This window comes from Bradyrhizobium sp., assembly GCF_050014615.1.
Lineage (GTDB): Bacteria > Pseudomonadota > Alphaproteobacteria > Rhizobiales > Xanthobacteraceae > Bradyrhizobium.
Genome location: NZ_JBEKCZ010000034.1, coordinates 1 through 51,644, shown reverse-complemented (window position 1 = coordinate 51,644; position 51,644 = coordinate 1). Strand labels below are relative to the sequence as shown.

The following is a 51,644-nucleotide window of genomic DNA, read 5'->3' as shown; positions in this document are numbered from 1 at the left end:
CGCTGTTGGCGATTAGCCGGAAGCGCTCCTCGCTCTCCTTGAGAAGTTCCTTCGCCAGCGTTCGGTCGGTGATGTCGATATGGGCACCGACCAGGCGAAGGGGTTGCCCCATTTCGTCCCGTTCGATCTGCGCTTCACAGGCGATCCATCGCACCCGCCCGTCGCTTGGTCTGACGATCCGGTATTCGGACGAGTAACGCGTATCCGTACCGTGTACTGCCGCCAGAAAATGACGCAGTGCATGGTCGCGGTCGTCGGGATGAATCCGCTTGAGCCAGTCTTCGTGGGTGTCGACCGCGTCCGGGCTGAGTCCGTGGATCTCCAGGTATTCAGGCGAGCGGCGTCCGTTGTCGAAGCCATTCCTGAGATCGACGCTGACCCCTCCAATCCCGGCTATTCGCTGAATACGGGCGAGGTCATTCTCGCGATCCCCGAGGGCTCGTTCGGCGATCACGCGCTGCGTGGTTTCAACCACAATCGCGATCACGCCCGCCGGCTGGCCTGCCTCATTCAGGACCGGCGAATAGTCCAGATTCATCCAGACCTGTTCCGGACCGCCGTGCCGATAGAGGGTGAGTTCCTGATCCTTGTAGGCGAGGGTGCCGCCGCGGAGGCCTACCTTCATGACATGGTCGTTGAAATCGGCGACCTCAGGCCATCCCTCGCGCACTTTCGACCCAAGCAGTTGGGGATGTCGGCTGCCAGCGAAGCCCGAATAGGCGTCGTTGTAGATCATGACGCCATCTTCGCCCCACAGCAGCACGATGGGTACGGGGGACCGCAGCAGGGTATCAGTGACAGTTCTTAAACTCTGTGGCCACGCCACCAGCGGACCAAGGCTGGTTTTTGCCCAATCGAATTGCCGGATCAAGGCGCCAAGTTCACCGCCGCCGCTCGGAAATGATTCGCCCGATTTGGCAGCTACGCCTTCGTTCGGCAATTTTTCCCCCCAAAATACGCCGGTTACAACGTTGGGAAACGTTCCAATACGGCTTTAGTTCCAGGGCAGGCAACGTGCCAAAACAATCAGATCGGGGAAAGCGCCGCTGATCTCTCCCCAATCGATATCAGTCGGCGTCAGCCGACACGAATGCGGTATTTGAGCGTTCGCGTTGCAGCCGGGGCGATCTGCATCAGGCCTGGCTTGTCGCTAAATTCGCCATCAAAATCCGAAGGACTGGCGAACCCGTGCCAGGGCTCGATGCAGAGCAAATTCGCCCCCGGCTTCGACCAAATGCCGAGCTCTCGAAAGCCCTGCCAGGACACCTCGATCGATGGACCGTGATCGGCTGCGTAACGCACGCTCGAACTCGCGGGCTGATCCAGAATGATCGCGTCGTCCTCAAAGAGCTGTTCCGAAAGTGCCAGGGTTTTGCCTCGAACCGGATTAGGTTCCGGAAGTGCCCGGAGCAAACCGTCCTTGAGCCGGCGGATTGGCTGGTGCTCCTCGTTGGAGAAAGTGATCCGGTAGGCCTCCTTGTCCAAGTCAGGCAGCAACGGCCAATTGAACGCCGGATGCCCGCCGACCGAAGCCGGCAGCATTTCGTCGCCGGTATTGGTGACCTCGAAGGCCACGTCGAGATCCGCATCGTCCACTGTGTAGGTGACGGTCAGGCGAAACGCGAAGGGATAGCGGGCGCGGGTCTGCGTATCATCTGTCAGAACGAGCGTGCAGGATTTCGGCCCACGCGCGGTCCAGTCGAAGCGCCGGTCGCGCGCAAAACCATGCTGCGTCATCGGAAAGACCTTCCCTTGATGCCGCAACGTGTCGTTCTTCAACCGGCCGACAATTGGAAACAGGTTGGGAGCATGGCGCGGCCAGATCGCGCCAGCCTGCCAAAGCAGTTCAAGTCCTTGCGGGTTTCTGAGCGAAATCAGTTCTGCGCCGTCCGGCACGATGATCGCCGTGATGGCGTCACTGCGAAGCGTGTGGTGGTCTTGGCTCATGGTCTACTCGCTGGAAACGGCCTCGGACCCCGACGCGGCCTGCCTTGGACGCAGGCCGCGTGGGGCAGGGAGCAATCCGTCTCAGCCGCTGGCTTGCGATGCAAGACGATGCTTGACGATCAGCGCCAGCGGCACCGCATAGAAGAAATGCGACATGAAGCCGCCGATCACCACCATCGGGTCGAAGTAATCGGGATGGTTGGGGCCCGCGACCATGATCGCGGCATGCATGACGATCCAGATCACGACCGCATAGAACAGCGCCACCAGCGTCGCCTCATAGCCGCGGCGCCGGAAATAGGGCCACATCAATGCAAACAGCACACCCCACACGATCGTGAAAAAGAAGTGGATTCCGGTGCCGACGAAATAGGCCGCTGTTCCCAGCGACTCCTGCACCGCCTTGCCAAATACCAGGCCCGTCGCATTGCGCGGAATACCCGCCATCGGCATCAGATGCTGCACCCCGACCCAGATCAGGGCTTCGTAGATCCAGATAATCACGCCCCCGGTCAGTCCGCCGATCACACCGGCGCGGATCGCCGCTGCCCGATCTGACGTACCCCCGGCGTATGACGCCGCTTCCGATCGCGCTGCCGTACTGTAACTGCTACTCATGACTGTGCTTACTCCCCTTGCCGCCTGTTTTGGAAGCCGCTGTATCATTCAGCGTTCTTCCGGTCGGGCATTCTGCATCGGGGATCGATCCGCAACAAGGCTGCTTGTCAGGCCTTGCCTGGTCACTTGCCTTGCCATTTGCGTCGGCCAAAGCCTAATTCAGCACCCGCCTGCTGTCGGGGCTATCCAGCGAGAAGGTCGGCACGTCGATCTCGAACCGCTCGCCGCTTTCGCTTTCCATCTGGTAGCTGCCGGTCATGAAGCCCGATGCGGTCGCCAGCGGCACGCCGCTGGTATATTCGAAGCGCTCGCCCGGCGCGAGCACCGGCTGCTCGCCGACCACGCCTTCGCCGCGGACTTCCTGCTTGCGGCCCGAGGCGTCGGTGATGATCCAGTGCCGGGTCCGCAGTTGCACGGTCTCCGCGCCGGTATTCGTGATCACGATGGTGTAGGACCAGAAATACTGACGGTTTTCGGCCGACGAGCGTTCCGGCAGGAAGTTCGGTTCGACGGTGACTTCGATCTGGCGGGTAATGGCGCGGTACATGCAGGCTGATCTTCCGAAATCGTGCGGTATCATAACCAATAGCTCAGCTGGAACCCATCGCCGGGCCGGCATGGGCGACTGCCCTGCCACTGTAGCTCCAATCGTCGTTTCAACATAGTTCCGACCTAAAGCGCAACCGCGTGGCTTTCGGGGACGTAACTTGCGTGCAACTGGGGGCCGATACTATCTTCGCGTTCCGCAGAATAGACTAACCTGCTCCAGACGGTGCCAGATGACATCGATAGTCGATCGAATTGCCGGACCACCGCGTGCGGGCGCAGCGAACGTCGTTGTGGACGCCGCCGCGATGGCGCCGGCTGCGCCGGCTCCCGCCATTTCCGTTCCCGTCAGCGGCGAGCGCGAATTGCGGCTCGATCTGTTTCGCGGCCTTGCGCTATGGCTGATCTTCATCGATCACCTGCCGCCCAATTTCCTGACCTGGCTGACGATCCGCAACTACGGATTCAGCGACGCCACCGAAATTTTCATTTTCATCTCGGGCTACACGGCGGCTTTTGTTTACGGCCGCGCGATGCGGGAGTCCGGTTTCGTGATCGCCACCGCGCGCATCCTGCGCCGGGTCTGGCAGATCTATGTCGCACATGTCTTCCTGTTCACGATCTTTCTGGCGGAAATTTCCTACGTCGCCACCAGTTTCGAGAACCCGCTGTATTCGGAAGAAATGGGCATCATGGATTTTCTCAAGCAGCCGGACGTCACCATCGTCCAGGCGCTGCTGTTGAGATTTCGCCCGGTGAACATGGACGTGTTGCCGCTTTATATCGTGCTGATGCTTTTTCTGCCGGTGATCCTGTGGCTGATGAAGTGGAGAGCCGACATCACACTGGCTTTGTCGGTGCTGCTCTATGCCGCCACCTGGGAGTACGATCTGCATCTGTCGGCGTATCCGAACGGCTACTGGGTCTTCAATCCATTCGCCTGGCAATTGTTGTTCGTGTTCGGCGCCTGGTGCGCGCAGGGCGGCGCCAGGCGGATGTCGCGAATCCTTGCATCGCGGATCACGTTGGCGATTTCGGTCGCCTATCTGTTGGCGGCGTTCTGCGTCACGCTGACCTGGTACATGCCGCAGTTGAGCTATCTGATGCCGCGCCGGCTCGAGCAATGGATGTATCCCATCAGCAAGACCGACCTTGACGTGCTCAGGTTCGCGCATTTTCTGGCGCTGGCGGCCGTGACCGTGCGCTTCCTGCCCAAGGACTGGCCCGGATTGAAATCGCCCTGGCTGCGGCCGCTGATCCTGTGCGGGCAGCATTCGCTGGAGATTTTCTGCCTCGGCGTGTTCCTGGCATTCGCCGGGCATTTCGTGATGGCGGAAGTCTCCGGCGGGGCCGGGTTGCATTTCATTATCAGTATTTCCGGAATCCTGATTATGTCCGCCGCAGCATGGCTGTTTTCGTGGTACAAGCATTCTGCCGACAAGAACACGTCCCGGACAAAGGGCATCGGCGGCAACGCCGATATGGCGGGAGGGGGGTCATGAAGTCCGACTCAGGGGCTATCCTGGGCTTGATGATGCTGGCCGGTCTCTTGACCGTGGTCCCTGCGCGCGCCGAGGATGCCGCTGTCAGTTGCGAGGTCCCGGACTACCTGCTCGCCAGCGAAACCACCCTTCCCAAGGTCGCAGACGCCATAAAAAGCGGCCATTCGCTGGATATTCTGGTCATCGGCAGCCGGTCATCGACCATCAATACAACCAGTGCGTCAGAGGCGAGTGCCTATCCCGGCAGGTTGCAGGCGGTACTGAAGGAGAAATTGCCGTCGATCGCGGTTAACGTATCCGTGGAAATACAGGCCAAGAAGACCGCCGAAGAAGTCGCAGCCGGTATGGTTAAGCTGATGGAAGGCAAAAAGCCTACTTTGGTTATCTGGCAGACCGGCACCGTCGATGCTATGCGATCCACCGATCCCGAAGATTTTCGTAGCGGCGTCGACGGGGGAGTTGTTGCGCTGCAAGAGGCCGGAACTGACGTCATTCTGATGAATCTGCAATACAGCCCGCGCACGGAAACGATGATTTCCGCGCCGCCCTATCTGGATAATATGCGCGTGGTGGCGCAGCAGCACGATGTTCCGCTGTTCGACCGGTTCGCCATCATGCGGCACTGGAACGAGTCCGGAGAGTTCGACCTGTTCACCGCGTTCCATGGCATCGAGCTTGCCAAGCGTGTCCATGATTGCCTTGGCCGCGCGCTGTCGCAGTTTGTGATCGACGCGGCTCGCGTCAATCCGGCCCAGCAGAATTGAGGATCCAGCGTTTATGACGTTCACGAGTTTTCACCGCCCTTTTTGCAAAACGAATTTCTTTTGTAAAATGACGTTACTGGCCATCGCCGCGATCGCAGCGCCTGCGTTGCCGACGTCGGCCGCGCGCGCGCAGACGGCCGAGGTTACTCAACACGCCGCGTTATCCGCGGCCGCCCAATCCGACAGCTCGAAATCCGATAGCGCGAAGCCGTCTGCGCCGCAGGTGAACGGTGCCAGCGATGTTCCGCCGGTCGACGACGCAAATCCGTCGCAGCAAAAGGGCCTCACCGCCAAGGCGATCGAAACGGTGAAGCAGGTCGCGAAATCGGCCGGCGACATTTTCAGCCGCGTGCCGTGCCTGCCGCCCAAGGGCGGCGCCAAATCGATGGGATCGCTGCCGCATGTCGCCGGCAAGCTGGCTTCCGGAGAACCGGTGGTGATCGTCGCCTTCGGATCGTCTTCGACGTCAGGTTACGGCGCCACGTCGCCCGAATTCACCTATCCCAACCGGCTGGCGGCGCAGTTACGCCGGCAATATCCGGGAGCCGACATTACCGTCGTCAATCGCGGCAAGGGCGGCGACGACGCACCCGAAATGATGAAGCGGCTGCAGGAACAGGTGATCGACATGAAGCCGGATATGGTGATCTGGCAGGTCGGTACCAACGCGGTTTTGCGCAACCTCGATCCCGCCGAGACCGCAAAGCTGGTGGAGGACGGTATCGCGCGCATTCAGGCCGCGGGTGCCGATCTGGTGCTGGTCGATCCGCAGTATTCCCCGAGGGTCACCGAGCGCGCGGAAAGCGCGGGCCAGATGGTGAGGCTACTCCACAAGGTCGCTGATCTTCGCCATATCGGCATTTTTCCGCGCTTCGAGGTGATGCGTGAATGGCACGAGAACCAGGCGCTTCCGATCGACAGTTTCGTGATTGCCGACGGCCTGCACATGAACGACTGGGGCTATGCCTGCTTCGCCCAGTTGCTCGGCGACGACATCATCAAATCGGTCGGCCAGATCAAGCTTGGCGTCAACGTGCCATCCAGGGTGCGGGCCTATCGGCCGATGTGAGGCGCTCGCCGTCCATCACCGTCGTCCCGGCGAACGCCGGGACCCATAACCACAGGGCGTTGTTGCTGGAAGAAGGTGTCAACCACCGCCTTTGATCAGCGAGGCCGCGGCGTATGGGTCCCGGCGTTCGCCGGGACGACGATGAGTAAACCTCACGCCTTCTCCAGCGCCGTCTGCAGATCCTCGATCAGATCGTCGCGGTGCTCGAGGCCGGCCGAGAATCTGATAAAACCTTCGCTGATCCCGAGTTCCGCGCGCGCCTCCGGCGTCAATCGCTGATGCGTGGTGGTGGCCGGATGGGTGACGAGGCTCTTGGCGTCGCCGAGATTGTTCGAAATCCGCGCCAGCTTCAGCCCGTTGAGCGCGCGGAACGCCGCCGCCTTGCCGCCCTTGACCTCGAAGCCGATCAGCGTCGATCCGGCGCGCATCTGCTTCTTCACCACCGCCGCCTGCGGATGATCGGCGCGGCCCGGATAAATCAGCCGCGAGATTTTCGGATGCCGCGCCAGCGCTTCGGCGATAGCCGCGGCGGTTTCAGTCTGGGCGCGGACGCGGACCGCCAGCGTCTCCAGCCCCTTGAGCAGCATCCAGGCGTTGAATGGCGACATCGACGGGCCGGTCTGGCGCATGAAGGTATGGATGTGCTCGGTGATGAAGGCTTCCGACGACAGGATGATTCCGCCGAGGCAGCGGCCCTGGCCGTCGATGTGCTTGGTCGCGGAATACACCACGACATCGGCGCCCAGCGCCAGTGGGCTCTGCCAGATCGGCGTCGCAAACACATTGTCGACGATCAGCCGCGCGCCGGCCTTGTGCGCGATCTCGGCGATGGCGCCGATATCGAGCACGTCGAGCGTCGGGTTGGTCGGGCTCTCCAGGAAGCAGCTTTTGGTGTTCGGCTGCATCGCCTTCTTCCACTGGTCGAGATCGAGGCCGTCGACCAGGGTGGACTGGATGCCGTAGCGCGGCAGCAGATCTTCCACCACATAGCGGCACGATCCGAACATCGCCTTGGCCGCGACCACGTGATCGCCGGCCTTCAGCGGTGCCAGCACCGCCGTCGTCACCGCGGCCATGCCGGTGGCGGTGGCGCGGGCGGCTTCCGCGCCTTCGAGCTCGATCATGCGGCGCTCGAACATCGAGATGTTGGGATTGGAAAAGCGCGAATAGATGAAGCCGGGGTCCTCGCCCTTGAACCGCGCCTCGCATTGTTCGGCGGTGTCGTAGACGAAGCCCTGCGTCAGAAACAGCGCCTCGGATGTTTCGCCGAATTGCGAGCGCAAGGTGCCGGAATGGACCAGCCGGGTTTCCGGACGGTAGCGGGCCGTTGGCGAGGTGGGTGCGGCAGAATCAGACATGTGACCTCCATCGTGACCAGCCTTGAAAATGGTCACAAAAAAACCGGCCTGGAAAAATTCCACAGACCGGGATCACACGTGTCCCCGGCCTGTTTAGCGACTTATTTAACGTGGCTGCAAGCCGGCCGGCTCAAATCACCACGGGATAAGTCATGCTCTTATTCGGTCGCGCCCTTTCCGTCAAGGCGGCCATCGGATAACCGATAAAAGTCCATATTTTCAGCGTCTGGATGACGGTCACGAAGTCATCCCCGGGGACCTTAACCGTGTCGTTCACGCTTCAACCCGACGCCAATGGCATTCTGCCCGACCGCATGATCGCGGCGATGGCGGATGCCGGGCTGATCCTGCCCGCCTACCCCTTTGTCGAAAGCCAGATCCAGCCGGCGAGCCTCGATCTGCGTCTTGGCGACATTGCCTATCGGGTGCGCGCCAGTTTCCTGCCCGGACCGGGTGCGACGGTGGCGGAGCGGATCGACGAATTGAAGCTGCACGAAATCGACCTGACTGACGGCGCGGTGCTGGAAACCAACTGCGTCTACATCGTGCCGCTCTTGGAAAGTCTGGCACTGCCGCCGGAAATCATCGCCGCCGCCAATCCCAAGAGTTCGACCGGACGGCTCGATGTATTCACCCGGGTGATCGCGGATGGCACAAGGCGGTTCGACATGATCGGCGCCGGCTACCACGGTCCGCTTTATGCCGAGATCAGCCCGAAAACCTTTCCGGTATTGCTGCGCGAGGGATCGCGGCTGTCACAGGTGCGCTTTCGCACCGGCGATGCCATCCTGAGCGCCGACGAACTCGATGCGCTGCACGATCTGGAACGGCTGGTCGACGTGGATGATGCCGACCTCGTCAACGGCGTCGCGCTCAGCGTCGATCTCAGCGGCGCCAATGCCGGCGGTTTCGTCGGCTACCGCGCCAAGCGGCACACCGGCGTGATCGATATCGATCGCCGTGGCGGTTATGCGGTCGATGAATTCTGGGAGGCGATATCGGCGCGGCCCGACGGCAGCCTCATTCTCGATCCCGGCGAGTTCTACATTCTCGCCTCGAAGGAAGCCGTCCAGGTGCCGCCGGATTATGCCGCGGAGATGGTGCCGTTCGATCCCCTGGTCGGCGAATTCCGCGTGCATTATGCCGGCTTCTTCGATCCCGGCTTCGGCTATGCCGGCGCCGGCGGGCAGGGGTCCCGCGCGGTTCTGGAAGTGCGCTCGCGCGAGGTGCCGTTCATCCTCGAGCACGGCCAGATCGTCGGCCGCTTGGTCTATGAGAAAATGCTGGCCCGCCCCGACGCCCTCTACGGCCAGCGCATCGGCTCGAACTATCAGGCGCAGGGCCTGAAGCTGAGCAAGCATTTCCGGGTGTAGCGAGTTTACCGCGCCGCCGATTTCGGCGACGGCGTCACGCGCCAGACGGTGTTGCCGACATCGTCGGCGACCAGTAGCGCGCCCTGTCTGTCGATCCGAACGCCGACCGGCCGTCCCTGGGCCTCGCCGTCGGCGCTGAGGAAACCGGTCAGCACGTCCTGCGGTTTGCCCGAAGGCATGCCGTTGGCGAAGGGCACGAAGATCACCTTGTAGCCGGCGCGGGGATTCCGGTTCCAGGAGCCGTGCTGGCCGACGAAGGCGCCGTTGGCCATCTCGGGCGGAAACAGCTTGCCGGTATTGAAGGTCAGGCCCAAGGAGGCCGTATGCGCGCCGAGCGCATAATCCGGCGCGATCGCCTTCGCGACCAGATCGGGCCGCTGCGGTTCGACGCGGACGTCGACATGCTGGCCGTAATAGCTGTAGGGCCAGCCGTAGAATCCGCCGTCCTTGACCGAGGTCATATAGTCCGGAACCAGATCGTTGCCGAGTTCGTCGCGCTCGTTGACCGCAACCCACAGCGCGCCGCTTTGCGGCTGCCATGACGGCCCGTTCGGATTGCGCAGACCCGAGGCGAACACGCGCCATTGGCCGCTGGCACGATTGACTTCCAGCACGGCGGCGCGGTTGGCTTCGGCTTCCATGCCGTTTTCGCCGACATTGCTGTTGGAGCCGACGGTCGCGTAAAGTTTTGTGCCATCGGGACTGGCGGTAAGATCCTTGGTCCAGTGATGGTTGATGCGGCCGGCGGGCAGGTCCGCGAGCTTGACGCCGGGGGTGGTAATTCTGGTGTCGCCGGTGTGGTAAGGGAATTTCATGATCGCATCGGAATCGGCGACATAGAAATCGTTGCCGACCAGCGCCATGCCAAACGGTGAATTCAGCCCTTCGAGAAAAACCGTCCTGGTTTCGGCGACGCCGTCGCCATCCGCGTCCCGCAGCAGCGTGATGCGGTTGGCGGTGGGCGTGGTGGCGCCAGCGCGGCCCATCACGAACTTTGTCGCCCAGGCCTTGATGCCGCTGCCGTCGTCGGGCTTCGGCGGGGCGTTGGTCTCGGCCACCAGCACGTCGCCATTGGGCAGGACGTAAACCGTGCGCGGATGGTCGAGCCCGGTGGCGAAGGCATTGACCGCCATTCCGTTGGCGGCGGTGGGTTTGCCGCCGGCGGCCCAGCCGATCGCCTTGGCCACATTGACCGTCGGAAACCACGAGCTTTGCGGCGCCGGCAAAGTGGGCGAAGGCCCAAAGGTCTGTTCGGTGACGGCGCTGTCCTGCTCGTTGCAGGCGGCGAGCGGAAGCGTGAGTATCCCAATACACGTCGCCAGCAGAAGATGTCTGGCCGCCATCATATGGTTGCGCATGCTTGTTCCTCCCTGTGGCGATACAATACGGAAAGCCGGTTGATGTTCACAGCCTTTGCCCAAAAAACAGTTCTGGCCATGAAATTCGTGTGAAATGGGCGGCCCGGGCCTATGCTCATCGCCAACGAAAAAACGCAAAAGCGGACGGGGGAGTGAAGATGACGGAGGTGCAGGACGGCGCGCAGGCCGCGAAGTGGCTGCGATGGCGAGGTGTCGCCGACCTCTATCATGCCTGTTTCACCGGACTTATTCTCACCGTGGTGACGCGGCGCGGAACATCGGATGCCGCGGAATTCGTGTTCCGGGTTTTCCGCCGCCAGCAGCAGGAACGCTTCCTGCCGGGCCTCGACAAGCTCGGCCTCAGCCATTTGCCGCCGGCGGTCGCGGCCGCGCAATATCACTATCTCTCCAACTGGATCGGCGGCGTCCGCGTCGAATACATGTACGAGTCGGATCGCAAGGCCTGGATCCGCTATCCGCCGCCGCGCTGGATCTGGAAGGGAACCGCGATCTGCGGCGTGCCCGGCGAAGTCTCGCGCGCGATGCTGCGCGGCTGGCACGCCAACAATGGCGTCGCGCTCGGCAATACAAAACTCGGCTTCGTCTGTACCAAACAAAGCGTCGACGGTCAGGACGGACTTGAAGGTTATTACTGCGAATACGATCACGCGCTCGAGCCCGATCAGCGCCTGGTGTTCGCGCGTCATCTCGAGGCACCATTGTTCGATCCCGCCACCGCGCCGGCGCTGCCGGTTGCGAGCTGGCCCAGGCCGCGGCTCGAAAAAGCCTATCGCAATTACGCGATGGAATATGTGCGCACCGCCGCCCCGGTCATGGTGCAATTGTTCGGCCCCGAAGATGCCGGCTATCTCCTGCATCTGACCGGCAAGCTGATCGGCATGCAGTATTTCGAGGAGGTCGCGCGCGGCCTCTGCGCCAGCGGGGCAACCGCACGAGATTTTGCGGCATTCCTGCTCGCGCTGTTCGAAGCGCAGGACGACATCGCAGGGATCACCGAAACCGGCGGTGCCTTTGAGATCCGGCAGCAGACCTGGAAGCTCATGGCCGGTGTCGCCGATGATCATCCGGCTTGCGCGCGCGTCCTGCAAGGATTGGTCGAAGGTCTGGCGGCCGGCTGCGGCCGGCGCATCGCCGTTGATATGAGACCGGCAGCAGGCGGTGGCCTGCCCTTTGTCTGGTCGATCGGCTGATTGAACTTCCCGCATCGCGGCATATCGAAGGCGAATGAATTGCGCAGGCGGCCCATGCGTCTGCCGCAGGAGGAATCGGATTCGTTCGTGCTAGGAACCAGCACGGCGCGGCAATCAGATCGGGCCTAGAGCATGATCCGGAAAAGTGGGAACCGGTTTTCCCTCGCGACAAACGCCGGAGGCGTTAGCGCGGAGATCATGCTCAAACAAGAGAATGGACGACGAGCATGATTCAACCCGGTTGAATCATGCTTTAGGGAGAAACAATTGCCCGATATCGCGGTCGCCGAGATGCCCGTCGACGAGGAGGAGCGTCCGCTTCCGCCGCCCGAGCCGCGGCTGAAAGATGCGCTGCTCGACGGCCCGATCTTGCCCACGCTGTTGTGGCTGGCGTGGCCCAATGTGATTGCGCTCAGCGCCGGCACCTGCGTGGTCATCGCCGAGACCTCCTATATCGGCCGGCTCGGGGTAGAGTCGCTGGCGGCGATGGCGCTGGTGTTTCCGTTTGTGGTCCTGACCATGACGATGTCGGGCGGCGCGATGGGCGGTGGCGTGGCGTCCGCGATTGCGCGTTCACTCGGCGCCGGCGATGTCGAGCGCGCCTCGACGCTGGCCGCCCACGCCCTGCTGATCGGCATCTGCTTCGGGCTGACCTTCATGCTGGTGATGCTGATTTTCGGCCCCGCGCTGCTGGCCTTGCTCGGCGGCCGCGGCGATGTGCTGGCTAATGCCATCGGCTATGCACAGATTTTTTTCGGCGGTGCGGTGCTGCCCTGGCTGATGAACTGCATGGCGGGTGTCCTGCGCGGCACCGGCAACATGAAACTGCCGTCGCTGATGATCCTCAGCTCCGCGGTGTTTCAGATCATTCTCGGCGGCACGCTCGGTCTTGGTTTGGGTCCGATTCCGCCATTCGGCATGCGGGGCGTCGCGGCCGGATCGCTGATCGCCTACCTGATCAGCATATCGGTGATGGGGTGGTATTTGTTTTCCGGGCGGGCGCGCGTCATTCCCAGGATCAGGGGACTACGCATTCGCCGGGCGATGTTCATCGATATCCTGAAAGTCGGCCTGGTCTCGTGCTTTTCGCCGCTGCAATCGGTGCTGACCATCAGTATCTTCACCCACATGCTGGCGGGTTTCGGCACCGCGGTGCTGGCCGGCTACGGCATCGGGGCGCGGCTCGAATTCATGCTGACCTCGGTGGCCTTCGCGGTCGGCATCGCGTCGGTGCCGATGATCGGGATGGCGATCGGCGCCGGACGGGTGGCGCGGGCGCGGCGGATTGCCTGGACCGCGGGCCTGGTGTCGTTCGTTTCCGTCGGCCTGATCGGCACCTTGATCGCGATCTTTCCGGATCTGTGGGTCAACATCTTCACTGGCGATCCCGGCGTGCGCGCCGCCAGCCGGGAATATCTGTCGACCGCGGCACCGATGTACGCCTTCATCGGGCTCGCGATGTCGATGTATTTTTCATCGCAGGGCGCGGCCAAGGTGATCGGGCCGGTGCTGGCGCAAAGCGCACGGCTGTTGTTGATCGGCGGCGGCGGCTGGTGGCTGTCGAACCATGACGCGACGGCCGCGAACTTTTTCGTGCTGGCGGCCGCATCGATGGTGGCGCTCGGCGTGTTCTCGGCCTCGAGCGTCATTCTGACGCGGTGGGCGCCGAAGCGCGACGTGATGACGCCGGTCCGTGCTGCCCTGTCCGGCGTCGTTGAGTAGCGGGTGCTAGCGTCGCCGGTGCCGCCGGTGACCGTATCCGCCGCCGAAATTGGCCATCCGCATCAGTTGCGGAATCATGCTCATCATCTCGCCGCCCCCGCCGCCGCCGAGCATGCCCATGATGTCGCCGCCGCCGATACCGGCGCCGATACCCTCCGGAGCAAAGCCCGCGCCGCCACCGAGGCCGCCGGGGATGCCGCCGCCACCCAGCATGCCGCCCAAGCCGCCGCCGCCGCCGCTGCCGTCCATCATCTTGCTCATCATCGGCCCCATGGTCTGCATCATCATGGCGAAGCGGCGCTTGCCCATTTTCGCCTTCATCATTTCGAGCATCGGCGCCATCTGGGTCATCATGTCGCCGCCGCCTCCGCCGCCGAAGCCGGCCAGCTGGGCCTTCGCCGGCGCCGATGTGAGGGTCAACAGCAACAGCAGCGTCGCTGCCTGGCACACTACTCTGTCAGCACCTGTCATGGCTCTGTCCTCGTATGCGTAGCGCCGCGGAAGCGGTGCAAACCGGACGCATGAGGCGAGGCTTACGCAAGCGCGCGCCCGGCTTCTGTGAGAAAGATCACGTTGCCTGCTACGCGGGGCCGCGATCCAGGGCTTTCTGCATCGCGAGAACAGCCTGATCCATCTGGCCGGCGATATAGGGCGCGATGTCGTTGGGCAAGAGGTCGACAACCCAGATCAGCCGGGCGCGCGCCTCGCCGTCGGCGGCGCCTCCATCGGCCACGACTTGCACCGACGCGTTATAATGTTTCACCCGTTCGCTGATCACGGCATAGACCAGCCGCTGCCGTGTGTCGTCGCAATCGACCAGCAGTTCGTGCGCGACGGTGCCGTTGGCGAAGGTGACGATGCGCGCCTCGCCGTCGAGACGCGCGTCGAGCACGAATCCCGGCGCCAGCCGCCGATGCACGGCGCCGAAATCGCGCACCGCTGCCCACACGTCCGAGGGCCGGGCGTCGATCGGGATTTCCCTGTGAATGGAAGCCATGTGATGTGATCCTCAAGTCACGCGCAAACCGCCTCGACATTGTTGCCATCGGGGTCGATCAGGAACGCGGCGAAATAGGTCGGGCTGTAATCGGCCCGCGGGCCGGCGGCGCCGTTGTCGCGGCCGCCGGCGGTTGCGCCCGCGCTGTGAAATGTCCGGATCGCCGCGTGATCGGGGGCGCGGAACGCGATGTGGGCGCCGGCGCCCGCGTCGCCCTTGTGCGGATACAGCCACAGCGCCGGTTCGCCCTTGGGCCCGAAACCCGCGCCGCTCTCATCGTGCGAGCACAGGACATATCCGAGCGGCGCCAGGGCCGCGGTGTAAAACCGCACGCTGGCGTCGAGATTTTTAACCTTCAATCCGATGTGGTCGTACATGCTGATCTCCAATGGATGCGCGCGCGAAAAGGCGCGGAGGAGATCACCCTAATCAGTGCAGGTTCGGCGGTTCTTGGAAAATCTTGCGCTTGCCACGCGCGGCTTGCCGGAATCGCAGTGGTGAGACGCCGGCGGCGCGGTGAAAGGTGCGGACGAAATTGGAGAGATCGCCGAATCCGACATCATAGGCAATGTCGGTGACGGAAATGTCATTGTCGGAAGTATCTTGCTCGGCCAAAAGCCGCGCCGCGTGACGCAGTCGCGAGCGCACCAGATATTGGTGCGGGGTGACGCCGAGCACGCTCGAAAACAGCCGCAGGAAGTGGAACGGGCTGGTGTTGGCCTGGGCGGCGGTCCGTTCCAGATCGATCTGCTGGCGCGAATGCGCGTCGATCCACAGCGCGGCTTCCACCGCCCGGCGGCGATCCCGCGTCGAGGCCGCCATCGGCTTTGCGCGCCGCCCGGACACGACGTCGACAAAGCGGCTGGCGAATATTTGTCCGATCTCGTCGAGGCCGATATCGCTGCGGCCCAGGGCTGCGGCCTGCCCAAGCTCGCCCAGCACCATCAATTCGGGTAGCGGCGGCGCGCTGCCGATCTGCCAGATGTCGCGCCGGTCGCCGATCGCCTCCACCAGTTCCGGGCTCAGAAAAAACGACAGGCATTCGTCGCCGCAGACATGATCGTGGCTGCAGACATATTCGTCGCCGGGATGGCCCACTAAAACCGACCCCGTCACCAGCTCGAACGTCCGGCCGCGGGTTGTGCAGCCGAAGCTGCCCTTGCGCACATAGGAGACGGAATGACAGCGATGCAGTTCGGCGAACGGTTGATCGCCCGGCCCGGCGCTGCAGCGGAAGTCGGACACCGTGATCGATTGGCGCTGCAACAAAGTGGTCGCGGTCATGCCGCGATTTTAGCCCTGCGGGCGTGGCGGAGCAACCGGCAGCAGCACGTCGAACAGGGTCTTGCTGCTGATGGTGTGGGCGCCCTCGATCGACAGCAGCCGGCGCTTGGAGATGGCGCCGCCGCTCGGCGAGATCTTGTCGGTGTAGCTGCCGGCCTCGAGCACGCGATGGCACGGCACGATGATCATGAACGGGTTACGGGCAATCGCCTGCGCGACCGAGTGCGCGGCGCCCGACGCCCTCAAGGCGGCGGCGACTTCGCCATAGGTGCGGGTTTCGCCGCGCGGGATGGTCCGGGCGAATGCGTAAACCCGGGCATTGAAGGCGTGGATGCCGCTCATGTCGAGCGTGACGTCGGTCAGATCGCAAGGTTCGCCACGCAGCATCGCGACGATGCCCTCGATCGCAATTTCGACATTCAGCGGCGGACGCGTTTCGCGCGCCTCGGGATACTGGCGCAGCATCCGGCCCCTGGTTTCGATTTCGCGGGCCTCCGGCAGTTGCACGCCGACAATACCGAAACTGCCCCATGCGATGCCGCATCGGCCGATTCCGGTGTCGAATATAGTGTACCCACGCCCCGCCATTACGCATTCCCCCGACGGCATCATATCACCGTCACAAACCGCCGCACCTGGAAAATGCGGGTTCGGTTAAGGCCGGTGCGGGGGTGACGGGTCAACCGGCCTGGCGGATCGCGCGGTCTCCGGTCGCGCAGCGATCTTGCTGGCTTTCGACGCCAACGCATCGGCGCATCAGCTAGGAAGGCGCGGTGCCGTTCGGTGCTGCCTCGGGGAGGCGGTGAACACTCTGCCCGATATGGCCGATTTCCCGGGACATAACGGCATCGCACCAGATCTGGAATCCAGCCTCGCGCGCCCGATCGCAAAATACATAGTCCTCGCCGATGATGGCGCCATGGGAATCGGTCTCGAACCGAAAGTACGGTTTGGAGAGCTTGTCGAAGACAGCCATCTTGATCAGCAGGCAGCCGGTTGGAATGCGCTGCATTTCAAGAAGATCGCCCGACAAAACGGCCGGCTGCTCGGCGAGCTTGGTGCCGAGGATCTCGAACGGCGCCACACGCTTGGTGTAGGTTGCGCCAACGATGTCCTTGCCGTGAAGCAGGAGACGGAAAAGCGCGGTCGGCGGGAATAGCATGTCGCTATCGAGGAAGAATATGAAGTCTGCCTTGAAATCCCTGGCATGCTCGACGCCGTTATTGCGCGCCTGCGCCACGATCGACGATTTGACCGTAATCAGTTGCAAGGGCAGTCCGGCGGACGCCATGCAGAGCTGAGCATAGGCCATGGCGAAATCGGCATGCACCATGTCGCCCGACGGTACGGCGATGGCGACACGAGGCAGCGGCGAATCCATTTTCTGATAGTCCACGTTTCTAATAGTCTACGGCTTGCGCTGGCGGGTCAATTGTCTTTCCGGCGTTCCAATGCGGACGCCGGGAGGCGCAAATTTTGAAACATGGCAAATTTTGAAACATGGAATGGGTCCGGCGTGTCCACCGGACCCAAATCGACGCGCGCTGTACTAAACCTGATAATTGATCAGCAATGCACTGATGGATGCCGCGGACGCGCTGGAGGTTCCACCCGCGCCGTAGGTCGAGGCGGTCGATTGTGAATCCTGAAGCAGCTTCAGGAAATCCTGGATGATATTGCTGACATCGCTGCTGGTGCTGCTGGACGATGTACTGCTCGACGACGTGCTGCTTGTCGAAGACGTGCTGGCTTCGGCCAATAAATCCTGAATTGAAAATCCGGTGCCGGTCGAGGACGTGCTGCTGGTTGAAGACGTGCCGTTGCCCGACAACAGGATCTCGATGGTGAACCCGGTGCTACTCGCAGATGAGGTAGAGGATGACGATGTGCCACCGGACGGCGGCGGTCCGGGCGGCGGCCCTCCGGCACCCTGCGGACCACCCGACCCTCCGGGACCGCCTGAGAAGGCATTGGCGAAGACGTTTTGAAGCTCGGTGGCCTGAGCGCTCGTCAAGGTGCCGTTGCTGACCTCATTGGAAATAAGGCTGTTGATCTTGGTGCCGATGGAGCCCGGCGAAGGTGGCTGACCATTCGACGATTGGCTGCTCGACTGACCGCTGGTCAATGCGGAGTTGATATCGGTGAGCGCGGTAGACAGCGCGCTCTGGTCGCTGGAACTGATCGTTCCCGCGGATACCTCTGACTGCAACTCCTGCTGCAGCCTTTGAAGCGGAGAATATGCGTTACTGGAAGTCGCGGAAATCGAACTCATGGTGTGTGCCCCGTTTTGCTAAGCCGTTGCGACCCTAGGGGTTTTATCGTTAATGAGACCTTTCCGTTCCGGTGCAGATATATGGCGATAGCTTGCGCTGGTGCGCTCAGCAACATTCGGTGACAAATTTCCTCGATGCGGGTCGCTGGTTGTCTGCCCATGGCTCAACGTCGAGCGTCAAAGCCATGGTTGAGCGGCTGGCCGACGGGATGGTCGTTCGCTGGCGAACCAAGCCATCCATGATGGCTTACGCCACCGCCAACGAGGCTCGGGTATTGGCGCGTCTCAAAATCGCAGTATAAGATCACGGGTAACCGCAAGATCGGACGCCAAGACCGGCAAGGAAATGGCCAACAAGATCGACGGAAAATACCAGCTAAGTCGTTGATATGCGGGCGTAGTTCAATGGTAGAACGGCAGCTTCCCAAGCTGCATACGAGGGTTCGATTCCCTTCGCCCGCTCCAAATTCGCACCGGCTTGCCCGAGCGACGCCAGCGGACTTGAACCTATCTTTCCGGATCGATCACGCGTAGGGTTTTGCTGTCGCAAGACGATGGCGCTGAACCTTAGAGCGGACTGCGGGCAGACCCGGGGGCAGTACCCGGCGCCTCCACCTGAGCAGCCCTTGAGCTTAAAGGTCTCACTTCGGCAAAAGATTTTGTCGGTGAGATCGATTCTGCCGGAAGGCAAAATCGCCGTTATCGGGTCAAAAACCTAAATGCAAACGATAACGTTGCATTGAACGAAGTGCGCCTCGCGGCGTAACCTGTTCGGGGTCCGGAGCACCTGGCAACAGAAGCTTCATCGCCGCGTCAACCCTCGGGTTGGCGCGGCTTTGTTTTGGACACGGCCGACCCATGAATTGGGTCGCAGCCGCCTTCAAGATTTCGTGTGAGGCCCGGCCCCCGGCCGCCCGTAACAATCCGCTCCCTGGTTGCGAACATGGTGAACCTACCACAGGAGGATCGCCATGCTGCCCCGTTTCGTGATGTCGCGCTTTGTCATGTCCCTTGGATTGATCGCCGGTCTGTCGCCGGTTGCAGCTTTGGCCGCGGAGCGGCCTGTCGTGGTCGAGTTGTTCACGTCGCAGGGCTGCTCGTCGTGTCCTCCCGCGAACGCCTATCTGAACGAATTGTCGAAGGACCGCCGCGACGTGCTGGCGCTCGCCTTCCACGTCACCTATTGGGATCGGCTGGGCTGGAAGGATCCGTTTTCATTGCCGGCCGCGACGCAGCGCCAGGACGTCTATGGCCACCGCTTTGGCGACGGATCCTACACGCCGGAGATGGTGGTCGATGGCGCCGCCGGCATGGTCGGTTCGGATCGCGGCGAGGTCGGCTCGGCGATCGAAAACGCCAGGCGCAAGGGCCGCACCGCCGCCTCGGTCAGCGTCACCAGAAATGGCGAGCAGGTGTCAATCGACGTCAGCTCCGGCAGCGGCAACGCCAGGGTGCTGTTGATCGGCTTCGACCATGAACATACGACGGCGATCGCCCGCGGCGAAAACAGCGGCCGGACCTTTATCGAAGCCAATGTGGTCCGATCGTTCCGGCCGGTCGGCCAATGGTCGGGAGCGCCGCTGCGCGTCAGCGAACCATTCCCCGAAGGCCAGGATGTCGCGGTGGTGCTGGAAGCGCCGGACGGCCAGATCGTCGGTGCGTCGCGGCTGGCCGGCGGCTCAAGCTAGAGCATGATCCGGAAAAGTGGGAACCGGTTTTCCCTCGCGACAAACGCCAGAGGCGTTTGCGCGGAGATCATGCTCAAACAAGAAAATGGACGACGAGCATGATTCAACTCAGTTGAATCATGCTCTAGCAGGCGCTACCGCGCCGCGGTCACCATGATCTCGACGTTATAGCGGGGCGCGGCGAGCTTGGCCTCGACGGTGGCGCGCGCCGGGGTATTTCCCGTCGAGACCCAGCCGTCCCACACCGCGTTCATCTCGGCGAAGGTCGTGATGTCGGTCAGATAGATCGTCGCCGTCAGCAGTTTCGATTTGTCGGTTCCGGCTTTGGCGAGATGGCCATCGATGATCGAGAGCACCTCCTGCGTCTGCTTGGTGACGCTTTCGCCAGCCGCTGCGTTGGCCACGACGCCGGCGAGATAGACGGTATCGCCGTGAACAACGGCCTGGCTCATGCGCGGGCCTACTTCGAAACGCTGGATGGTCATATTTTTCTCCGAATGGATGTCGTTACGGGCTAGCCCTTAGCGCGGAGTTGGGCGGTCCGCCACTGTGTTTTCAAGGGATTTGGTCTCGGCCTCAGGGGACCGCCTTCGCCGCGGCGCGCCCGGCGTTGCGGCCTGAAAACAGGCAGCCGCCGAGGAACGTCCCTTCCAGCGAGCGATAGCCGTGCATGCCGCCGCCGCCGAAACCGGCGGCTTCGCCGGCCGCATAAAGCCCCGGCATGATCTGGCCGCCGTTGCCGAACACGCGGCTGTCGAGGTCGGTCTCGAAACCGCCCAGCGTCTTGCGGGTCAGGATGTTGAGTTTCACCGCGATCAGCGGGCCATGGGCGGGATCGAGAATCCGGTGCGGTTTGGCGGTGCGGATCAGCCGGTCGCCGATATAGCGGCGCGCATTGTGGATGTTCATTATCTGATTATCCTTGACGTAAGGATTGGCGATCTCGCGGTCGCGCGCCTCGATTTGCGCCTTCAACTGTTCGGCTTTCAGGAGATTGTCGCCGGCCAGCGCATTCATGGCGTCGACCAGATCCGTCAGGTTGTCGCGCACGATGAAGTCGGCGCCTTGGCGCTTGAAGGCTTCGACCGGCGCCGGCGCGCCCTTGTTGGTGGCGCGTCGCGCGGTCATCCACCAGCTCTTGCCGGTAAGGTCGGGATTCTGCTCCGAGCCCGACAGCGCGAATTCCTTCTTGATGATGCTCTGGGTCAGCACGAACCACGAATAATCGTAACCGGTCGACTGGATGTATTGCAGCTGGCCGAGCGTGTCGGAGCCGGGAAACAGCGGCGAGGGCAGCCGCCTGCCTGACGCGTCGAACCACATCGACGACGGCCCGGGCAGGATACGAATGCCGTGGCGCGGCCAGATCGGCGCCCAGTTCCGGATACCCTCGACATAATGCCACATCCGGTCGCGGTTGATCAGTCGTGCGCCGGCGGCTTCGGTAATGCCGATCATCCGGCCGTCGACATGTTCGGGCACGCCGGAGATCATGTGCTTCGGCGCGTCGCCAAGGCGCCTGGGCCAGTTCTGCCGAACCAGATCGTGATTGCCGCCGATACCGCCGGAGGCGACGATCACGGCCTGGGCGCGGAGCGTGAAGTCGCCGACGACGCGGCGCGAACTGCTGGCGCCGCGCGCGACGCTGTCTGGCTCCAGCACCGAGCCGCTGACGCCGTCGACGGCGCCATTGGTGATCGTGAGCGCATCGACGCGGTGGCGGAACCTGAACGTCAGCTCTCCGCTGGTCTGGGCCTCGCGCGCGCGCCGCTCGAACGGCTCGATGATGCCCGGGCCGGTGCCCCAGGTGACATGGAACCGCGGCACCGAATTGCCGTGGCCCATCGCATCATAGCCGCCGCGCTCGGCCCAGCCGACCACCGGGAAGATCCGGTGGCCCATCGCCCGCAACCACGCGCGTTTCTCGCCGGCCGCGAAGGCCACATAGGCTTCGGCCCAGCGCCTCGGCCACAGATCCTCATCGCGGTCGAAGCCCGCCGACCCCATCCAGTCCTGCAGCGCCAGATCGTGACTGTCCTTGATGCCGAGTCGGCGCTGTTCGGGGGAATCCACCAGGAACAGGCCGCCGAACGACCAGAAGGCCTGGCCGCCGAGGCTCTGCTCGCCTTCCTGATCGACCACGATGACGCGCTTGCCGGCGTCGGCAATCTCCGTCGCAGCGACGAGGCCCGCGAGGCCCCCACCGACCACAATGACGTCAGCATCCTCAGCCATCGCCCGTCCCCCGGCTTTTTACGGATGATTGAAGCCCGTGGCATCCGGCGCGGTCAACGGTAAACCAGCTCTTAATGACCGCGCCACGCCGCCGGGCCGCGGAATGTTCCAGTTTGGGACCCTCCGGCAGCCGAGTGCAGCCGGCCGGCAACACTCAATTTGAATTTGATTTGAGTCACGATTCGCATCTGGACAAAATGGCGGTCTCGCAACACGCTGGTGACACTCTCAAGACGATCAGATTCGGGTTCGACAGGTTTTAAACTGGGGCTGAATATGAAGTTCATGACGGGTTTGCTGACGGCCGTTCTCCTGCTGGCGGGCGTTGCGACGAGCCATGCGGTGGTTCGTATCGGCGAAGACCGCGGAGGCCGGATCGGAACCTATGTGGACAAATACCAGGACATGCGCAGCTCCGGCGAGATGGTGATCATCGACGGTTTGTGCGCCTCGGCCTGTACCATCGTGCTCGGTGCCATCCCCCACGACAAGATCTGCGTGACGTCGCACGCCAGCCTCGGGTTCCACGCGGCGTGGGACTTCAGCGACGACGGTCATGCGGTCACCAATCCCGAAGCCACCCAGATGCTCTATTCGATGTATCCCTCGCCGGTGAAGCGCTGGATCGCCCAGCGCGGCGGGTTGACGCAGCGCATGATCTTCCTGCGCGGCAAGGAATTGGAGAGCCTGTACCATCCCTGTTTCCTCGACGCCCGGGCCTCGGCAACGCGCTGAGCGCGCTCTTCAAGTCAGCATGACGTGATCGCGGCCGCCGCCGGGGTGCTTGCCCGGCCGCACGACTGGCCTTATCTGAACGGGATAGACCGGCGGGCGGCGGCTCCACGCCACCCGTCGTTTCAGCTCATTCAGATGGTCGCCGATGGCTTTGCCAGTCTCCACGCCGCAGCAACTGCCCGGGGGTGTACCTCCGGTACGCAGGGTCGCGCCGGCGATTGTGATGGCGGGTGCGGGTCTCGGTGCGGTGCTTTTGGTCGGCGCGCTCGCGCTCTGGTTCCACTACGGAACGGCGGTCTTTTTCGAGATGATTTCCTCCGGCATCTCCGCCTGCTTCTGATCCGCTAACAAGGGAATTCCACGATGGATCGGACCACCCGCCCACTTGTCATTATTGCTGCTTTCGCCGGAAGCCTGGTGGTTGGGCTGGTGCTGATGCTGTGGGCGCTGGGCGGATTGCGCCATGTGGCCACCCCGTCGGCGATCGGCGGGCCATTCCAGCTCACCGACCAGGCCGGTCAGACCGTGACCGAAAAGAACATGCAGGGTCATCCGACGCTGATCTTCTTCGGCTTTACCCATTGCCCGGACGTGTGCCCGACCACGCTGTTCGAGATTTCCGAGGTGCTCAAGGCGATGGGCAAGGATGCCGACCGCGTCAACGCCTATTATATTTCGGTCGATCCCGAGCGGGACACCGCGGCGGCGATGAAGGAATACCTGTCGAGCTTCGATCCGCGCCTGAAGGGCCTCACCGGCGATCCCGACCAGATCGCAAAAGTGCTTTCGGAATACCGGGTCTATGCCCGCAAGGTGCCGCTGAAGGATGGCGACTACACCATGGATCACACCGCGCTGATCTATCTGATGGATCGTGACGGCCGGTTCGTCTCGCCGTTCAACCTCAATCGCAAGCCCGAGGAAGCCGCGGCCGATCTGCAGCATTACCTCTGACCCGCTGTCCCCCGGGGCCGCGAGGTGTTTGTGGCGCAAACGGCATTCCTTTGCCCGCCGGATGGTCTATAAGGCCGTCTCCTCCGGAACCGCGTCGGCGATGCAACCCCTGATAACTTCACGCCAATTTGGAAAATCCGGCCGCAACGCCTGCGCCGCGCTGGCACTGGCCGGTTTTGCGATGCTGGCTTTGGCGCTGTGCGCGGGCGGTGCACGCGCGCAAAATGTCGCAAAACCCGCCTCCGAGGCCGCACCCCAGGCGGTACCCGGCTTCTGGGACCCGAGGCGGCGGCCGGACCGGCCGGACCTGTCGCGCCTCACGGTGATCCGGTTCCTGACCGAGACCGACTACCCGCCCTTCAACTTCACCGGCCCCGACGGCAACCCGGCGGGCTTCAATGTCGATCTGGCGCGGCTGATCTGCGACGAGATCAAGGTCACCTGCACCATCCAGATGCGCCGGTTCGAGACCCTGCTCGATGCGATTTCCAGCAACCGCGGCGACGCCATCATCGCCTCGCTCGCGGTGACGCCGCAACTGCGCGCCCGGGTCGATTTCAGCGATCCGTATTACCGGGCGCCGGCGCGCTTCGTGTCGCGGCGCGACGCCGTGATGCGGGAGATTCGCCCGGAATATCTCGAGGGCAAGAAAATCGGCGCCATCGCCGGCTCCGCGCACGAGGCCTATCTCAAGGCGATGTTCACCGACGCCGAACTGCACCCCTATCCCAACGACGAGGCGCTGCGGCTTGGACTGCGGCGCGGCGAGGTCGACTTCATTTTCGGCGATGCGATCTCGCTGGCGTTCTGGATCAACGGCACCGACTCCGCCGAATGCTGCGCGTTCTCGGGCGGCCCGTTCGTCGAGAGCCGCTATTTCGGCGAGGGCATCGGCATCGCGGTGCGCAAGGGCAATGATCTGTTGCGGCAATCGCTGAACTGGGCGCTGTTTCGGCTGTGGGAAAAGGGCCGCTACACCGATTTGTGGCTGCGCTATTTTTCAGTCAGCCCGTTTTAGGAGTCTGATTTGGAATCGTAGGGTGGGCAAAGGCGCACTTGCGCCGTGCCCACCATGTTAAGTTAACGCGCGTGGTGGTGGGCACGCTTCGCTTTGCCCACCCTACGATGCTACTTTCGTCATTGCGAGCGAAGCGAAGCAATCCATACGGCAACAAGTAAGCGTGGATTGCTTCGCTTCGCTCGCAATGACGATTATATTACAAGCAGGCCGGCGTTCCGGCCCCGGAGAGAGTTTTCTGAGATGTCCACGATCGATCCTTCTGCGCTGCGCGCGCTCGCCGAACAATCCAACGCCTGGCCGTTCGAGCAGGCCAAGGCGATTGTGGCGCGGCTGAAGAAAAAGCCGAAGGACGAGGTGCTGTTCGAGACCGGCTATGGCCCGTCCGGCCTGCCGCATATCGGCACCTTCGGCGAGGTCGCGCGCACCACCATGGTGCGTCATGCGTTTCGCGTGCTGACCGAGGACAAGGTGAAGACCCGCCTGATCGCGTTCTCCGACGACATGGACGGGTTGCGCAAGGTGCCGGACAATGTGCCGAACAAGGAGATGCTCACCGCCTATCTCGGCAAGCCGCTGACAAAGGTCCCCGATCCGTTCGGCACCCATCCGAGTTTCGGCGCGCACAACAACGCGCGGCTGCGCGCTTTTCTCGACACCTTCGGGTTCGACTATGAGTTCGCCAGCTCGACCGATTACTACACGTCCGGAAGATTCGATGCGGCGCTGTTGCGCGTGCTGGAACGCATCGATCAGGTGATGGCGATCATGCTGCCGTCATTGCGCGAAGAGCGCGCGGCGAGCTATTCGCCGTTCCTGCCGATCTGCCCGCGCACCGGCGTGGTGCTGCAGGTGCCGATTACGGCGCATGACGTCAAGGCCGGGACCGTCACCTATGAAGATCCCGAGACCAAGGAGCGCGTCACGCTTCCGGTCACTGGCGGGCATTGCAAGCTGCAATGGAAGCCGGACTGGGCGATGCGCTGGTTCGCGCTCGGCATCGATTATGAAATGGCCGGCAAGGACCTCATCGATTCCGTCAAACTATCAGGCAAGATCTGCGGCGCGCTCGGCGGCCTGGCGCCCGAAGGCTTCAACTACGAGCTGTTCCTCGATGAGCAGGGCCAGAAAATATCAAAGTCGAAGGGCAACGGCCTCACCATCGATGAATGGCTGCGCTATGCGTCGCCGGAATCGCTGTCGCTGTTCATGTACCGCGAGCCGAAGGCGGCCAAGCGGCTGCACTTCGACGTGATCCCGCGCAATGTCGACGACTATCAGCAATTTCTCGACGGGTTTTCACGGCAGGATCCGAAGCAGCAATTGGCCAATCCGGTCTGGCACATCCACGCCGGCCATCCGCCGGCGGCCGACATGCCCGTCACGTTCCAGTTGCTGCTGACGCTGGTGTCGTCGTCGAACGCGGAGAATGCGGCGACGTTGTGGGGCTTCATCGGGCGCTATCGTCCCGGCGTCACGCCGCAGACCCATCCGAAGCTCGATGCGATGGTCGGCTATGCGATCAATTATTATCGCGACTTCGTGGCGCCGACCAAGCAGTTCCGCGAGCCGACCGATGTTGAGCGCGCCGCGCTGCAGGATCTGCGCGATGCGCTGTCGCAACTGGCGCCGGACTCCTCGGCCGAGGACATCCAGAACGTAGTCTACGAAATCGGCCGCCGCGAGCCGTTCCTCGACGCGGTCAAGAAGGGCAAGGACGGCCGGCCGGGCGTCTCGCTCGACTGGTTCAACATGCTCTATCAGGTGCTGCTCGGTCAGGAAAAAGGCCCGCGCTTCGGCTCGTTCGTCGCGGTCTACGGCTTGCCCAATGCGGTGACCATGATCGACGGCGCGCTGGCGCGCTCGGCTTAACACCGGTCGTCGTCCCTGCGAAAGCAGGGACCCATAACCACCGGCATAGGTTGTTGCCAAGAACCTCTGGCATGCGTGCGAAACGTTAAGACCTCGCGGTATGGGTTCCTGCTTTCGCAGGGACGACAGTCGGGTGAAGCCGCAAATCGAGATGGCAGGTCCGCCGTAAATTCAGTCAAAGCCGCTCCCGATTGCGCTACACTGGGAGTGTCGGGAACGGTCCAAGCCTCCGGCAAGAGGTAGAGCCTCCGACGAGAGGCGGGCAATCGCGGGAGATGGTCATGCAGTTCAGGGTTTCGCCGAACACGCTCGGGGAAAGCAGCGCCGAGCAATGGCAGGCGCGGGTCGATCTGGCGGCGGCGCATCGACTCGCCTTCATGCACGGCTTCAACGAGGGCATCTTCAATCATCTGACCTTCGTGGTGCCCGGCCGCGGCGATCGCTACTACCAGATTCCGTTCGGGATGCACTGGTCCGAGGTGACGGCCTCGTCCTTCATGGAGGTCGGCATCGATGACGGCGAGGTCAAGCGCGGCGAGGGCGAGGTGGAGCGCTCCTGCTACTGCATCCATGCGCCGATCCACAAAGCGCTGCCGCAGGCCAAGGCGGTGTTTCATACCCACATGCCCTATGCGAGCGCGCTGACGCGGCTCGAGGACCCGCGCATCAAGGAGATCGGCCAGACCGAAGTCGGGATGTCGGGCAAGATCGCCTATGACGACGAATACACCGGGCCTGCGCTCGATCCCGCCGAAGGCGCGCGCCTCGCAGGCGTGATCGGCGACAAGACCGTGTTGTTCATGGCCAATCACGGCATCAGCACGGTCGGCGAGACCATCGCCGATGCCTATGACCGGCTCTATTACATCGAGCGCGCCGCCCAGGTTCAGATCTACGCGATGTGGACCGGGCAGCCGCTGAAAAAACTTCCTGATGCCGTGGTCGAGAAGACCAGGCGCGATATCAGCGGGGCCTATCTGTACAAGGGGCCGACCCCGGCCCAGCGGCATTTCGATGCCTTGAAGCGCATCCTCGACCGCAAGGAGCCGGATTACGCGTCGTAAGGGGCGTTTTGCTCACTCGTCATGCGCGGGCTTGACCCGCGCATCCATCCCGCTTCGTAAAATTTTTTCGAGTGATGGATTGCCGGGTCATAGGCGAGCGGAAGCGACGCCGTCCTTCGGACGGCTGTGCCCGGCAATGACGGCTGGGCCGGTGGCGCGAGCCTAGCCCGATCCGGCGGCCGATCTGACCCGATCCGCAAACCGGTGCCAGATTTCCGGACGCCAACTTCCATTGGCCGCGCCCGAGGTCGACGGCAGTATCCAAATCCTGGTATCGCCAATCAATTCGATCTGCTCGCCGTAATCTCTCTTGCCGCCCAGAAATTGTTGCCCGGCGTTCTTGCTGGTGAAGGCAAGGAATTTGGGCCGATGCTCCAGGATCGACACGCGCAAGCGCGCCCGCGCCGTCTCTGCGACCCTGGACAGCGGTAGTTGATGATCCATTCCAAAGTGGGTTTTCACGAAGTCGGTGAGACCGAGCCGGTGATGGAGCAGATCGCGGTATTGATGGGGCTGCAATAGCTCCGAGGTCAATTGGGTGTCGTGGAGAATTTTCCAGAACTTGTTCTGCGGATGCGCGTAATACGCGCCGGCCTTCGCGGACGCCGTTCCCGCGGCCGTTCCACAAAACACGACCTGAAGAGATTCGCCCAGGAGGTCGTCGAGCACATCAGCCAACGGCTTCCCCTACTGCGTAGCCCACACGATGCGCGCGATCCATGCGACGTCGGCCGCGGCCAAGGTGCGGTCGGCGTGAGCCGGATGGAGCGAGGCCAGTTCCAGCGTCCGGGTGGTCCGGCGCTTCAGCTCCTTGACCATCACTTCGCCGTGGAGCGTCTTCACGACCACACGGTCGCCGCGCCGGATCGGGGTTATGGGCGATACCACGATGACATCGCCGTCGCGGTAGGCCGGTTTCATCTGGTCGCCGGAAATTTCCAGCGCATAGGCATGTTCGTCATCGACCGCGGGCAGCGCCATCGCATCCCAGCCCCGGCCGGCCGGAAAACCCGCGTCGTCGAAAGCGCCGCTGGTTCCGGCTTGCGCGAACCCGAGCAGCGGCACGGTCTGCACGGCGCGCGCGGTATCGCCGATCAACTGCACGAAGCCGTCGATCGAACTGTTGGCGGCGGCGAGCGCCTTGGCGATCGATTCGGTCGATGGCCAGCGTTCGCGGCCGTCGGGGGTGACGCGCTTGGACTTGTTGAAGGTGGTGGGATCGAGGCCGGATTTTTTCGCCAGTCCCGACGCCGACATCCCGGCGCGCTCGGCCAGCCGATCCAGCGCGGTCCAGACCTGGTCGTGGGTCAGCATTCGCTGCGCTTTTGGATGTCGGGCCATCCGGCGATTTTGTCCAAAGCTAGGAATTATTCCCGCAATAGACCGATATTCACAATCCGGCGCAAGGGCCGCAAACCGGCCCTTGAAGTGCGCCGGTGCCGTCGATACGGTCGACGCGCATGATCCGCCAAAATTCAAGAATTCCGGGGAAATCCCGGGCAACCAGGGCGGCAGGCAGGACCCCGGACGCGTGCGCATGATCTATAAAATCTGTCCCGCTTCGGCCTGGCGCGAGGCCGAACGGCAGGGCGTGTTTCGCGGCAGTCCCGTCGATATCAGCGACGGCTATATTCATTTCTCCACGGCGTCGCAGGTCGCCGAGACCGCGCGGAAGCACTTCTTCGGCCAGACCGGATTGTTTTTGATTGCGGTCGACGCCGATGTCTTGGGCGATTCAGTGCGGTGGGAGCGGTCGCGCAACGACGAATTGTTTCCGCATCTCTACGGCGAACTCGATCTCGGCGCGGTCACCGGGGTGCTTAGCCTGCACGCACGGTCCGACGGCTATCACGACATCCCGGAGCTCAAGCCGTGATCCGCGCCTTTGATGCTTTTTCACTGCCGCTGCTGCGCTGGTTCGATCCGGAGGACGCGCATCGCCTCGCGGTGCAAGGCTTGAAATTCCTGCCGCCGACGCGGCCGCGGCCGGACGATCCAAAATTGACGGTGCGGGCCTTTGGCCTGAACTTTCCCAATCCGATCGGCATGGCCGCGGGCTTCGACAAGAACGCCGAAGTCTCGGATGCACTGTTGCGGCTGGGCTTCGGCTTTGTCGAAATCGGAACCGTGACGCCGCGGCCGCAAGCCGGCAACCCGCGGCCGCGGATTTTCCGGCTGGAGCGCGACCAGGCCGTGATCAACCGCCTCGGATTCAACAATGACGGCGCCGAGATGGTGCTGCGGCGGCTCGCCGCGCGCGCCCATCTCGGCGGCATCGTCGGCGTCAATGTCGGCGCCAACAAGGATTCGGCGGATCGTACCGCCGATTATGTCAACTTGATCGAGACCTTTGCGCCGGTAGCGAGCTATTTCACCGTCAACGTGTCGTCGCCGAACACGCCGGGCCTGCGCAACCTGCAGCAGGCCGAGGCGCTCGACGATCTGCTGGCACGGGTGATCGATGCGCGCGAACGGGTGCGCCAGAACGCCGGCGATTCGCCGGTGCTGCTGAAGATCGCGCCGGATCTCAGCCTCGCCGAGCTCGACGATGTGGTTCATATCGCGCGCTCGCGCCGCGTCGACGGCATGATCGTGACCAACACGACCCTGGCGCGGCCCTCGACCTTGCGCGAGCAGGTCCGCGCCAAGCAGCCGGGCGGCCTATCGGGGCGGCCGCTGCTTCGGCTGTCGACCCGGATGGTGGCCGAGACCTATGTGCGCGCCGAGGGCGCGTTCCCGCTGATCGGCGTCGGCGGCATCGACAGCGGCGGCGCCGCGCTGACCAAGATCCGCGCCGGCGCCAGCCTGATCCAGCTTTATTCCGCGCTGATCTACAAGGGCCTCGGCCTGGTGGACGATATCAAGAACGATCTGGCCTCGACGCTTTTACGCACAGGTCGCGACTCGCTGTCCGAAATCGTCGGCGCCGATGCCGCGACGATCACCGCCGAGGATTGGCCGGTTTAAGTCTTCGCTGCGAATGACGCCCGCAACAGCGCCGGATAGCGCAGCGCCTGCAGTCCGCCGCGCGCGGCATAGAATACCAGAAGCGAGCCCCACAGCCCGGCATTGCCGAATGACCGCAGCGCAAGCCAGGCGGCAAAGAACATCAGCATCGACAGCACCATCAAATTGCGCATATCGCGCGCCCAGGTCGCGCCGATGAAGATCCCGTCATAGGCGAAGGCGAATACCGCTGGGATCGGCGACAGCAGCACGAACCACAGCGTGTCGCGCGCTTGTTGCCGCACATCCGCGCTGGATGTCATGGCGTCGATCAGCGACGGGCCGAACAGCGCGAACACGGCGATCACCGCGAGCGCAAAACCGGATCCCCACAGTATCACCAGCCGGACCGCACCCGAGAAAGCGGCGCGGTCGCGGGCGCCATAGGCGCGGCCACAGAGCTGTTCGGCGGCGTTGGCGAGGCCATCGAGGAAGAACGCGCTGATCATCAGGAAATTGTTCAACACCGCGTTGGCGGCGAGGATCACGTCGCCCGAGCGCGCGCCCTGCGCGGTGAAGAACAGGAACGCCGCGATCAGGGCCGCGGTGCGGATCATGATGTCGCGGTTGACCGCCAGCATCCGGATCAGCTTGGTCCGATCGAGCAGCGTGGCGCGGGGAATGCCGGGCGCGCCCTGCGTGAGTCGCCGTGCAATGAGAAGGCCGAGCAAAAGCCCGGTCGCTTCCGCGACCACGGCGGCAATCGCGGCACCGGCAATACCGGCATGCGCGACCAGCACCAATAACACCGTCGCCGCCACATTGATCAGGTTGATCGCGATCTGCACCGTGAGCGCCAGGCGGGCGCGCGCCTGTCCGATCAGCCAGCCGAGCACGACATAATTGGCGAGCGCCAGCGGCGCCGACCAGATGCGTATCGCGAAGTAGGCCTTGGCGGCGCGGGTGACGCCCTCGCTGCCGCCCATGGCCCCCACCAGCACGGCGCTGAGCGGTAGCTGCAGCGCGATCAGGCCCGCGCCGATCAACCCCGCGACCGCAAGGCCCCGCAGCAACAGCGCGCCTATTTCCTTTGTTTCGCCCGAGCCCAGCGCCTGCGCGGTGAAGGCGACCGTACTCATGCGCAGGAAAGCGAACAGCCAGAACAGGCAATCGAAAATCACCGAGGAGATCGCCACCCCGCCGAGCAGCGTCGCATCGCCGAGCCGCCCGATCGCGATCGTGGCGACGACGCCGATCAAGGGCGTCGTCAGGTTGGCGACCATCGCCGGCCCGGCGATGGCGAAGACCTGCGCGGTCGTAACCTTGGTTGTGGGAGCTAGCAAACCTGGCCTGCGTGGGATCTATCGCCCGCGCGGCGCGCCGAACATCCGCGACAGCAGCCAGATCGGGATCACGATCACGGCACCGAGCAGGAAGTAGCGCCACAATCCGTTGATGGCGTCGAAGCCGAGATCCCAGATCCGCTGGAACAACAGCCGGATGCTGTTGACGATATTCCAGGGATCGAAGCCGACCGCCGCCAGCACCACGCCGACCAGAATGGACAGCAGGATCAGCCGAAACGCCACCGTTAGCGGCGAGCCTCCGAGAAAGCGGGAGAGGCCGTCATTGGCCGCCGGCAATTCCCTGGTATCGTTTGGCATCGGTGGTCTCCCGCGCGGATGTGCCGCCTATTCTAGTACAGAGCAGGGCAGATGGGGAACCCGCCTGTTGGCGTCAATGGCCGGCGGCTGTCGGGGTATTCGATTTGATGATCCGCTCCAGCGTTTCCAGCCGGTCGGCCTCGCGCGGCGGCTTGTCCCAGCGCAGCCGGCTGATGCGCGGAAACCGCATCGCCACGCCGGATTTGTGCCGCGGCGAGCGTTGCAGGCCCTCGAAAGCGACTTCCAGCACCAGTCCCTGATCCGGTTCATGCACCACGTGCCGCACGGGTCCGAATTTCTCGGTGGTGTTGCGGCGCACGAAGCGGTCGATCTGCAGCAGTTCTTCGTCGGTGAAGCCGAAATAGGCCTTGCCGACCGGCACCAATTGCTCGCCGTCCTCGCCTGAGGTCCAGACCCCGAAGGTGTAGTCCGAATAATACGATGAACGCTTGCCGTGGCCGCGCTGCGCATACATCAGCACCGCGTCGATCAAATGCGGGTCGCGCTTCCACTTCCACCATTGGCCCTTGGGGCGTCCCGGCAGATAAAGCGCGTCGCGGCGCTTGAGCATCACGCCTTCGACCGCCTCGGCATCTTCGCCGGCACCGGCACTGGCGGGATCGGCCCGCGCCGACGTCAATGCGTCCCAGCTGTCGAAGGCGATCGTCGGCGACAGGTCAATTCGCGCATCGTCCAGCTTGCTGATGAACGCCTCAAGCCGCTTGCGGCGCTCGACAAACGGCAGCGCGCGCAAATCGGTCTCGCCCTCACCGAGCAGATCATAGGCCCGCAAATGGATCGGATAGTCCTTGATCAGTTTCGGCGAGACGATCTTGCGGTTGAGGCGTTGCTGCAGGACGTTGAAATTCTGCACCCGGCCGTCGCGCACCACCAGCAGTTCGCCATCGATGGCGCCGGGCAGACGCAATGACGGCAGCAGGTCCGGAAAACTTTTGGTGATGTCCTCGCCGCTGCGCGAATAGAGCCGCGCCAGCACATGGCCGCGCCCGTCATGGCCGCTGACCGCCTGGACGCGGATGCCGTCCCATTTCCATTCCGCGATGAACGCCGCCGCATCGAGATGCGCGAAATCGCCATCCTCGATCGCATGCGCCAGCATCACCGGCCGGAACGGGGCGGGATCGAGATTGACAGGTTTTTCCGCGCGGCCTTCCAGCCACGCGAACAGATCGAGATAGGGCGGCGTGAGCCCCGGCCATATCAATTCAATATCGTGCGGGTCCTTGCCGCCGAGTTCGGCTGCGGCGGTTTTCGCCAGCCGTGCCGAGATTCCAATGCGCATCGCGCCGGTGACGAGTTTCAGCAGCGCCCAGCGGCCGGTCTCGTCCAGTTCGTCGAGCCAGCGTGTAAGTTGTTTCGGCAGCTCGGTCTTGCCGAGCGTGCGCAGCGTGGTGACGACGTCGGTCAGGGTCGGAGGTGGGGGATTGTTGTGGAGATGGTGGTGGCCGTCTTGGGCATTGTGCTCGCTGCACCCCCCTCCCTGACCCTCCCCCGCAAGGGGGGAGGGAACCGATAGAGTCGTGGCCGCGCTCTTCAGAGAAATTGTCGTTGCGGGTGCTTTTGATTTTCGGCGAGGCGGCCTCCCAGCATTCCGCTCGGCTCCCTCCCCCCTTGCGGGGGAGGGTTGGGGAGGGGGGTGGCCCAGCAAAGACTCTCCGTGGCCAACCTCCGCGTTCGGCCACATAAGCGCGACCGTTTCCGAGAGATCGCCGACGTAATCATAGGACAGCGCGAACAGCACCGGATCGGTACGCTCGGCGATGAGGTCGCGGATCAGCCCGGGCTTGGCGTGCTTGAACGACAGCGCGCCGGTGAGGGCCGCGAGCGCATAGCCGCGATCGGGATCTTCGACCTCGCGGAAATAGCGCGTGATCAGCCGCAGCTTGTTGTTGCGGCCGGGCTCATAGGCCAGACGATCCAGCAGTTCGGCAAAACGGTTCATGCCTCGGCGTCCTCGCCGGCAGTGACACCTTCGCCTTCATCCTCATCGCCGTAGCCGACGAGATCGAGCGGCCGCGCAATCAGACCCTTTGAGGTGCACCAATGCACCAGCGCGTCCTCCTGGCCATGGGTGACCCAGATTTCGCCAGCACCAGTCGCCTCGATGGTCGCGGTCAGGCCGTCCCAGTCGGCGTGATCCGAAATCACCAGCGGCAATTCGACGCCGCCCTGGCGCGCGCGGGCGCGCACCCGCATCCAGCCCGAGGCAAACGCGGTGACCGGATCGGGGAATCGTCTGGTCCAGATATCGGAGGTGGCCGAAGGCGGCGCCAGCGTGATGGTGCCGGCGAGATCGGCCTTCCTCGTGCCCTTGACCGCGCGCAGTTCGCCCAGCGCCACGCCGCGGCTCTCGTAATAGCGCGTGATCTTTTCCATCGCGCCGTGCAGATAGATCGGCGCGTCGTAGCCGGCCTTGCGAAGCAGCGCGATCACGCGCTGCGCCTTGCCGAGTGAATAGGCGCCGACCAGATGCGCCCGTTCCGGAAACAGCGCGACCGAGGCCAAGAGCTTCCTGATCTGGTCGTCGGCGGGACCATGACGAAATACCGGCAGGGCGAAGGTGGCCTCGGTGATGAAGACATCGCAGGGCACCACCTCGAATGGCGCGCAGGTCGGATCGGGCGCGTCCTTGTAGTCGCCGGAGGCGACAATGCAGGTATCCGCGCAGGTAACAGCGATCTGCGCCGAGCCCAGCACGTGGCCGGCGGGGTGAAATTTGATTCGGACATCCCCGAGCTTGAGCTCTTCGCCATAGGTGATGGCCTGGGTGCTGCGGGCAAAATTGTCGCCATAGCGCAGCCGCATCATGTCCAGTGTTTCCCGGGTGGCGAGCACCGCGCCGTGGCCGGGCCGGGCGTGGTCGGAATGGCCGTGGGTGATCACGGCGCGCTCGACCGGTCGCACCGGATCGATATGAAAGCCGCCGGGCTTGCAGCACAGTCCGGCGGGGACCGGCATCAGGATGTCTTGCGGGCGCATCCCGGTTATATAGGACGTGATGCACGATTTTTAACCGTCATGCGCGGGCTTGACCCGCGCATCCATCTTCCGGAAAAGCCTTATTGATGGATTGCCGGGTCATAGGCGAGCGAAAGCGACGCCGTCCTTCGGACGGCTATGCCCGGCAATGACAACTGTGGTTCATTTCATGTCCGCGCGCTTGTTCCTGTCCTCTGGCGATCTGATGGCCGACCGCCGGTTCGATTTCGCCCGCGATCTGCAGCTCAAGGGCGATCTCGTCGCCGCCGCCGACCTGCTGCTGCAGGCGACCGAGCTCGCGCCCTCCTTTGCCTCCGCCTGGTTCACCCTGGCCGAAATCCGCCAACGGCTCGGCGAGCGCGAAGCGGCGATATCAGCCTTTCGCAGGGCGCAGGTCGCCGATCCCGACGACCTTCACGGCGCCGGCCTGCGGCTGACGCTGCTCGGGGCCGAGCAACTCTCGGCGATGCCGCCGGCCTATGTGCGCGCGCTGTTCGATCAATATGCGCCAAAGTTCGAGGCCGCTTTGGTCGGCGATCTCGGCTATCGCGGCCCTGCTTTGTTGTTCAAGGCCGTGCTGTCGGCCCGCGCCGCGATCCGCAAGCCTGCCTTCTTCAGGCGCGCGATCGATCTCGGCTGCGGCACCGGGCTCGCCGCGGCCGCGTTCGCCCGCGAGGTCGATCACTTCACCGGGATCGATCTGTCGCCGCGCATGATCGAGCGGGCCCGCTTGACCGGGCTCTATGCGGAGCTCGAAGTCGCCGACATGGCGCAGGGCCTCCGCGGCAAGCCCGACGCCAGTGCCGATCTCATTCTCGCCGCCGATGCGATGGTCTATATTGCCGATCTCGCGCCGGTGCTGCGCGAGGTGAAGCGGGTATTGCTGCCCGGCGGCCTGTTGGCATTCACGGCGGAAACCCATGGCGGTGACGGCGTGGTTCTCGGCGCGGGGTTGCGCTACGCCCATGGCGCGGCCCATGTGCGCGCCGCCATCGACGCCGCCGGCCTGACGCTGTCGCGGCTCGACGAATTGTCGGCGCGCAATGAGGACCACATGCCGGTGCCCGGCCTGGTCGTGGTGACGGAAAAATCCTGAACTTTCCGTGGCACTTCGATGGCAATGGCCCGGTTTTAAGTGCTCGACCGGCGCGGCCGGACCGGCTTAACCTGACGCCGTGAATACCGTCGAACCAGATCATCCTGCGTCTTCGCTGTTGCCCGAAATCTTTCTGCGCTGGTTCGAAAGCCGCGGATGGACACCGCGCGAGCATCAACTGGCGCTGCTGCGGAAAACCCGCGATGACCGCTCAGCATTGCTGATCGCGCCGACCGGCGCCGGCAAGACGCTGGCCGGGTTCTTGCCGACGTTGGTGGAGTTGAGTGCGGTTTCTATGCTCGCTCGATCTGCTCCCCTCCCTCCGCGAAGCGGCGGGGAGGGGTCGGGGGTGGGGGGTGTCTCCGCAAACTCGCTGCCAGAAGAGCGAGTGGAGAGACCCCCCACCCCCGACCCCTCCCCGCCACGCGCTGCGCGCGCGGGGGGAGGGGAGAAGCGGGCAGCGTCTTCACCGCAAAGCAACCGCATTGGCGAGCGAAGCAGCGTCACCTCCACCGGCCGCGGCGTGCAGCGCAGCCGCGGTCTCCACACGCTCTATATCTCGCCGCTGAAGGCGCTCGCGGTCGATATCGCGCGCAATCTGGAAACGCCGATCGCGCAGATGAACCTGCCGATCAAGGTCGAGACCCGCACCGGCGACACGCCGGTGTCGCGGCGGCAGCGGCAGCGGCGCTATCCGCCGGATATCCTGCTCACCACGCCCGAACAGCTGGCGCTGCTGCTGTCGTCCGACGACGCGCCGTTTCTGTTCGGCTCGCTGCGGCGCATCGTGCTCGACGAGTTGCATGCGCTGGTGACCTCCAAGCGCGGCGACCTGTTGTCGCTCGGCCTGGCGCGGCTGTGGCGGCTGGCGCCGCATATCCGCGCGATCGGGCTGTCGGCGACGGTGGCCGAACCGGAATCGCTGGCGCGGTTTCTGGTGCCGCAACGTGACGGCAAGTGCGAAGCCGCCGACATCGTCATCGCCGGGGGCGCGGCCGCGCCTGTGGTCGAGATGCTCGATACCCGTGAAAGATTGCCCTGGGCCGGGCACAGCGCGCGCCACGCGCTGGGCGAGATCTACGACCTGATCAAGCGCAACAAGACTACGCTGGTGTTCGTCAATACCCGCAGCCAGGCCGAGATGCTGTTTCAGGATCTGTGGCGCATGAACGATGACGGCCTCGCGATCGCGCTGCATCATGGCTCGCTTGACGTGGCCCAACGCCGCAAGGTCGAGGACGCGATGGCGGCGGGCAAATTGCGCGGCGTGGTCTGTACGTCTTCGCTCGATCTCGGCGTCGACTGGGGCGATGTCGATCTCGTGATCAATGTCGGCGCCCCCAAGGGCGCCTCGCGGCTGATGCAGCGGATCGGCCGCGCCAATCACCGCATCGACGAAGCCTCGCGCGCGGTGCTGGTGCCGGCCAATCGCTTCGAAGTGCTGGAATGCGCGGTCGCGATCGACGCGGTCAACGAGAATGCCCAGGACACGCCGCCGCTGCGGATCGGCGCGCTCGATGTGCTGGCGCAGCATGTGCTCGGCTGCGCCTGCGGCGAACCGTTTCTGTCCGACCAGCTCTACAGCGAAGTCCTGACCGCGGCGCCCTATTCCGGCCTGACCCGGACCGATTTCGACGACGTGGTCGATTTCGTCGCCACCGGCGGCTATGCGCTGAAAACCTATGAACGCTTCGCGCGCATCAAGCAGGACAAGACCGGCCGCTGGCGCGTCACCAATCCGCGGGTGCGGCAAAGCTATCGCCTCAATGTCGGCACCATCGTCGAGGAGGCGATGCTGAAGGTGCGGCTGGTGCGCTCGCGCGGCGGCGGTTCAGGCTCGACCGGCGCGCTGGGGCGCGGCGGCCGGATGCTCGGCGAGATCGAGGAATATTTCATTGAGGGGCTGGTGGTCGGCGACACCTTTGTGTTTGGCGGTGAAGTCGTGCGCTACGAGCAGCTTTCCGAGGACCAGGTCTACGTCTCGCGCGCCAATGACAAAGACGCCAAAGTGCCGTCCTATATGGGCGGCAAGTTTCCGCTTTCGACTTATCTGGCCGAGCGGGTGCGCAAGCTCCTGGCCGACAAGCGCGCCTGGAGCGCGTTGCCGGACCAGGTGCGTGAATGGCTGTCGCTGCAGGCCCATCTGTCGCGCGTCCCCGGCGTGCGCGAGCTGGTGGTGGAAAGCTTTCCGCGCGCCAACAAGCACTATCTCGTCTGTTATCCCTTTGAGGGCCGGCTGGCGCACCAGACGCTCGGCATGCTCCTGACGCGGCGGCTGGAGCGCGCCCGCGCCCGGCCGCTCGGCTTTGTCGCCAACGAATATGCGCTGGCGATCTGGGGGCTCGGCGACGTCTCCTCGATGATCCGCAAAGGCCAACTCGATCTCGATGCGCTGTTCGATCCCGACATGCTCGGCGACGACCTCGAGGCGTGGCTGGCGGAATCGGCGCTGATGAAGCGCACCTTCCGCACCTGCGCGATCATCTCCGGCCTGATCGCGCGGCGTTTCACCGGCGAGGAGAAAACCCGCCGCCAGGTGCTGTTTTCAACCGACCTGATCTACGACGTGCTGCGCAAGCACCAGCCCGACCATGTCTTGCTGCGCGCCGCGCGGGCCGATGCCGCGACCGGACTGCTCGATCTGCGACGACTCAGTGATATGCTGTTGCGGATCAAGGGGCGAATCACCCACCGGGAACTCGACCGGGTTTCGCCGCTGGCGGTGCCGGTGATGCTGGAAATCGGCCGCGAAGCGGTCTATGGCGAAGCCTCCGACGAGTTGCTGGCGGAAGCCGCCGATGAACTGGTCAAGGAAGCAACTGGATAGAGGCGACTGGATCATCGTGACGGCGCGCGCACAATCCCTGCATGACAGAACATCTGCTGTACGCATCGCGACCATCGCTGTCGCCGATGTGACGCTGGTCGCCGATCTCTCCGGCGCGTTGTTCTGGGAAGACGAGAGCCTGCTGGTGGTCTCCGACCTGCATCTGGAAAAAGGCTCGAGTTTCGCGACCCGCGGCGTGCTGCTGCCGCCCTATGATACCGTGGCCACGCTGAGCCGGCTCGCGGCCGTGATCGCGCGACATGATCCGCGCACCGTGATCGCGCTCGGCGACAGTTTCCATGACCGCGAGGCCCATCACCGGCTGTCGGCGCCGGACCGCGACGCCATCGCGGCCTTGCAGACGCGGCGCGACTGGATCTGGATTTCGGGCAATCACGATCCGGCATTGCCGTCCGATCTCGGCGGGGTCGTCGCCAGCGAAGTCGCGGTCGGCGGTATCGCGTTTCGTCATGAGCCGACCGGCGCATCGGGCGAAATCGCCGGACATCTGCATCCCAAGGCCCGCGTCTCGACGCGCGGCCGCTCATTGGAGCGGCGGTGCTTTGCCTGCGATGGCGAGCGCGCGGTGATGCCGGCGTTCGGCGCCTATACCGGCGGTCTGAGCATCCGCGACGCGGCATTCGCGAAAATCTTCCAGACCCCGGGCTTGATGGCGCATGTGCTCGGCGACCACCGGCTGCACACGATAGCTGCCTCGCGCTGCTCCTGAACGCGCCGACCCCCCTCCACCTTGTCAGTGCCCGCAACCGCGGGCAGACTGGTCCGAACAAAAACGCTTTCGGATGGGGAACGCCACCATGCATTCAGTCACTCGTCGCCAGACCCTGGCCGATCTGCTGCATCGGAGCGCCGCGCGGACACCCGACAAGCTGGCCGTGGTGTGCGGCGACACAGACTGGACCTATGCGGAATTCGACCGCATCAGCGCGCGCGTGGCCGCGGGCCTGGCCGAGCGCGGCGTCATCAAGGGCACGCGTATCGCGGTGCTGGCGCGCAACTCCCACGCCTTTGTGGCGATGCGGTTTGCGCTGGCGCGGCTCGGCGCGGTGCTGGTGCCGATCAATTTCATGCTCAAGCCCGAGGAAGTCGCCTACATTCTGCGCCACGCCGGCGCGACCATGCTGGCCACCGACAGCGGCCTCGCCGCGCTGGCGCGCGCCGCCATCGTGCTCGATACCGCGGTGCGCGATCTGATCTGGTTGCCGTCCGAGCACGCCAGCGAGCGGCAGGCCGACATGATCGGCTTCGACGTCCTCGCCGGCTGCGAAGCGATCGCGCCGGAGCCGGACCTCAGCGGCGTCGATCTGGCCCAGATCGTCTATACCAGCGGCACCGAATCCTCCCCGAAGGGCGCGATGCTGACCCATGACGCCGTGATCTGGCAGTATGTGAGCTGCATCGTCGATGCCGGAATCGCCGAGGACGACCTGACCCTGCATGCGCTGCCGCTGTACCATTGCGCGCAGCTCGACGTGTTCTTCGGCCCGTCGATCTATATCGGCGCCACCAATGTCATCACGGCGTTCCCGACGCCGGACAATCTGCTGCCGCTGATCGAGCGCTATCGCATCAGCTCGTTCTTTGCGCCGCCGACGGTCTGGATCTCGCTGCTGCGCTCGCCGCGCTTCGATTCCACCGATCTCTCGAGCCTGCGCAAGGGCTATTACGGCGCCTCGATCATGCCGGTCGAGGTGCTGCGCGAACTGGCGCAGCGCCTGCCGAAAGTGCGGTTGTGGAATCTATACGGCCAGACCGAGATCGCGCCGCTGGCGACGATGCTCGGTCCCGACGATCAATTGCGAAAACCAGGTTCATGCGGACGCGCCGTCCTCAATGTCGAGACGCGCGTGGTCGATGATCGCATGCGCGACGTGGCGCCGGGCGAGGTTGGCGAGATCGTGCACCGCTCGCCGCATCTGATGATCGGCTATTTCCACGACGACGCCCGCACCGCGGCCGCGTTCGAGGGCGACTGGTTCCACTCCGGCGATCTCGCTGTTATCGACGAAGAGGGCTACATCACGGTGGTCGATCGCAAGAAGGACATGATCAAGACCGGCGGCGAGAATGTCGCCAGCCGCGAAGTGGAGGAGGCGCTTTATAAGTTGCCTCAGGTCTCGGAAGTCGCCGTGATCGGCATTCCGCATCCGCGCTGGGTCGAGGCCGTGGTCGCGGTGATCGTGGTCAAGTCGGGCCACTCGCTGAGCGAGGCGCAAGTGCTGGCGCATGCCCAGGCGATCCTGGCGGGATTCAAGAGCCCGAAGCGGATTGTGTTTGCCGACGCTTTGCCCAAAAATCCGAGCGGAAAGCTGCTGAAGCGGCAGCTGCGCGATGTCCACGCGCAATTGTTTGCGGCCGGCTGATTATCTCGCTTGAGCGTGTCCGGTCGCCTGGGTCGGATCAGCGTCCGTCGGGCGTGCGCACACCAACCCATTTGTCGCGGACCTGCTGATAATGAACGCCCGGATCGTAGGTGGTGGTCGGCAGATGGAGCACCTGCGGCGACAACCGGCCGACGGCGCTCAGCACCGCGTATGACGCGACCACGCGGTCGTGCTCGGCCGTCACCAGCGCGATGCGGGCGTTGACCAGTGCCTGCTGGGCATTGAGCACGTCCAGCGTGGTCCTTTGTCCGACGCTGGCCTCCTGGCGAACGCCGGTCAGCGCGATCTCCGACGCGGTCACCTGCGACTGCGCCGACGCCACCTGCGCCCTGCCCGCCACCAATTGTCCCCACGCCGTCACCGTGTCGGCGCGGCTCTGGTCGCGGGTCTGCTGCAGCACCAGACGCTGCTGGGCGAGGGTTTCCTTGGACTGGCGGATCAGCGAATATTCGGCACCGCCCTGAAATACCGGGACAGCGACCTGCGCGATCGCCGAGGCCCCAAAGGTCCGGAAGGTCGTCAGGGTCTGTTCGTAGGCTTGCTGCGCGGCGGCTACCATGGTCACCGTCGGCAACAGCGCGCCTTCATTGACCTTGACCTGCAGGAAGTTGACGTCGATGCCGAACATCGCCGCCGTCACGTTCGGATTCTGGATCTGGCTGAGATCGACCGCGCCGGGCAGCGTTGGCGGCAACAGGCGATCCACCGGCGAGCCCGGCGCGAGCGCTTCGGGTTCGTTACCGATGATGCGGCGGAAATTCGATCGCGTCGTCACCAGATTGGCTTCGGCGGCCAGCTCTTGGGTCTTGCCGGCGGCAAGCTGGGCTTCGGCCTGCGCCACATCGGTGGGAGTGACGATGCCGACGGTGAAGCGATCGCGGGTGTATTTCAGCGTCGTTTCGAGCACGCGGGTGTTGCTCTTCTGAACCTCGACGATGGCGGCATCGCGCAGATAGTCCATATAGATGGTCGCAGCCGACAGCAGGACGCTCTGTTCGAGCACGCGCAGCGCTTCGCGCGCACCGGAGACCTGGCTCTCCGCAACCCGGGTCTTGTTGGCGGTCTGATTGCCGTTATAGAGCGTCTGCGTGACCGTGATGCCGGCGCTGCGCGGCCCGTCGGTGCCATTATACTCCCTGCGGAGGATGCTGGTCGGCGTGCCGCCCGAGGTATTGTTGAAATCGGTGTACTGATAGCCGGAACTGGCGGTGACGGCAGCCTTGGGCCGATAGCCCGACAGCGCCTGCGCCACGTTCTCATCGGTGGAGCGCACCAGCGCCCGCTGCGCGTTGAGCTGCGGGTTGTTCCGATAGGCGCGCACCAGCGCGGCCTCCATGGTATCGGCCAGGGCAGGCGCCGGCCCCGCAAACGCCATCAGGAGAACCGTAGCTGCAACTCCGTGAAGGCTTCTCGCAGACATTTACGCGCCGTCTTTGTGCACCGATAACGTGCGGTACGCCTAGTTGATAATCCGGGCGGGAGTCCAATTGCCCATTCTTTGTCTTTGGCGAAAGTTCGTCCGCCCCGGTCGAGCTTTCAGCAGGATCCCCGTGAGGACGCTAGCCTCGCGCCCTGTCCAAATCAACCGTGCCGTTGGCGACACGGGATAACACCCGGTATTCAGTTCGTGACGGCAGATAGCGTTGCAAAAGTCGAAATTCGAACGACCCCGAAAATCCCGCGAAAGTCGATTTTTCGGACGTTTCTAGCACTTCAAGGCTCTGTCGGACCGATACCAGGATCCGTGGCCGTTGTTGAGTGAAACGACGCGGAACGCAAGAGCGTCCCGGAAAAATAATACAATGGAGGTTTCGTTACGGCTGCGACTGAGCGCATCGGGGCGGGTCGCGCCTACTTCGGCACAGACTTCAGCAGCGCGCGGATCTTGTTCGCATCCGCTGATGTTGCCGGATTGTAGATCACCATGTTGAGGTCGGGCCGGCCATCGACGGCGAAAGCCGAAAATTCCATCGAGAGCGGTCCGGCGATGGGATGATGCAGGACTTTCACGCCGTCGCCATGGTGCCCCTGCACATCGTTGTCACGCCACATCGCCGCGAATTCGGGGCTTGTCGCGCAGAGCTCATCGACCAGCGATTGCACATTGCGCGCCGCACCGGCGCGCGCCACATCCGCGCGGAAGGACGCCACCACATAGCGCGCAACACTTTGCCAGTTGGGCTGCGCGGCGCGTACGCGGCTGTCACGGAACATCATGCGCAGAACATTGCGCTGCCCATCCGGCAGTGTGCTGTAGTCGGTGAGGACCGCCGCGGCGGCGCTGTTCCACGCGATCACATCCCATGTCGCCGTGCGAATAAAAGCGGGGCTGTATTGCAGCGTGTCGAGCACGCGTTGCAGACGGGGTGAGATACCTTCGGGCGCGTGATAGCGGACTTCGGGTGGCCGGCCCAGACCGAGCAGAAACAGATGTTCGCGCTCCACGTCGGTCAGCAGCATGGCGCGGGCGATGCGATCCAGCACATCGGCGGAGGGCGCACCGCCGCGCCCCTGCTCCAACCAAGTGTACCAGGTGGCGCTCACATTCGCGCGCTGCGCCACTTCTTCGCGCCGAAGTCCCGGCGTTCGCCGCCGCTTCAGCGGAAAGCCGAATGCCGTAGGATCGAGCTTGGCGCGGCGATCCCTGAGATAGGTCCCAAGCGAGTTCGCGTCCGTCATCCTGTTAACGATTATACCGGTATGATCTCACTACTTTACCCGAATGAGCAACCTAGCATATCCCGACGTTCTGAACAGGGAGTGTTTCTCATGCGCGTATTCGTCACCGGCGCCGCCGGCTTTATCGGCACCGAAACTACAAAAGAACTGATCGCAAACGGGCATCAGGTCATCGGCCTCGCGCGCTCCGAAGAGAACGTCGGGACGCTCGAGAAACTGGGCGCCGAAGTTCATCGCGGCTCGCTGCAGGACCTCGAAAGCCTGAAGCGCGGCGCAAGGGATTCAGACGGCGTGATCCATCTGGCCTTCATCCATGATTTCTCGAAATTCGCGGAGAACGGCGCGATCGACAAGACCGCCATCGAAGCCATGGGCGATGTGCTGGCAGGCACGAACAAGCCTTTCATCGTCACCTCGGGAACGGGCCTGATCGCGCCAGGTGTGGTGATCACCGAGGATATGCGGCGTGATTCCAGCCCGCATGTTCCGCGCGTGTCCGAGCAGGCCGGTTTGGCCTATGCGTCGCGCGGCGTGCGCGCGATGGCGATACGCCTGCCGCAAGTGCATGGCGCCGACGGAAAAGCCGGGTTGATCACTTATCTGCTCGAGCTCGCGCGTCAAAAAGGCGCCGCCGCCTATGTCGGCGAAGGCGCCGAACGCTGGGCCGCGGCGCACAGGCTGGACGTCGCCCGGCTATACCGGCTTGCGTTGGAAAAGGGCGCGGGTGACGGGATCTACCATGCCGTTGGCGAGGAAGGCGTACCCATGCGCCAGGTCATCGAAGTGATCGGCCGCGCGTTGAACGTGCCGGTCGTTTCGATCAAGAAAGAAGAGGCGGGCGATTATTACGGGCCACTGGCGGTGTTCGCCGGTTTGGACATGCCGGCCTCCAGCGCTTTGACGCAGCAGCGGTTGGGCTGGACGCCCACGGGAAATGGCTTGATCGCCGACATCGGCCAGCCGGGTTACTTCAAGGTTTGAGCCCCAGCCCGAGAGGTTGTCACACACAACCTCGAATGCCGCGCGGCGGGCCGCCGCTGACGTTGACCCGGGCGAGACATGGAAGCGCCAATGCGGATGTCACCCATTCCGCAGCTTTGCCACCGTCGCGGCGCCATCAATTCTGATGGCTGGAGAAGTCCATCGGCAACACGTTCACAATTCGGATCGGTTGGCTGAAAACCTGTTCGGCCGCGGCGGCCAAATCGTCGGAATAGCTGGCTTCGATTTTTGCGGCGCAGTCCTCGTTTGACACGAACACGTACAGAATACCGTCATCAATGCGTTCCACCCGCATCCCGAGGCAAAGCCTGTCAAATTCACCCGGGCCGATCAGGGTGTTCAGCATGGCCTTGATCGCAAGCTGCTGGTTCGGTGTGGGATGCATGTTGGCCTCCTGATGAGGCCAATCTATGCCGGTCGAATCCATGTGGATGTGATCCGTTTCACACACCCGGCGTATCTCGATCTATATCTCGCCTTGCCGCCAGTCGCAGGGCGATCGTCGGTCGACCTTGATCAGCCGCGGCGGCTGGAGGCCCCGGTCCATCCACTCTGGCCTGGCGCGAGGACGACGACGGTCGCGCCTTGCTTCACGCGATCGAAGAGATCGATGACATCCTCGTTGGTCATGCGGATGCAGCCGGACGATATCGCCTGGCCGATATATTCCGGCTGATTGGTGCCGTGGATGCGATACAGGGTGTCCTTGTTGCCCTCGTAGAGGTAGAGCGCCCGCGCGCCCAGCGGATTGGCCGGTCCTCCTGCGATGCGTGGCGGGTAAGGGCCAAGACGCGCCTGAATCTCCGGCGTCGGGATCCAGTCAGGCCATTCGGCCATCCGGCCGACCTTGGCGACGCCGGAAAAGGCCAGCGCTTCCTCTCCCACCGCCACGCCGTAGCGGATCGCCTTGCCGTCCGGCAGGACGTAATAAAGATAACGCGCGTCGGTATCGACCAGGATCGTTCCCGCCGGCTCCTTGTACGGGTACTCGACGATATGCCGGCGGTATTGATCCGGAATGCTCGCCTGTGCGTAAGGCGCCTGCGCCAGCAACTGCCGGTCCCGTGAGGTAAAGCTCGCATCCGACGACGGGGAGAGCGTCGATTGCCCGCAGCCGCCGAGCATCAGCCCGAGCAGCCCCACGAGCAACCATGCGAGCCTGGAACCCGGCACCGCCCGCCCTCCAAAGCCTGACGTCACGTTAGGTTGACCGCCGCGATGCTGGCTTCTCATTCGCAAGCCTTTCGCTTCCCAAGCCTTCCGCTTCCCAAGCCTTCCGCTTCCCAAGCCTTCCGCTTCTCAAGCCTTCCGCTTCTCAAGCCTTCTCATTCAGCTTTGGAACGACGACGAGGCGCTTGATCGCACCGTCCGAGTATGCCTTCAGAAACTTCTCATAATTCCTGATCGATACGCAGCCGTTTGAATCGCCGTTGGGACCGAGCATGTAACTATGCACCAGCAATCCGGACCGCCCCAGCGTGTCGTTATCACCGACGGAGATCATGCGGAGCGCCTGGACACCGTGAAACAGTGTCTCGCGCGGTTTCAGGTCATAAACATTCGGCGGCGTCGCACCGACATTCTGTTCGTTCACATGGGCCGGATCGTCCATCAAACTGCCATAGCCGGAATGCGCTTCGAGCTTCGAGCCATCCGGCATGTAAACGGCATGCGCCGAGATGTCATAGACCGCGGTAACGTCGTCATAGCCAAGCGACGCGAGGTCCGGCTTCCTGGCGAAGATGCCGCCATCGGGCGCGAGCGAGGCCAGGGTCACGCGCCCCGGTAACAGGTCGGAAAACTTCTGCAGCAAGCTGCGATTGTCAGCGCGCACAATGGGAGCGTCGTTCCTTGGTTCCGCGTTCGCCTCAACCGGGCGAGACCTTGGAAGGGGCACGCCGGAAAGCGGCGTGATGGGAAGCGGCGCGCCAGGAAGCGAAACGGCTGCGACGCCCGGCGGCTTTGGATCCTCGATAACTTGTTTTGGTTCCTCGACCAGAGCCAGCCGCAAATCCTGAGACTGCAATTTCTGGGCGAGACGATCCTTGGCCTGTCTGATTTTGATATCGAGTTCCGAAGACCACGATCGAACCAGCGACCGCGAGGAGTTATCGGCGGCAGGCCTGGACGCCGAACGCGGCGCGAACCGGTCATCAAACGACGGCGTATTGGGATCGTTCGCAGCAGCGGCGCCGGAGACCCGCGCAACCGGATCGGCACCCTCAGTCCACAGGGCCACCGCCGTTGCCAGCGCGAATGCACCCACGCCCATTGCAACGGCGCCGGACAACGAAAAGCCGCGCGCCGCCGACGAGACCTTGTCAGCTCTCCGTGTGACGTAGGCCATCCATTCCCCCGGGGTTCGACGCCTTGAACCACCTGCTTCCCAACAAGGACTCGCCAGGAAACGCCGCATCATGCGAGCCAAAGTACGGCATAATCGAGACAAACGACAGCAGCCGGGCATCCTTTACCGGCATCGAGGCGTCGAAATCTTAACTCAAATAGCGTCGAACCGGCAACTGCCGACGTCCGCCCCCCGGCAGGTTAACGTCATTTCGCGGCGCCGCATCATTGGGGCCGCCATCGCTGTCCCGGCGGCCATCGGGCAAAGCTGCGGCGATCCCTGCAACAAAACCCCGGCTGGGCGTCAGTTGCCGCTGTCGCACACCTTCTCTTGTTCCAGCATTCGCTCGGCGTTTTCTGTCAAATGATCGATATGTGAAAGCAGTTGAGATATCGCCGGCGCGCTGAAGCCATCAAGCAGTTTTTCGGTACGCTCAACGGCGCCCTGCAACAAGATGTCATGAGCCTCCTTGCCGCTGCGGGTCAGCCCCACCAGGACTTCCCGATTGTCGTTCGGGTTGGCGTGACGGCTGACAAGTTTGCGCCTGACCAGCCCGGCGAGCGCGCGGCTGATCTGGCCCTTGTCCATGCCGACCGCGCCCGCCAGCTGAACCACGCTCATCGGCGGATGATGGCCCAGCGAGGCCACCAGACCGAACTCCACCGAAGACAGGTTGGCCGTGCGCCGATAGCGCAGGATCGCGCCGCGCTTGAGCAGATTGGCCAGCACCATCAGCCGGGACGAAACCATGCCGGTCACCGGCGCGAGCTGATGTGAGTCCGGGACGATCGCTGCGGGCTGCGGTTTATGCATGCGTGCCATCGTACTGGTCTGCCAAGAAACCGCGAGAATGCCAAGTCTCGAGAAATACCCAAGTCTCGAGAATACCAAGTCTCGAGAATACCAAGTCTTGAGAATGCCAAAGTCTCTCATTGCCAACTCTCTCAGTGCGAGTCTTTCGGGGGTCATGTCGTCATTCGCGAGATCGTTGACAATGTCATCGATCTGCGATTTGCTCGTGACAATGGTTCGGGCGCCGGGGCGCCACAGAGCCGCGATCAGGAGGCACGCCATGAACATCACCGCGCGCGGAGTAGACCCTGAAACCGCGTACGACATGAAGCCGGCGAGCCATAAATCCGAATTGACCGACGTCGGCCGCGGCAAACCGATGGGGGAATTGCTGCGTCGGTTCTGGCATCCCATCGGTCTAAAGGCGGATGCCGGGGATACGCCGCGCAAGGTCCGCGCTCTGGGCGAGGATTTGATCTTGTTCCGCGACAAACAGGGACGCCCGGGGCTGCTCCATGCCCGCTGCTGCCACCGCGGCACCACGCTGTATTACGGCAAGGTTGAGGAAGACGGCCTGCGCTGTTGTTACCACGGCTGGAAATTCGATACCGAAGGACACTGTCTCGAACAGCCGTGCGAGCCTGAGGGCGGCAGCTTCAAGGACAAGGTCCGGCAGCCCTGGTATCCGGTCGAGGAACGCTACGGCCTGATCTTTGCCTATATGGGCCCGCCGGAGAAAAAGCCGGTGCTGCCGCGCTATGAATGTCTTGAGCGAATGGACGAGGGCGAATTCGTCGAGGCCGACGACTCCTCGATCGGTGGCGGTGGTCCCGCGATCATCCCCTGCAACTGGCTGCAGCACTTCGAGAACGTCGCCGATCCGTTCCATGTGCCGGTGCTGCACGGATCCTTCAGCGGCGCCCAGTTCACCACCATGATGGCATCGATTCCGGAGGTGAAATTCGAAGCCACCGCGGATTCGGTGGTGATCCGCTCGATCCGTCCGCAGCCCGATGGCAAGGTCTTCTACCGCGTCACCCAGGCGGTGTTCCCGACATTGCGCGTGGTGCCCAATCCGCGCGTCGCGCAATTCGCGCGCGTGGAATCGATCGGCTGGGTGCTGCCGATCGACGATACGTCATTTCGGATCTACGTCGCCGGCCGCGTCCGGCAGGCCGGCGAGATCGGCCGGATGCGCTCGAAATTCAACGGCAAGTTCTGGTGGGACATGACCGAGGAGGAGCACCAGAAATTTCCCGGCGATTACGAGGCCCAGGTTGGCCAGGGCCCGGTCACAGTTCATTCGGAAGAGCATTTCGGGCAAAGCGACCGCGGCGTGCTGATGGTGCGCCGGATGATGCGCACGCAGCTCGATGCGATGGCCGCCGGCCACGACCCGGTCGGCGTGAATTTCGATCCAAACGCCGCGCCGATCGAGTTCGAGGCCGGCAATTACGTGCGGGAAAGCTGACCAGAGCATGATCCGGAAAAGTGGGAACCGGTTTTCCCAAGAGATCATGCTCCAGCAATCGCCCCGATAATAAAAACAGCGGCGCCATCCAGCACGCGATGTGAACCGGGAGGAATAAAATGGTGGACCTTGCGCCACGATCGGCCGTGCAGGCCGATGTATCCGCACCGCCGTCGCTGCGGCGATACTATGTGCTTGCGCTTCTGACGATCATCTACGCCTTGAACTTTCTCGATCGGACGATCTTCAACGTGCTGATCGAGCCGATCAAGAAGGAGTTCGCGCTCAGCGACACCACCATGGGCCTGATCGCGGGCTTCGGCTTCGTGCTGTTCTACTCGCTGCTGGGTATTCCGATCGCGCGGCTCGCGGACCGGATCAGCCGGCGCAACATCGTTGCCGCGGCCCTGGCGTTCTGGAGCGCGATGACGTTGCTCTGCGGGTTGGCCCAGAGCGTTGCGACACTGACACTGGCGCGCATCGGTGTGGGGATCGGCGAATCCGCCGGCACGCCGGCCTCGCAATCCCTGATCTCCGACCTGTTCGACAAGAATGACCGTCCCCGTGCGCTCGGTATCTACGCCATCGGCACCTATCTCGGTGTCTTCCTCGGCTATTTCATCGGGGGCTGGGTCAATCAGCATTATGGCTGGCGCACGGCATTTTTCACGGCCGGACTGCCCGGCGTCGCACTGGCTGGCGTGCTGTGGCTCACGGTTGCCGAACCCCGGCGCAGCGCGCCGGCGGATCAACAGGTCCGCGATGCATGGCGGCCCACGCTCGGTTTTCTGATCTCCCAGAAAACCTTTCTGATCGTATTGGTCGGATTTTGCCTCACGACCTATACCAATTATGCGACGTCGGCCTGGATTCCGCCGTTCCTCGCCCGCGTGCATCATCTCAGCAGCGTGGAAATCGGGACTTACGCGGGAACCTTCAAGGGCCTGTTCGGCATGGCCGGAACGCTGGCCGGCGGACTGGTGGTGGCCCGGATCGGCCGCCGCGACGATCGCTGGAAATTATGGGCGCCGGCGATGACGTCGGGTCTGGCGGGTCCCGTGTTCGCCGTGTGCCTTTTGACGTCCGATTTCACGACCATGGTGGCGGCATTGGCGCTGACGTCGTTCCTGGTCGGCTTTCACCTCGGCCCGATCTTTGCGATCGCGCAAACCGTCGCCCGGCCCAACATGCGCGCGCTCGCCTCGGCGATCATTCTGCTGACCGCGACCTGCTTCGGGCAGGGGCTTGGACCGCTCGGCGTCGGCATCATCAACGACCTGTTGGCAGGGTCTTCCGGCGCCTACGCGGTGCGGTACTCCTTGCTGTCAGCCTCACTGACCACGATGCTTGGCGCGCTGTTCTTCCTCTGGGCCGCCAAAACCATTCGAGCGGACATCGTGCGGGCGGCGGGCTGACGAACTTCAGGATCGTGCTGATTTGCCTGACGGGCAAATCAATGAGCGAGCCCGGTGATTTTCTGTCCAGCCATGGCCGCAAAAATATTTCCCTTCGCGCCAGACCCAAATCACTTCTTAATCCGCAGCCGTCCCGTCCCGACAGAGGGGCGTTTCGCGATCGTCACGAACGCGGGGCGGGATGCGGTGGACGTGGCGGCGCCTTTGACGAACGGCGCTCAAGCGGACGGCGAAGTCGTGTGGTCCTGACGCCCCGACGCTGGCGTCAAGTTTCGCGGAGCGATCCGCGAGGCGACGGTGACAACAAAGCCCGGTCACCGGGGAGAGCGCGAAGGAAACCGTTAAAACCATTGCGTGCGGGAATGCCGGGTGAATCCGGTGGCTCGCTGTGAATACTCGTGTGCATACTCACT

General features: G+C 63.5%; 49 protein-coding genes, 1 tRNA gene, 1 other RNA gene and 1 riboswitch. Of the genes, 24 read left to right on the top strand and 27 right to left on the bottom strand.

What is annotated here, in order from left to right:
* The 4 genes from ABR948_RS08255 to apaG form a co-directional block, all read right to left on the bottom strand.
* Positions 1–940: PAS domain-containing protein (locus ABR948_RS08255; RefSeq protein WP_428115650.1), on the bottom strand; the 940-nt coding region annotated here is incomplete at its 3' end.
* A gap of 137 nt (positions 941–1,077) precedes the next feature.
* Positions 1,078–1,947, bottom strand: a complete 870-nt coding sequence (locus tag ABR948_RS08250; protein ID WP_428115647.1) for an aldose 1-epimerase family protein — start codon at positions 1,945–1,947, stop codon at positions 1,078–1,080.
* A gap of 81 nt (positions 1,948–2,028) precedes the next feature.
* Positions 2,029–2,565 (bottom strand): hypothetical protein, encoded by a 537-nt coding sequence (locus ABR948_RS08245; protein ID WP_428115645.1) that lies wholly within the window; start codon positions 2,563–2,565, stop codon positions 2,029–2,031.
* Between the two features lie 154 nt (positions 2,566–2,719).
* Positions 2,720–3,112 carry a Co2+/Mg2+ efflux protein ApaG gene (gene apaG / locus ABR948_RS08240; protein WP_428115642.1) on the bottom strand — a complete coding sequence of 131 codons (393 nt, stop codon included), beginning with the start codon at positions 3,110–3,112 and terminating at the stop codon, positions 2,720–2,722.
* 232 nt (positions 3,113–3,344) lie between these two features.
* On the opposite strand from apaG, the gene ABR948_RS08235 reads away from it, so the two are divergent.
* The 3 genes from ABR948_RS08235 to ABR948_RS08225 all read left to right on the top strand — a co-directional run bounded on the left by ABR948_RS08235 (position 3,345) and on the right by ABR948_RS08225 (position 6,446).
* Positions 3,345–4,613: an OpgC domain-containing protein gene (locus ABR948_RS08235; protein WP_428115639.1), complete on the top strand. Its 1,269-nt coding sequence runs from the start codon at positions 3,345–3,347 to the stop codon at positions 4,611–4,613.
* Positions 4,610–5,377 (top strand): SGNH/GDSL hydrolase family protein, encoded by a 768-nt coding sequence (locus tag ABR948_RS08230; RefSeq protein ID WP_428115668.1) that lies wholly within the window; start codon positions 4,610–4,612, stop codon positions 5,375–5,377. The genes ABR948_RS08235 and ABR948_RS08230 overlap by 4 nt, the downstream gene beginning before the upstream one ends.
* A gap of 67 nt (positions 5,378–5,444) precedes the next feature.
* Positions 5,445–6,446: an SGNH/GDSL hydrolase family protein gene (locus tag ABR948_RS08225; RefSeq protein WP_428115637.1), complete on the top strand. Its 1,002-nt coding sequence runs from the start codon at positions 5,445–5,447 to the stop codon at positions 6,444–6,446.
* 152 nt (positions 6,447–6,598) lie between these two features.
* Here the strand turns inward: ABR948_RS08225 and ABR948_RS08220 are convergent, their stop codons facing one another.
* The gene (locus ABR948_RS08220) at positions 6,599–7,804 is read right to left on the bottom strand and encodes an O-succinylhomoserine sulfhydrylase (protein WP_428115635.1); all 1,206 of its coding nucleotides are present in this window, start codon (positions 7,802–7,804) and stop codon (positions 6,599–6,601) included.
* A 72-nt stretch (positions 7,805–7,876) separates the two neighbouring features.
* A riboswitch (SAM riboswitch) is annotated at positions 7,877–7,956 on the bottom strand.
* 78 nt (positions 7,957–8,034) lie between these two features.
* Here ABR948_RS08220 and ABR948_RS08215 point away from each other — a divergent pair.
* Positions 8,035–9,177: a 2'-deoxycytidine 5'-triphosphate deaminase gene (locus ABR948_RS08215; protein ID WP_428115632.1), complete on the top strand. Its 1,143-nt coding sequence runs from the start codon at positions 8,035–8,037 to the stop codon at positions 9,175–9,177.
* Positions 9,178–9,182: 5 nt separating this feature from the next.
* Here the strand turns inward: ABR948_RS08215 and ABR948_RS08210 are convergent, their stop codons facing one another.
* The gene (locus tag ABR948_RS08210; RefSeq protein WP_428115630.1) at positions 9,183–10,535 is read right to left on the bottom strand and encodes a PQQ-dependent sugar dehydrogenase; all 1,353 of its coding nucleotides are present in this window, start codon (positions 10,533–10,535) and stop codon (positions 9,183–9,185) included.
* A gap of 158 nt (positions 10,536–10,693) precedes the next feature.
* On the opposite strand from ABR948_RS08210, the gene ABR948_RS08205 reads away from it, so the two are divergent.
* Both ABR948_RS08205 and ABR948_RS08200 read left to right on the top strand, forming a co-directional pair.
* Complete coding sequence (locus ABR948_RS08205; protein WP_428115627.1) at positions 10,694–11,746, top strand: hypothetical protein; 1,053 nt, start codon at positions 10,694–10,696, stop codon at positions 11,744–11,746.
* A 291-nt stretch (positions 11,747–12,037) separates the two neighbouring features.
* The gene (locus tag ABR948_RS08200; RefSeq protein ID WP_428115665.1) at positions 12,038–13,468 is read left to right on the top strand and encodes an MATE family efflux transporter; all 1,431 of its coding nucleotides are present in this window, start codon (positions 12,038–12,040) and stop codon (positions 13,466–13,468) included.
* Positions 13,469–13,474: 6 nt separating this feature from the next.
* Here the strand turns inward: ABR948_RS08200 and ABR948_RS08195 are convergent, their stop codons facing one another.
* The 7 genes from ABR948_RS08195 to ABR948_RS08165 form a co-directional block, all read right to left on the bottom strand.
* The gene (locus ABR948_RS08195) at positions 13,475–13,939 is read right to left on the bottom strand and encodes a hypothetical protein (protein ID WP_428115625.1); all 465 of its coding nucleotides are present in this window, start codon (positions 13,937–13,939) and stop codon (positions 13,475–13,477) included.
* 109 nt (positions 13,940–14,048) lie between these two features.
* Positions 14,049–14,465 (bottom strand): SRPBCC family protein, encoded by a 417-nt coding sequence (locus ABR948_RS08190; protein WP_428115623.1) that lies wholly within the window; start codon positions 14,463–14,465, stop codon positions 14,049–14,051.
* 17 nt (positions 14,466–14,482) lie between these two features.
* A complete protein-coding gene (locus ABR948_RS08185) occupies positions 14,483–14,842 on the bottom strand; it encodes a VOC family protein (protein WP_428115620.1) in 360 nt (119 codons plus the stop codon).
* Positions 14,843–14,894: 52 nt separating this feature from the next.
* Entirely contained in the window at positions 14,895–15,749 is an 855-nt protein-coding gene (locus ABR948_RS08180) for a helix-turn-helix transcriptional regulator (RefSeq protein WP_428115617.1), read from the bottom strand.
* A 9-nt stretch (positions 15,750–15,758) separates the two neighbouring features.
* Positions 15,759–16,337, bottom strand: coding sequence for a methylated-DNA--[protein]-cysteine S-methyltransferase (locus ABR948_RS08175; RefSeq protein WP_428115615.1), 579 nt, complete (start codon positions 16,335–16,337; stop codon positions 15,759–15,761).
* Between the two features lie 172 nt (positions 16,338–16,509).
* The gene (locus ABR948_RS08170) at positions 16,510–17,130 is read right to left on the bottom strand and encodes a glycosyltransferase family protein (protein ID WP_428115612.1); all 621 of its coding nucleotides are present in this window, start codon (positions 17,128–17,130) and stop codon (positions 16,510–16,512) included.
* A 168-nt stretch (positions 17,131–17,298) separates the two neighbouring features.
* The gene (locus tag ABR948_RS08165; RefSeq protein ID WP_428115609.1) at positions 17,299–18,021 is read right to left on the bottom strand and encodes a hypothetical protein; all 723 of its coding nucleotides are present in this window, start codon (positions 18,019–18,021) and stop codon (positions 17,299–17,301) included.
* A gap of 391 nt (positions 18,022–18,412) precedes the next feature.
* Between ABR948_RS08165 and ABR948_RS08160 the strand changes: the two genes are divergently transcribed.
* From ABR948_RS08160 to ABR948_RS08150, 3 genes are all read left to right on the top strand, one after another.
* A tRNA-Gly gene (locus tag ABR948_RS08160) sits at positions 18,413–18,486 on the top strand.
* A gap of 39 nt (positions 18,487–18,525) precedes the next feature.
* Positions 18,526–18,829, top strand: a transfer-messenger RNA (tmRNA) gene (ssrA, locus tag ABR948_RS08155).
* 163 nt (positions 18,830–18,992) lie between these two features.
* Complete coding sequence (locus ABR948_RS08150) at positions 18,993–19,709, top strand: DUF1223 domain-containing protein (RefSeq protein ID WP_428115606.1); 717 nt, start codon at positions 18,993–18,995, stop codon at positions 19,707–19,709.
* Between the two features lie 134 nt (positions 19,710–19,843).
* Here ABR948_RS08150 and ABR948_RS08145 read toward each other — a convergent pair whose 3' ends face one another.
* Both ABR948_RS08145 and ABR948_RS08140 read right to left on the bottom strand, forming a co-directional pair.
* Positions 19,844–20,194: a RidA family protein gene (locus ABR948_RS08145; RefSeq protein WP_428115603.1), complete on the bottom strand. Its 351-nt coding sequence runs from the start codon at positions 20,192–20,194 to the stop codon at positions 19,844–19,846.
* A gap of 91 nt (positions 20,195–20,285) precedes the next feature.
* Positions 20,286–21,944 carry an FAD-binding dehydrogenase gene (locus ABR948_RS08140; RefSeq protein WP_428115600.1) on the bottom strand — a complete coding sequence of 553 codons (1,659 nt, stop codon included), beginning with the start codon at positions 21,942–21,944 and terminating at the stop codon, positions 20,286–20,288.
* Between the two features lie 276 nt (positions 21,945–22,220).
* Here ABR948_RS08140 and ABR948_RS08135 point away from each other — a divergent pair, with 276 nt between their 5' ends.
* The 6 genes from ABR948_RS08135 to ABR948_RS08110 all read left to right on the top strand — a co-directional run bounded on the left by ABR948_RS08135 (position 22,221) and on the right by ABR948_RS08110 (position 27,587).
* A complete protein-coding gene (locus ABR948_RS08135) occupies positions 22,221–22,679 on the top strand; it encodes a hypothetical protein (protein ID WP_428115597.1) in 459 nt (152 codons plus the stop codon).
* A 145-nt stretch (positions 22,680–22,824) separates the two neighbouring features.
* Positions 22,825–23,019 carry a hypothetical protein gene (locus ABR948_RS08130; RefSeq protein ID WP_428115594.1) on the top strand — a complete coding sequence of 65 codons (195 nt, stop codon included), beginning with the start codon at positions 22,825–22,827 and terminating at the stop codon, positions 23,017–23,019.
* Positions 23,020–23,042: 23 nt separating this feature from the next.
* Positions 23,043–23,633: an SCO family protein gene (locus ABR948_RS08125; protein ID WP_428115591.1), complete on the top strand. Its 591-nt coding sequence runs from the start codon at positions 23,043–23,045 to the stop codon at positions 23,631–23,633.
* A gap of 100 nt (positions 23,634–23,733) precedes the next feature.
* Positions 23,734–24,651 carry a transporter substrate-binding domain-containing protein gene (locus ABR948_RS08120; protein ID WP_428115588.1) on the top strand — a complete coding sequence of 306 codons (918 nt, stop codon included), beginning with the start codon at positions 23,734–23,736 and terminating at the stop codon, positions 24,649–24,651.
* 243 nt (positions 24,652–24,894) lie between these two features.
* The gene (locus ABR948_RS08115) at positions 24,895–26,523 is read left to right on the top strand and encodes a lysine--tRNA ligase (protein ID WP_428115586.1); all 1,629 of its coding nucleotides are present in this window, start codon (positions 24,895–24,897) and stop codon (positions 26,521–26,523) included.
* Positions 26,524–26,804: 281 nt separating this feature from the next.
* Positions 26,805–27,587, top strand: coding sequence for a class II aldolase/adducin family protein (locus ABR948_RS08110; protein WP_428115583.1), 783 nt, complete (start codon positions 26,805–26,807; stop codon positions 27,585–27,587).
* A 162-nt stretch (positions 27,588–27,749) separates the two neighbouring features.
* Here the strand turns inward: ABR948_RS08110 and ABR948_RS08105 are convergent, their stop codons facing one another.
* The gene (locus tag ABR948_RS08105; protein ID WP_428115662.1) at positions 27,750–28,256 is read right to left on the bottom strand and encodes a mismatch-specific DNA-glycosylase; all 507 of its coding nucleotides are present in this window, start codon (positions 28,254–28,256) and stop codon (positions 27,750–27,752) included.
* 18 nt (positions 28,257–28,274) lie between these two features.
* Positions 28,275–28,901 (bottom strand): S24 family peptidase, encoded by a 627-nt coding sequence (locus tag ABR948_RS08100; protein ID WP_428115580.1) that lies wholly within the window; start codon positions 28,899–28,901, stop codon positions 28,275–28,277.
* A 217-nt stretch (positions 28,902–29,118) separates the two neighbouring features.
* Here ABR948_RS08100 and ABR948_RS08095 point away from each other — a divergent pair, with 217 nt between their 5' ends.
* Together ABR948_RS08095 and ABR948_RS08090 are read left to right on the top strand one after the other, a co-directional pair.
* Positions 29,119–29,463, top strand: coding sequence for a DUF952 domain-containing protein (locus ABR948_RS08095; RefSeq protein WP_428115659.1), 345 nt, complete (start codon positions 29,119–29,121; stop codon positions 29,461–29,463).
* Positions 29,460–30,554 (top strand): quinone-dependent dihydroorotate dehydrogenase, encoded by a 1,095-nt coding sequence (locus tag ABR948_RS08090; RefSeq protein WP_428115577.1) that lies wholly within the window; start codon positions 29,460–29,462, stop codon positions 30,552–30,554. Before ABR948_RS08095 ends, ABR948_RS08090 begins: the two co-directional genes overlap by 4 nt.
* Here ABR948_RS08090 and ABR948_RS08085 read toward each other — a convergent pair.
* The 4 genes from ABR948_RS08085 to ABR948_RS08070 all read right to left on the bottom strand — a co-directional run bounded on the left by ABR948_RS08085 (position 30,551) and on the right by ABR948_RS08070 (position 35,197).
* Positions 30,551–31,816: an MATE family efflux transporter gene (locus ABR948_RS08085; protein WP_428115657.1), complete on the bottom strand. Its 1,266-nt coding sequence runs from the start codon at positions 31,814–31,816 to the stop codon at positions 30,551–30,553. The genes ABR948_RS08090 and ABR948_RS08085 overlap by 4 nt on opposite strands.
* A 78-nt stretch (positions 31,817–31,894) precedes the next feature.
* On the bottom strand, positions 31,895–32,197 hold the full coding sequence (locus ABR948_RS08080; RefSeq protein WP_428115575.1) for a DUF6460 domain-containing protein: 303 nt from the start codon (positions 32,195–32,197) through the stop codon (positions 31,895–31,897).
* A 73-nt stretch (positions 32,198–32,270) separates the two neighbouring features.
* Positions 32,271–34,160, bottom strand: coding sequence for an ATP-dependent DNA ligase (locus ABR948_RS08075; protein ID WP_428115572.1), 1,890 nt, complete (start codon positions 34,158–34,160; stop codon positions 32,271–32,273).
* Complete coding sequence (locus ABR948_RS08070; RefSeq protein WP_428115569.1) at positions 34,157–35,197, bottom strand: ligase-associated DNA damage response exonuclease; 1,041 nt, start codon at positions 35,195–35,197, stop codon at positions 34,157–34,159. Before ABR948_RS08070 ends, ABR948_RS08075 begins: the two co-directional genes overlap by 4 nt.
* 169 nt (positions 35,198–35,366) lie before the next feature.
* Here ABR948_RS08070 and ABR948_RS08065 point away from each other — a divergent pair, with 169 nt between their 5' ends.
* From ABR948_RS08065 to ABR948_RS08050, 4 genes are all read left to right on the top strand, one after another.
* On the top strand, positions 35,367–36,293 hold the full coding sequence (locus ABR948_RS08065; RefSeq protein WP_428115567.1) for a class I SAM-dependent DNA methyltransferase: 927 nt from the start codon (positions 35,367–35,369) through the stop codon (positions 36,291–36,293).
* Positions 36,294–36,372: 79 nt separating this feature from the next.
* Positions 36,373–39,120, top strand: a complete 2,748-nt coding sequence (locus tag ABR948_RS08060; RefSeq protein WP_428115565.1) for a ligase-associated DNA damage response DEXH box helicase — start codon at positions 36,373–36,375, stop codon at positions 39,118–39,120.
* Positions 39,092–39,850 carry a ligase-associated DNA damage response endonuclease PdeM gene (pdeM, locus tag ABR948_RS08055; RefSeq protein WP_428115563.1) on the top strand — a complete coding sequence of 253 codons (759 nt, stop codon included), beginning with the start codon at positions 39,092–39,094 and terminating at the stop codon, positions 39,848–39,850. Before ABR948_RS08060 ends, pdeM begins: the two co-directional genes overlap by 29 nt.
* 88 nt (positions 39,851–39,938) lie before the next feature.
* Positions 39,939–41,504, top strand: coding sequence for an acyl-CoA synthetase (locus ABR948_RS08050; RefSeq protein ID WP_428115560.1), 1,566 nt, complete (start codon positions 39,939–39,941; stop codon positions 41,502–41,504).
* A 37-nt stretch (positions 41,505–41,541) separates the two neighbouring features.
* Here ABR948_RS08050 and ABR948_RS08045 read toward each other — a convergent pair whose 3' ends face one another.
* The gene (locus tag ABR948_RS08045; RefSeq protein ID WP_428115557.1) at positions 41,542–42,900 is read right to left on the bottom strand and encodes a TolC family outer membrane protein; all 1,359 of its coding nucleotides are present in this window, start codon (positions 42,898–42,900) and stop codon (positions 41,542–41,544) included.
* Between the two features lie 476 nt (positions 42,901–43,376).
* Entirely contained in the window at positions 43,377–44,204 is an 828-nt protein-coding gene (locus ABR948_RS08040) for a helix-turn-helix transcriptional regulator (protein WP_428115554.1), read from the bottom strand.
* A 90-nt stretch (positions 44,205–44,294) separates the two neighbouring features.
* Between ABR948_RS08040 and ABR948_RS08035 the strand changes: the two genes are divergently transcribed.
* Positions 44,295–45,185 (top strand): SDR family oxidoreductase, encoded by an 891-nt coding sequence (locus ABR948_RS08035; RefSeq protein WP_428115552.1) that lies wholly within the window; start codon positions 44,295–44,297, stop codon positions 45,183–45,185.
* A 136-nt stretch (positions 45,186–45,321) separates the two neighbouring features.
* On the opposite strand, the gene ABR948_RS08030 is transcribed toward ABR948_RS08035, so the two are convergent.
* From ABR948_RS08030 to ABR948_RS08015, 4 genes are all read right to left on the bottom strand, one after another.
* On the bottom strand, positions 45,322–45,633 hold the full coding sequence (locus ABR948_RS08030; RefSeq protein WP_428115549.1) for a hypothetical protein: 312 nt from the start codon (positions 45,631–45,633) through the stop codon (positions 45,322–45,324).
* Between the two features lie 89 nt (positions 45,634–45,722).
* Entirely contained in the window at positions 45,723–46,331 is a 609-nt protein-coding gene (locus ABR948_RS08025; protein WP_428115654.1) for a L,D-transpeptidase, read from the bottom strand.
* Positions 46,332–46,521: 190 nt separating this feature from the next.
* Positions 46,522–47,553: a DUF2778 domain-containing protein gene (locus ABR948_RS08020; RefSeq protein ID WP_428115547.1), complete on the bottom strand. Its 1,032-nt coding sequence runs from the start codon at positions 47,551–47,553 to the stop codon at positions 46,522–46,524.
* Between the two features lie 303 nt (positions 47,554–47,856).
* The gene (locus tag ABR948_RS08015; RefSeq protein WP_428115545.1) at positions 47,857–48,627 is read right to left on the bottom strand and encodes a MarR family winged helix-turn-helix transcriptional regulator; all 771 of its coding nucleotides are present in this window, start codon (positions 48,625–48,627) and stop codon (positions 47,857–47,859) included.
* On the opposite strand from ABR948_RS08015, the gene ABR948_RS08010 reads away from it, so the two are divergent.
* Both ABR948_RS08010 and ABR948_RS08005 read left to right on the top strand, forming a co-directional pair.
* A complete protein-coding gene (locus ABR948_RS08010) occupies positions 48,626–49,816 on the top strand; it encodes a Rieske 2Fe-2S domain-containing protein (protein ID WP_428115542.1) in 1,191 nt (396 codons plus the stop codon). The two genes, ABR948_RS08015 and ABR948_RS08010, sit on opposite strands and share 2 nt — an antisense overlap.
* A 119-nt stretch (positions 49,817–49,935) precedes the next feature.
* On the top strand, positions 49,936–51,231 hold the full coding sequence (locus ABR948_RS08005) for a spinster family MFS transporter (protein ID WP_428115540.1): 1,296 nt from the start codon (positions 49,936–49,938) through the stop codon (positions 51,229–51,231).
* Positions 51,232–51,644: the final 413 nt, after the last annotated feature.

Coding starts and splice junctions, on each gene's coding strand:
- ABR948_RS08150 (WP_428115606.1), top strand. CDS start 18,993: ATGCTGCCCCGTTTCGTGATGTCGCGCTTTGTCATGTCCCTTGGATTG.
- ABR948_RS08205 (WP_428115627.1), top strand. CDS start 10,694: ATGACGGAGGTGCAGGACGGCGCGCAGGCCGCGAAGTGGCTGCGATGG.
- ABR948_RS08220 (WP_428115635.1), bottom strand. CDS start 7,804: ATGTCTGATTCTGCCGCACCCACCTCGCCAACGGCCCGCTACCGTCCG.
- ABR948_RS08030 (WP_428115549.1), bottom strand. CDS start 45,633: ATGGATTCGACCGGCATAGATTGGCCTCATCAGGAGGCCAACATGCAT.
- ABR948_RS08250 (WP_428115647.1), bottom strand. CDS start 1,947: ATGAGCCAAGACCACCACACGCTTCGCAGTGACGCCATCACGGCGATC.
- ABR948_RS08135 (WP_428115597.1), top strand. CDS start 22,221: ATGAAGTTCATGACGGGTTTGCTGACGGCCGTTCTCCTGCTGGCGGGC.
- ABR948_RS08210 (WP_428115630.1), bottom strand. CDS start 10,535: ATGCGCAACCATATGATGGCGGCCAGACATCTTCTGCTGGCGACGTGT.
- ABR948_RS08145 (WP_428115603.1), bottom strand. CDS start 20,194: ATGACCATCCAGCGTTTCGAAGTAGGCCCGCGCATGAGCCAGGCCGTT.
- ABR948_RS08110 (WP_428115583.1), top strand. CDS start 26,805: ATGCAGTTCAGGGTTTCGCCGAACACGCTCGGGGAAAGCAGCGCCGAG.
- ABR948_RS08120 (WP_428115588.1), top strand. CDS start 23,734: ATGCAACCCCTGATAACTTCACGCCAATTTGGAAAATCCGGCCGCAAC.
- ABR948_RS08165 (WP_428115609.1), bottom strand. CDS start 18,021: ATGAGTTCGATTTCCGCGACTTCCAGTAACGCATATTCTCCGCTTCAA.
- ABR948_RS08235 (WP_428115639.1), top strand. CDS start 3,345: ATGACATCGATAGTCGATCGAATTGCCGGACCACCGCGTGCGGGCGCA.
- ABR948_RS08075 (WP_428115572.1), bottom strand. CDS start 34,160: ATGAACCGTTTTGCCGAACTGCTGGATCGTCTGGCCTATGAGCCCGGC.
- ABR948_RS08230 (WP_428115668.1), top strand. CDS start 4,610: ATGAAGTCCGACTCAGGGGCTATCCTGGGCTTGATGATGCTGGCCGGT.
- ABR948_RS08190 (WP_428115623.1), bottom strand. CDS start 14,465: ATGGCTTCCATTCACAGGGAAATCCCGATCGACGCCCGGCCCTCGGAC.
- ABR948_RS08215 (WP_428115632.1), top strand. CDS start 8,035: ATGACGGTCACGAAGTCATCCCCGGGGACCTTAACCGTGTCGTTCACG.
- ABR948_RS08005 (WP_428115540.1), top strand. CDS start 49,936: ATGGTGGACCTTGCGCCACGATCGGCCGTGCAGGCCGATGTATCCGCA.
- ABR948_RS08015 (WP_428115545.1), bottom strand. CDS start 48,627: ATGGCGTGCCTCCTGATCGCGGCTCTGTGGCGCCCCGGCGCCCGAACC.
- ABR948_RS08020 (WP_428115547.1), bottom strand. CDS start 47,553: ATGGCCTACGTCACACGGAGAGCTGACAAGGTCTCGTCGGCGGCGCGC.
- ABR948_RS08200 (WP_428115665.1), top strand. CDS start 12,038: ATGCCCGTCGACGAGGAGGAGCGTCCGCTTCCGCCGCCCGAGCCGCGG.
- ABR948_RS08245 (WP_428115645.1), bottom strand. CDS start 2,565: ATGAGTAGCAGTTACAGTACGGCAGCGCGATCGGAAGCGGCGTCATAC.
- ABR948_RS08225 (WP_428115637.1), top strand. CDS start 5,445: ATGACGTTACTGGCCATCGCCGCGATCGCAGCGCCTGCGTTGCCGACG.
- ABR948_RS08140 (WP_428115600.1), bottom strand. CDS start 21,944: ATGGCTGAGGATGCTGACGTCATTGTGGTCGGTGGGGGCCTCGCGGGC.
- pdeM (WP_428115563.1), top strand. CDS start 39,092: ATGAACTGGTCAAGGAAGCAACTGGATAGAGGCGACTGGATCATCGTG.
- ABR948_RS08065 (WP_428115567.1), top strand. CDS start 35,367: ATGTCCGCGCGCTTGTTCCTGTCCTCTGGCGATCTGATGGCCGACCGC.
- ABR948_RS08040 (WP_428115554.1), bottom strand. CDS start 44,204: ATGACGGACGCGAACTCGCTTGGGACCTATCTCAGGGATCGCCGCGCC.
- ABR948_RS08130 (WP_428115594.1), top strand. CDS start 22,825: ATGGCTTTGCCAGTCTCCACGCCGCAGCAACTGCCCGGGGGTGTACCT.
- ABR948_RS08185 (WP_428115620.1), bottom strand. CDS start 14,842: ATGTACGACCACATCGGATTGAAGGTTAAAAATCTCGACGCCAGCGTG.
- ABR948_RS08025 (WP_428115654.1), bottom strand. CDS start 46,331: ATGCTCGGCGGCTGCGGGCAATCGACGCTCTCCCCGTCGTCGGATGCG.
- ABR948_RS08080 (WP_428115575.1), bottom strand. CDS start 32,197: ATGCCAAACGATACCAGGGAATTGCCGGCGGCCAATGACGGCCTCTCC.
- ABR948_RS08085 (WP_428115657.1), bottom strand. CDS start 31,816: ATGGTCGCCAACCTGACGACGCCCTTGATCGGCGTCGTCGCCACGATC.
- ABR948_RS08100 (WP_428115580.1), bottom strand. CDS start 28,901: ATGCTGACCCACGACCAGGTCTGGACCGCGCTGGATCGGCTGGCCGAG.
- apaG (WP_428115642.1), bottom strand. CDS start 3,112: ATGTACCGCGCCATTACCCGCCAGATCGAAGTCACCGTCGAACCGAAC.
- ABR948_RS08010 (WP_428115542.1), top strand. CDS start 48,626: ATGAACATCACCGCGCGCGGAGTAGACCCTGAAACCGCGTACGACATG.
- ABR948_RS08050 (WP_428115560.1), top strand. CDS start 39,939: ATGCATTCAGTCACTCGTCGCCAGACCCTGGCCGATCTGCTGCATCGG.
- ABR948_RS08175 (WP_428115615.1), bottom strand. CDS start 16,337: ATGGCGGGGCGTGGGTACACTATATTCGACACCGGAATCGGCCGATGC.
- ABR948_RS08195 (WP_428115625.1), bottom strand. CDS start 13,939: ATGACAGGTGCTGACAGAGTAGTGTGCCAGGCAGCGACGCTGCTGTTG.
- ABR948_RS08180 (WP_428115617.1), bottom strand. CDS start 15,749: ATGACCGCGACCACTTTGTTGCAGCGCCAATCGATCACGGTGTCCGAC.
- ABR948_RS08125 (WP_428115591.1), top strand. CDS start 23,043: ATGGATCGGACCACCCGCCCACTTGTCATTATTGCTGCTTTCGCCGGA.
- ABR948_RS08035 (WP_428115552.1), top strand. CDS start 44,295: ATGCGCGTATTCGTCACCGGCGCCGCCGGCTTTATCGGCACCGAAACT.
- ABR948_RS08170 (WP_428115612.1), bottom strand. CDS start 17,130: ATGGATTCGCCGCTGCCTCGTGTCGCCATCGCCGTACCGTCGGGCGAC.
- ABR948_RS08045 (WP_428115557.1), bottom strand. CDS start 42,900: ATGGCGTTTGCGGGGCCGGCGCCTGCCCTGGCCGATACCATGGAGGCC.
- ABR948_RS08070 (WP_428115569.1), bottom strand. CDS start 35,197: ATGCGCCCGCAAGACATCCTGATGCCGGTCCCCGCCGGACTGTGCTGC.
- ABR948_RS08115 (WP_428115586.1), top strand. CDS start 24,895: ATGTCCACGATCGATCCTTCTGCGCTGCGCGCGCTCGCCGAACAATCC.